The sequence below is a fragment of the Kamptonema formosum PCC 10802 genome (assembly GCF_000332335.1).
Taxonomy (GTDB): Bacteria; Cyanobacteriota; Cyanobacteriia; order Cyanobacteriales; family Oscillatoriaceae; genus Oscillatoria.
The window spans coordinates 5,916,169-5,971,036 of sequence record NZ_KB235948.1; the positions used below are offsets into that span (position 1 = coordinate 5,916,169).

Below are 54,868 nucleotides of genomic sequence, written 5' to 3' on the forward strand. Positions count from 1 at the left end.
CCCCGGACAGATTTCTTGGCTCAGATCGTGCCCTTCGACGAATTCTTGAACCAAATAGAATTCCTGATTTTCCTCAAGGTGAGCCAGAAGTCGCGGGATTTGGTCGTGACTTCCCAACTTGTACAGGACTGCCGCTTCCTGATTGAATAACCGGCTCGCGGTTTGCAAAACAAACGGATCGGCAGACTGGGGTTTGAGTTGCTTCACGACGCACAGGGGGCGTGCCGGCATCTGCCGGTCTTCTGCCAGATAGGTCTGGCCAAACCCCCCTCCTCCCAAATGTTTGACAATGTAGTATCGCCCGCCGATAGTTTTTCCCAGCATCTGCTTTCCGCCTCCTACCCTCACTGATATTGATTTTGCCACAGATGAAAGCCTCTGCCTGCCGGCTGCCGGCGGTCGGGGTGCCTAACAGTCTCTTTCCAATCGCCAGGAACTTGGCTCTTCTCTTAGCCCGCGTTGGGCGAAGCCCTTCCCGAAGGGTAGGCGGGCTTCGTCTGTATAGCCGCGATTTCCAAGAGACTGTTGGCGAATTGATGTAGGGTAAGACCCCACCCCCAAGTTTCCTCGTTCCCAGCTCAAGCTTGCAGGAGGAAAAACCGCGCAGATTGTGAGAGTCTCGCTCCACTCTTAGCCCGCGTTGGGCGAAGCCCTTCCCGCAGGGTAGGCGGGCTTCGTCTGTATAGCCGCGATTTCAATCGCCAGGAACCTGGCCAACTAGCCAGAGCCAGTAGTAGGGTGCGTTCCCTCTTAGGGAACGCACCCTACCCCTTGTCCGGCGGCGGGCGAGCCGGTAGGGCTAAAGCCCAACTACAAACCTTTTCAGGTTAGGACGTAGGACAGGCGTCGCGCTGTAGGCGCTTGCGCCGTGCGCTCTTAGCGCATGCGCCGCTCCGCTAACGCCTGTCCCAAAGACCTGAGGTTCTTCCCGGCACTTTTAGAACCGGAAAGTCGTGCGCAGAACTCCGACCAAGATATCATCGTTCCCCGCATCGTGTTCCGGATTGATAATGTAAAAGAAGCCGGGTGTTACTGTTATTCTATCACTCACCCGAAACCGGTAGAACGCCTCCAGGTGCAGTGAGGTGTCACTATCTTCCGTCACCCCATTGCCGGTGCGCAGTTTGGGCGGCTGACCGGCCATAAAGGCGAGCAAGTCCCCTTTGCGCCCAAAGGGATCGGAAAGTTCCAAAGAAAACAGGTACGTCGTGGTGGTTGCGGAAGCGTCTGATGTGGTAGAATCGGTGAAAATTATCCCGCCCCAAGTCCCGAAGGTGAGGTTGCGAGCCGCACGCCACTGGAGGGTGCCGCTGACGGCATTAATCTGCACCGGCTCGCCCATCGCCCCAGACGTGTCCGCATTGAAGCTGCCGGTGAACGTATCCAAGCTGCCATTGCGCGAATAGGCATTAATATAAGCCAAGCCGGTGATAATTTTATCCGCCGGTCGGGTTAAAAGTTGCACGCCCAAAGCGCTGTGGCTAGCTGCAAATACCCCTCGGCGCTCTTGGGAAGCGTCGGGATCGTTGCTGTCTCGCGTGCCATAAGCCACTTGCAAGCGCATGCGGTCAGAAATCAGCCAGTCCAAACCAACACCGGCATCGAGAGCGCCAATTTTGAACAGGGGGCTAGCTTCCGCAAACCGGGAAATCGCACCCCGCCCCGTGTCAAAATAGGGGGAGTTAGCAGTCAGCACGCTGCTCAGGCTGAAGCCAACCGGCCTGACCGTAAACACAACCCGGTCATTAAAGGCAGCAAACCGGTATTCCAGCAAATCCAGTTGGATTTGATTGTTCGTATCCCCCTGATAGGACAGCAGAGTCATATCAGTTCCCAGGGAATTCTGATTGGCGAACCCCCGGTCGGCGACATTCCCCGCGCCCAACTCAATTCGCAGCAAATCTTTGCCAGAAAAAGTGCTGACTGTTTGCAACCGCACCAAATTTGTTAAAATGGTGTTAGTCGCACCGTTCCCGGGCGGGCCACCGCCGGTGGCGTCTGCGAATGCGAATATCACCTCACCGCCCAAAACTGTCGTCGAGGAAGTAATTCGTTGCGACTCCAAAGTGGCGGCGCGGTTTTCCAGGGTGGTGACTCGACCGCGCAAAGCAGCCAGTTCCGTCCCAAATTCTTCCTGCAGCTGGCGGACGGTGGCGAGGTCTTGCTGCGTGATAAAATCCGCAGTTGAGACGGCTTGTGGGATCAGCTGGGTGATGCGCTCCAAACAAGCGTTCAAACCGGCAGCAAACTCGTATCGAGTCATGGCGCGATTCCCCCGGAAAGTCCCGTCTGGGTAGCCGGCAATGCACCCGTAGCGCTCTACCAAGTTTTGCAGCGCCCCAAAAGCCCAGTCTGCCGGCTGCACGTCTGACAGCTGGGACACCGACGTCACTTGAGCCATTGGGTCATCTGGCGCACCGGCTGCATCTGGATCGCCGGCATGAAGCGGTTCAGGGGAAATTTCGCCCACGTCTGGGGGAGCCGAAACCTCACCGGCAGGAATCAGTTCAGCCACCGCTGGAGTTGCAGCAATGGGAGCCGTTTCTGTCAGAGGTGCCGGTGTTTCCGGAGTGGGGAGGTGTGAGAATTCTGCTGACAGCTCTTGCGGGGAGCCAGTTGGGGGGTTTGCCCCCATAAAGTGCCGTTTATCTAACCCATAAAATTTGCGCGGTTTCAGATTTTATTTAACAGCAGTCGGTTCTGCTGGGGTTAGCTGTTCAGGCGAACCCGCCAAGGCTGCCGGTGCGGACACCAGCAATAATAAAAGACCGGACAAACAATGTTTCACACCCATATTTGCTCCTCACACCCATGAACCCAAACACTAGAAGTATAGGGAAGAGTCTCCTTCCTGTAAAGACCCTGCTTGCCAGAATGTTGGTTTTCCCTGACGGTGCCGGCATCAGTAAACTGCCGGCGATCGAGGAACCCCTCCGCGCCGCATACCGCCGCACCGGCATCTTGCCTGGTGGAGAAACCCGGTTTCTTAAAGAAACCGGGTTTCTGGGGTGCCTATTCGCAGCGCTCGTCTATCAAGAGACTGCCCTGACCGCCTGACGGGCACAATCGCAGCTGATTTTTCAACCCAAAAGAAAAGAGCTTATAGATATCATCCACCTCATCCTTTGGGTCTTCAAACCCATCTGATTTGGCATCAAATTCCACCTTGCCACTAGCTTGAGCGATTGCCGGCATCCCCCCAGGGGATTGGCCCTTGCTAATCAACTCGGCAGAAGGGGGATTGAGGTTGAAAGGCAAATTCAGCCCCACCCGTTTGATGAGTTCGAGCGCAAAATTCAGCTGCTGAGAGCTGCTAAACTGTAGATTAAAGCTGCTAAAGTCAAGGGGTTTGGAACCTGATGATGGTCTGTCCGCAGACTCCAACTTCGTTCCCGATTCAATTTGAATATTGCCCCCACAAGCTGGCTTATTTCTGCTCCCAATACCGTGACTGCCAACCACGCGCCCGTTTGTGTCGAATACCGGACCGCCACTCATACCGGGGCGAGTGTTATCCGTATAAAATATGCTGTAGCCCCAATTCTGCTCGGCGTCGGGATTCACCTTTCCCGTCACCGGTCCCCAAGCTAAACGCCTTTGCCGGCGAGACACTTTAGCGTTACCGCATATCGGGGTGCCATCTGGATTTTGCCCGATAGCTTCTTTTTCCGGATCTGGCCAGCCGGAGATATAAACCGTGTCGCCTATATTGACCTCATCCGCATTTCCCAGGGAGGCGACGGCATAGTCTTTATCGCTCTCAAAGCTGACAGCAGCGATATCGATACCTCTGATATCGTTGCCAGGAAGCCGGCAGCCAAATCTTACCAAAGCCGCCGGCACTCCATTCCCGCTGAGCGGGCACCCCCTGCTATCATTAATTTGTTTAACTTGGTGAACTTGCCGGTCCCAAGTGCGAATCCCAAAGGGCGTATTATTACCAACGAATCTTTGGGGAAAGTTATGGGCAACAGTTAAAACGTAGTAGGTTTTTCCCTGTCTGGCGAAAATCACCCCTGAACCGGGATTCCAGACTCCTTCCTTATTTTTTTCGCTCGCCAAAGGGTTGTTGCGATTGTTCTCGATTTCTTGAATTAATTCTGGCGTCAGTCCGGGTGCGATCAGCACCGTAGTTTGCCGCGCTATCGAATTAATCTCCTCTGTGGAAAGACCGGCAAACGCTGGGGTAGCTGCCAGTCCCCCCAGCAGAATTCCTCCCAGACATCTCAGAATCAGCTGTTTTGCAGACAACATATTCACTCCAATTTAGCTTAACTTACCAAATTAAAGAAGTACCTCAAATTATGACACACCCACCGGCACAAAGTCAACCGGCCTTGAGCGAGACTGACTGGCCAGCCGGCCTTGAGCGGCGCAGGAACTTCCCCTCTGAGGATTCTTTAACAGATGTAAAGAATTGTAAAACCGATGGAACGAGTGGGAGAGGGGAAGAATATGCAGGACCTCTGCATCAGATGCGGGAGAGCTGTTCCCTAAGGGAACAGCCCACCGGCACGCGGAATTACAAGTAATACCTAACCGTTGTGACAACGCGACTTTTCTTAGCCACCAAAGCAGCCTTCAAGAACAAAGTGGTTTGGTTGTGCAGCAGCCCCTCCCACCAGTTGCGGGTCACAAAAGCCGGAATAATCACCGTACAAAAAACGCCCGGGTAACGCGCTTCAAACTCTCCGACAAAATTGATGAGAATCGACACCAATGAGCGATAAGGCGAGTCGAGAATTACCAAAGGAATATCTGGCTCCATCTGCTGCCATCGCTGTTGCAGTTTTTCCCGGTCTGTAGAGCCAATATCGACATGAACGGCTACAATTTCATCTGCAATACTGCGGGCGTAGTCGAGAGCTTCTAGTGTGCCCCGGTTCAGTTGCCCCACCACAACTACTGCGGGGTGAGTGACGACATCTGCTTTAGGTCTGGGGATATAACTCCGAGGGGGTACGCCCTGAATGCTGAGGCGTTGCGCCACATATTTATAGTGCCGTCCAATCACTAAAAACAGGCTCACCACCACAGGAATTGCCACCACGACTAACCAAGCTCCCAACCGGAACTTCGTTGTGACAATCACGCCCAGCACGCCCAGCGTAGCAAGAGAACCCAAGGCATTCATAAGGGCGCTAGCACGCCATCCGGATGTCCGCTCTTTGAACCAGTGAACGACCATCCCAGCTTGGGAGAGGGTAAAAGAAGTGAACACGCCTACGGCATAGAGGGGGATAACGGCGTTCACTTGCCCTCGGAAAATAACAATCAGCAAAGCAGCCCAGAGGCTGAGCAAAACAATGCCGTTGGAATAGACGAGGCGCTCGCCCAGCAGCGCTAACTGTCGGGGCAGAAACCCATCGCGAGCGAGGAAATAGCACAGTCTGGGGAAGTCGGCAAAGCTGGTATTGGCTGCTAAGAGCAAGATTAACAGCGTGGCCACTTGGATAAAGTAGTAAAACGGGCTGTTGCCGACAATCTGGCGTCCCAACAGAGAAACGGCGGTTTGTCCCTCTTCTGGAATAATGTGATAAGCGTTAGCCAGGTAACTGATTCCCAAAAACATCGCCCCCAGAATCCCACCCATGTACAGCAGTGTCAGGCGGGCATTTTTCCACTCGGGAGGCTTAAATGCCAAGACCCCATCCGATATGGCTTCCACTCCTGTCATGGCTGTACAGCCGGCAGAAAAGGCTCTCAAAATGAGAAATAAACTCACCGGCTCGACCCCTGTAATTGCGCGAGAGGGCGGCGGAATGTGTCCGGTGGCCTGCTGGTATAGACCCATGCCAATCAGGACAAAAATACTCCCGACAAAGGCATAAGTAGGAATCATAAACAGCTTTCCGGACTCCCGGACGCCCCGCAGATTCGCTACCATCAGTAAGAAAATGAAAATCACGCACAGCTCTACGGTGAACTTTTGCAGTGCGGGAATCGCTGAGGTGAGGGCGGCTGTGCCGGCGGACACACTCACCGTTACTGTCAGGATGTAGTCAATCATCAGCGAAGCCCCTGCGATTAACCCAGGTAACAGACCCAGGTTCTCGCGTGCGACAATGTAAGAGCCGCCGCCTTTGGGATAGGCTCGTATGGTCTGCCGGTAAGAAAGCACGACCACGGAGAGCAGCAGGACAATCGCAAAAGCAATGGGCAAAGACCAACCGAGCGCAGCACTGCCAGCAGCCACCAGAACCAGCAGGATTTCTTCCGTCGCGTAGGCAACGGACGAGAGCGCATCCGAGGACAGGACCGCCAGCGCTGCGGCGTTGGTCAATCGCTCCTCAGTGTGAGCGCTAGTCGGTAGGGATCGGCCCAGTAAAAATCGCTTCAGCCGAGAATATAAGGCCATAGAAACTGCACCTGTGTTCGTTTATCTGTCCACTCAGTCGGGGACAAGGATATTGAAATTTTGGCAGATTCGGTAGCAATTGACCTAACGGGCCAGAACGATTGGTTGGCCCTTCTCAAAGCGAGGGCTGAGTGCCGCGCTATTTTGCCCACCGGCAGCTGGCGCGGCTGATTTGTCCCGTGGTGCCAGTCGCCGCCAGCTCTCACCGGCTAGCTTTTGTCCCAGGCAGCCGGTGAAACTCAATATTTGTATCGATTGCCACAGAATATCAGATCACTGTAGGGAGAACCTTGAACGGTTGATTCGCTCTCTCCCACTCCTGAATTGCTGCGTGAAGTTGTGCCCTCCAGAAGTGCGCTCGCTCATACGCCAGTCGCAAGTCTTTTTCCAGCCTCTCTGGCTTCACGTCACTGGCGTTGTTTGTCCCCAGTAACTTACAAAGCCCTATCGATAGAATTTCAATTAGGTCGTGACCACAACAGACATCCCAAGCGTCATGTGCGTCGCTTTTCAACCCGTCCATCTTGTTTTTAATCTCTCGCTCAACAAGGGCAGGTTTTTGTGACGTGTTTTTCACGGTTTTAATCAAAGCTGACTTATCCACAGCCAAGCTTTTACTGTCCAGGAATTTCGCAAAAGATAGTCCCTCAAATTTCAGAGACAGATTATCTTTCAAGGAAACCCATCGCAAGTAACCAATGGGCGAGCCGGCGTCAATCAGTATAAGGCGGACATCCTTACCGGCACTCCCAGTCACTCTCTTAATTTTCTCTTCAGAACTGTGTTCTGCAAGAACTTTCTCAAGCGCCGGTGATTGAAGGAGCATAGTTTCCAGATCGTGAGTGTCCGTTAAGAGCAAGTTTGGGCTAGATGGTACAGTTCCCTCCAGTCTGGAGAAATCCGCATCTACAATCGCCAGCACGCCGGCGAAATTATCCTGCTCAAGGATGTCTAGCGCTTCAACAGCCATCTCTTTATTATAAGCATTCTCTACCTGACACTTCTCCCTGTCCACCAAGTGATTGAATACTCGCGCATCCGTATCTCCCTCAACAATTAAAAAAGAGCCATCGTGTTGGCTGCGCTGCATACGGATTTTGTTAGCAGTGCGAGCTGCGGTAATATATTCTCTCATTCAGCCGGCCCCTTCAACTCCACTGTCAAATCCCAGCGGTCGTTTATAATATCTGGAGAGTGGGTGGCTATCAGCACATCAAAATTTGCCAGCTGAATGATTGCTTGCAAATCCTTGAGAAACTGCACTTGCCAAGCGACATGCAATGAAAGTTCTGGCTCGTCAATGAGAATCAGCGAATTAGGCTGGACTTTGAAGAGCAACTCGTAAAGCATAACCAGTTCGTGCTGCTCTCCCGAAGATAGGTCTGTGGGCGACAGTAGCTTGCCATCAGCCGTCGTAAAGGTAAACCCTTTTTCTTTACTGACAGCCATCTTTTTATATAGAAAGCGCTCGTTAATGATTCTTTTGAGCAGCTCTATTTTACTAGATAGCTCATTAAAAACGCTCAGCTTTTTTTCTACATCTCCTGCATAAACTGACAAAATGCTTATCGTTCGCTCATCGATTCGGTCATCTACTTGTAAATCAGTGTTTTCGTCTTTCTCTAAGAGTCCAGCCTCTCTTATCCGAGAGCGCTTCTCCTCCAACTCACTTAATTTATTCCGAATTTTTTCCTCCGTTAAATCAGAGGTAGCTTTGTAGTTGACCACTCGGGCCGGAAAAGTCCTGTCCAGTGATTGAGACAGGGCACCATATTCAGCCAGATTTTTTTGAATGTTTTTTGCGAGCTCCTTCGTATAGGTAGACACAGACGGAATCATTGAGTAACTTCTCGCCGGATATATCGCTATCCTGCGAACATCTGCATCTGAAATACTTAACAGACGCTGGGCTTCTACAAACCGAACATTGATGAGGCTTTTCAGTTCTGACAGCCACTTTGGCTCTTTTTTTACTCCTGTTATATTTTCTGGCACCACGTTCCCAAAACGGGATAACACTTCTTCTAAATAAAGCTCTTCATCAGTGGGTAAATATAGCCATTTACTTTGGCCTATCCGCTCCAGTCCCGGAACTCTAGTTTCGATTATTTCTAAATAAAAACCAATTTTTTTGGAATTAGCCAAGGACTCCGGCGAGAAAGTATTGGGTTTTGAACCAGGTCGGTTAAATTCAAACACGGGCTTGCTTATGTTTTCATTTTCACTAGAGCTCACCACAGATTTAGTCACTCTAAGATAGCTCCCTTCATCAAAGGCTATCCTGAACTCCATAAAGGGAATACTGCCAAACTCTGAATAGCGGGAATTGAACAGTCCATTAATCATCCTGAGTAAAGCAGTTTTCCCAAAACCGTTTGGCCCGTGAAGGATAGTTATCCGCTCTTCCATGTTCAGAGGGATGGTGTGGTCAAATGATCCAAACAGCTTGGACACTGAAATTTGTTGGATTCTCATACTGTCTTGCTTGTCAACTTTGTTACAGCTGGCAGAAACTCGGTTTCTTCTATTTTAACAGATTTTGATGCGACTTGTCGGGGGAAGTCACCCACGGAGACTCCCCCTACAAATCTATCATCCCACAAATATGCTACGCCGCCGCCTCACCCTCCAGCAAACTTTGCGCCGCCAAAAGCAAATCCGCCTCAATATCCTTGAGGTCTTCCCGATTGGCCAAATACGCTTTCAGCGCTTCCAGCGGATCGACGCTCGCACCGGCACCCAGTTCCGGCAAGCGAGCTCGCGCTTCCGAACTCACCACTTCCGGCTGAATCGTGTACGTGTGCGCCTCACTCAGCGCCCGGTGCAGCGCCGTACTGTCAATTCCATCCAATTGCTCCTTTCTGATTTTGTAAATCAGCCGCACCACCGCATCCTGAATCTCCCTCTTTGCGATCGCCTTGAGCAGCACCGCCTGCGGGTCCGCCGCCTCCGACAAATTCACCTCAATAGTCCGGAACGCCCGCACCGGCAGAGGGCAGAACTGCCACTCAGCCCTGCCCCGCTCCAGCTCAACCATCACATAGCCCTTATCTTCCTTTTGCTCGCTGAAATCCACCCGCTCAATACTCCCCGGATAAATCACCGGCGGATCGTTAGACGGATTCAAATTCTGGTGCCGGTGGACGTGACCCAGCGCCACATAGTCATAGCAAGGTCTGACCAGCAGATACATCGGAATCGTGAACCCCTTCCCCACCGCCAGAAACCGCTCCGCACCGTACTCCGCCCTATCCGCCATCAAATGCGCCAGCAGGACCGCCGGCACTTCCGGATCTAGCTGGCGGATTTGCCTTTCCAAACCCCCTCTCAAACGCTCAATCAACTCTTGGTTCACATCAGACAGCGACATCCCTTCCGTATCCGATTTTGTCATCAGAGCCGAGCGCGTAATCCAGGGCAGCGTAACCACCTGCACCGGCCCGTTGCGGGTTTCGATGCGGTGAACCTCCAAAGTATCGCCCACAATAAACCCCGGCACCCCCAGCGTCCGGTAAATGCACAGACTCGCCCCCCCCTGCCCTTGTGAATGCTGGTCGTGGTTTCCCACCAGCAGCACCGTAGGAATTTTCGCGTCCGCCAGCCGGCGAAACTGGCCGGCAAACGCTTCCTGCACCACCGGCGGCGGCGTTGCGTCCGGAAAAGCATCCCCGCCAAACAGCACCAAATCGACCGGCTCCTCAATCGCCCTGTCAATACATTTCGACAGGCTGCTGACAAAATCCTCCAGCCGCGTATTCAACCCCGTCACTGGATTAACCCGCCCGTGAGAGAAGCCGCTCCCCATGTGGATATCCGAGAGGTGAAGAATCTTAATCATTTTTTCCTCCGCTGTAGCTCAGGCGGGACGCCTGCCATATTTAGGGGGTCCCGCCACGATCTTAACCTGCTTTCTTCAATTAACAGAACCCACTCTAGCAGTTCTAAATGATTTGTGTTCCCCCTCTCTCTTTTCATTCCTTGGCGTTCTTGGCGTCTTGGCGGTTACTTTTTTAAATTTTTTCACCCCTCAACTCTAACCGCTATATTCCCAACAATGTGGTAAGCATTAATTCGACTCACCGGCCTCAGAAAAAAGGCTGATTTATCCCAAAGCAATCGCAGATTAGCCGCAACTCAAAGTCCGACATTCCCGCAGCCGGCTCCCCCGCCCGCAGATTCAGGTACTCGTAGTGCGCCGCCGTTTCCGCATATTCCACCAAATCCCCCGCCTTGCGAACACCGGCATCCGCGTGGGTGACAATGCCGTGCCGCCGCCAGATTGCGGCGCGATGCGATCGCAGCGGCTCCACCGTAGCTTCCGCCAGATCCTGCGAACCCGGAACCAGAAAAGGCAGCACCCCAATCCCCTCAGGAAACTCCAGAATCGTTTCCGGCTGCCAGCGCAGCAGCCGCCGGTTAAAAGCGAAAGTCTCACTGTAGGCGTCGAGATGGCTGAGGTAAGTCAGGTAAAGCGGCTGGGCGTGGACAACCGCGTGTTCCGACAAAGAGCGCCGAGCCACATGGTCATTGTGAATCGCCAGGTGCGAGTTGAACTCACTCGTGGGGCGCAGATCCGAAGCCGCATAGATTTCCCCGGCCTCGCCCCCCTGTTGAATGTGCAGCAGGCAGAGCGTGGTATCTGGATTGCGGGCCAAATCCCGCAGCCGGCGTCCCGAACCGCTGACGATCAGCCAGCCGCCAGAGAGCGCCGGTACTGTCACCGGCAAGTCGATCGAGCCGCGCGAGCGAAACCGGCTGTCCATCTCTGGCAGGTTGCGCAAAAAGACGGAAATATTGCCGGCAGCGCCCTCCGCCGCATTGATTTGCGCCATGCGCCGGCCCACATCGCCGATTTCCCAGAGAATGTCTTTAAGGCTGTGCATGAGAGAGTATCTCCGTTGTGCAAAGAAGCCCAAATGAATGCGACAATGATGTCAGCAGGGGGTAGGAGGAGAAGATTTTTGGCCAGCGAATCAAAGGAAACGGGATTGAAACGAAACGAGTCCCACATTTGCCCGATGAAGAACCCCACCCCCCAACCCCCTCCCCGCGTTTCGGGGAGGGGGAGTCAGAGGGGTTTTCCATGAGTGGAAAAAGTTTCAATCATCGTGGTGCGACGCCCACCCCACTGTTCAAATGTGGATGCCGCACTCCGTCTTGCCGGTGCCGCGCCAGCGACCGGCTCGCTCGTCTTCGCCCTCGCCTACCGGCGTGGTAATCGGCTCATCCCCAATGCTGGCATAGCCCTGGTCGTGCAGAGGATTGTAAATCATCTTGTACTCAGCCACATACGCCCAACTTTGCTTCCGCGTCCAGAACGCCAGGGGGTTGACTTTCAGGCGATTTTGTGCGTCTAGCTCAAACACCGGCATGTCGGCGCGAGTCACCGCTTGGTCGCGGCGGCGACCGGTGATCCAAGCCACCGCCTTCAGTTCCGCCAAACCCCGCTGCAGGGGCTCAATTTTGGTGACGTGGTGGAACTGGGCGATATCTGTGTCCCACAGCGCCTCCCCGTAGCGGGCGGCAAACTCTTCCCGGGTGGTGGCTTCCAGAGTCTTGTACGTCCGCAGATCCAGATTGTAGATATCCTTGGCCTTTGCTACGAGTTCCAGGGTTTGAGGGAAGTGGTACAGCGTGTCGAGGAAGACCACCGGCACCGGCACCGCCGGCTTGAGGTCGCGGTAGAGAAGATCCGTAATCAGGATGTCATCCACATTAAAGGCGCTGGTCTGCACCAGGCCGGTGGGGATATTCTCAAGACACCACGCCAGAATTTCTCTAGGATGGGCTGAGGCGTATTTCTGGTTGAGCTCATCGGGGTTAAACTGGGAAGCTGCAACAGCAACTGCTGCGGAATCGGTCATGGTAGCTTTATTCTGTATCCTGCATTTCTACAATATCAAACTGGGGTATCTGTAAAATCAAAAATCTTATTAAGGCAGCGCGTATGACTGGGGCGAGGGGCAAAGTGTATCTGGTGGGTGCTGGGCCAGGAGATGTGGCCTACCTCACCGTGCGGGCGCAACAGCTGCTGGCGCAAGCCGAGGTGCTAGTCCACGACGCCCTCACCGATGTGGGGGCGCTTCCGGAATCGCCCCTGCTGCAGCTGGTGCCGGCATCTGCAGAGGTCCTCGATGTGGGCAAGCGGGGAGGACAGCCGAGCACCCCCCAATCGGAAATTAACCGGCTGCTGGTGGGGCTGTGCAAAGCAGGCTTGCAAGTCGTGCGCCTCAAAAGCGGCGATCCCTTTATTTTTGGCCGCAGCGCCTCGGAAATCGGGGCGCTGATAGAAGCCAACTGCGATTTTGAGGTGGTTCCGGGGATCTCCTCAGCCCTCGCCGCACCTTTGCTTGCCGGCATTCCCTTAACCGATCCCGCAATCAGCCGGTGCTTTGCCGTCGCCAGCGCTCACGACTTGGATGCCCTGGACTGGGAAACTCTAGTGCTAGTCGAGACTCTGGTATTTTTGATGGGGGGGCGCTGCCTGAGTGAAATTGTCCGCATGCTGCACCGGCATGGGCTTCCCCCCGAGACGAAAGTGGCAGTGATTCGCTCTTGCAGCCACCCCGAGCAGCAAATCTGGACCGGCACTCTCGCCGATATTGTCCAGAAAACTGCCGGTCAGTCTCTCTCACCGGCAGTGATTGTCATTGGGCAAGTTGTCGGACTCCGCGACTTTTTGATACAGGACACGCAGCCTGAATATAAAATCGAAAATCCACCATCCAAAATGCCAAATCCCCAACTCCCTTTAGCCGGCAAAACTGTCTTAGTCACCCGCTCCGCCGGCCAGTCAGGGGAATTCAGCCAGCGGTTGCAGACTGCCGGCGCTACAGTTATCGAGATGCCGGCTCTAGAAATTGGCCCGCCTTCCAGTTGGGAGCCGCTCGACGGCGCGATCGCCCGCTTGCAGGAGTTCGACTGGCTGATTCTCACTTCCACCAACGGTGCCGACTGCTTTTTCGAGCGGCTGGCTGCCGGTGGGAGAGACACCCGCGCTCTTGCCGGTGTTAAAATTGCCGTCGTGGGAGAAAAAACCGCTGCTAGCCTCCAGCAGCGCTGTTTGCAGCCGGATTTTATCCCGCCCAATTTTGTCGCCGATGCCCTAGTGGCTAATTTCCCTGAAAGTGTGGCCGGAAAGAAGATTCTCTTCCCTCGGGTGGAAACCGGCGGGCGGGAAGTTTTGGTAAAGGAATTAACCGGACAGGGGGCGGAAGTCGTGGAGGTGCCGGCATACGAGTCGCGGTGCCCCGAGGCGATTTCCCCGGCAGCCTGGGAAGCCCTGCAGCTGGGAAAGGTGGATGCGATCGCCTTTGCCAGTTCCAAGACGGTGAAAAACTTTTGCCTCCTGGTCGGGGGTGCCGGTGCTGGGACGGACGGTGTTGCGCCACTGCTAGAAGGCGTCTGTCTGGCTTCGATTGGCCCGCAAACCTCTAAAACCTGCAGGGAACTGCTGGGTCGGGTGGATGTGGAAGCGAGGGAATATACGCTGGAAGGGTTATTGCAATCCCTGATTTCATTTTCGGTTGAGGGACTGCAATCAGGAGCCGGTGGTTAGGGGTTAGGGGTTGGGGGTTGGGTTTCATCGATTATCCCACGCCCAATGCGGGCCCGCCCCATGCGATCGTGCCCGTCACTTTTTCCCCTCACACACTTGTGTGAGAGCGGCGGCATCTCACTCAACATACTGGCGGGAGAAGGGGAGAAAATTGCGATTAATCTTAGCTCTCAGACCAGATTCTCGCGTTCCCAGACAGAGCCTGGGAACGCAATCTGGAGGCAGAGCCTCCTTTTATAGCAGCAGTCATATTGGTTAGGACAATCGGAGCTTCGGGAGCTGGGGAGTTCGGGAGCGAGGGAGGCCGGAATGTACGTTCCCTAAAAGCCTACTGCTATATAGACGTAGGGGGGGCGTCCCGCCTGCCCTGAAGGTCTAATGTCCTAATCTAAGTGGCTACTGCTAGAACAGAAAAGCAGGTTAAAAGCCTATAGCAGCAGTCATATTGGTTAAGACATTAATGACATAGCTTATGGGGCTCATGGGCATCGGGCTCATGCGCATGGGGTAAGTAGGGGCGGGTTCACCCAAGATCTCTCTGGGTTTTACCAGATGTTAGTAAACCCGCCCCTACCAGCTTTTGCGTGATGCGATGATGCGATGATGCGATGATGCGATGATGCCCATGTACTAACCTAAGTGCATACTGCTAGAACAGCTAAGCTCTCAGACTAGATGTATAGCAGTAGGCAGTTAGGTTAGGACGTAGGACAGGCGTTCCCTCCGCTCCCTATGACTACAGAAAGTGAGATGCCCTGTCTTTAACTGACTGTCCATTACTATACAAATTAATTGTTAAGGCGGGAAAGAGCCAGAAACCAGGTTTCTTGCTGTAGGAGGGCTCAGTTTTGTGGCTCCCCCAGTAGAACAAACTGGGTTTCTTGTGGCTTCACTTTTTATACAAAAAAGCCGATTTGTTTGGCACCGGCACTTCCAGGTGCCGGTAGGGCGCTGCAGCCACTCAACCCCAACGCTGGTGACGCCGGGGGGAGAGCCGGTGGAGGGAGCGTCCCACCTTTGTGGGGTGAGACCGGCACCCCACCCCCCCCACGCGGTACGGGGGAGGGGGAGTAAAGGGGGGGGTTTCGCACAGTGGAAAAAGTTTGCGCTCGCCGTTCTACTGTGCAGCGCCGTGGCGAGAGCGCCGCCTGTCCAACCGGCATCGGGGCGGCTGGAGAAACGGTAAAATGGGAAAAATCAGGGAGCGTCTGAAAGCGGAAATATCCACAGAGCCTGCGAATCTCTTTTTTTAGGAAAAATCCACAGAACAAGGATTTAGAGCCTTTTTCGTCTGGGAACGACAGGCACTACTTAGATGTGAGAGGAAAAAGTGATGAGTCGGAATTTTTTGCTCTACGGTGCGCTAAAGCGTGGCGCTGCGGGGCTGGGTTCAGTGCTGGGATTGAGTTTCTCGGCGGCTGGGATAGCTCAGCCGGCTGCTGGTGCGGGGGAGCCGGTTGCAGCGCCGGCAATTCAGGCGGTTCGGGTGAGAGAGCCAGCACTCAGCAAAAATGACTATGAGCGGGGTTTGGAGCTGCTGAAGCGGGGAGATTTTCAGGGAGCGCGGGAGGCGTTCAGCCAAGTCATAAAGAAAAATCCCAGCGACGCAGCGGCTTATTTTCAGCGGGGGAATAGCAACTACGCCCTGCGCGAATATGAAGCCGCCCTCAAAGATTACAGTTCGGCAATCGAGCGCAATCCTAACAGTGCCGACGCCTACTACCGGCGGGGAAATGCCTACTACGCCTCGGGCAAATATGCCGAAGCGGTGGCAGATTTCACGCAGTCGGTGCGGCGCAATCCCGAGGGAGCAGACACTTACTACCGGCGGGGAAACGCTCACTACGCGCTCAGAGACTACTCTGCGGCGCTGGCGGATTACACCGAGGCGGTGCGGCGCAATCCCGAGGGAGCAGACATCTATTACCGGCGGGGAAACGCTCACTACGCCCTCGGAGACTACTCTGCGGCGCTTGAGGATTACAGCCAGGTGCTTTTGCGCAATCCCAAGGACTCGCTGGCATACAGGCAGCGGGGAGCCGCTCGCTACGCCCTGAGAGACTACACCGCCGCCGCTGACGATTGCACCCGGGCGCTTTTGGGAAATCCCAGCGACGCGGAAGCCTACCGCCTGCGGGGGAATTCCCGCTACGCTATAAAGGATTATCAGGGCGCGATTGAGGATTTTAGCAAGGCTCTGGAGAGCAATCCCCGGGATGCGGAGGCTTATACGAGCCGCAGTCTCGTCCGCTATGCCGTGTCAGATTATCAAGGATCGCTCGCAGACAGCAGCAAAGCGATCGAACTCGACCCACAAAATGCCGCTGCCTACTACCGGCGGGGGAACGCTCACAGTAAACTGGGAAAGTTGAAAGAAGCGCTTGAGGATTTGCAAAAAGCGGCTTCTATCTACAAGGAACAGGGCAAGATCGCTGATTACCAGCGGGTGCAGTCGCAAATCGACGATTTGCAAAAGCAGACGAACCGGCTATATGGCGTTTCTTGATTCGATCTGGGCATTAGGGGTGGGGGGTGGGGGTTGCCCACATTTATTTCCGAACCGGCTATAAATAAAAAAGTGCAGCGCAGCCCACCGGCAAGAATCTCGGGTGAGCCCGCCCCCGAGATCGATCAGTCTACTAAATGGATGCTACCGGAGATGATATGAGGAGTAACAGTCAAAAGTCAGCCGTTAAAAACCTAAAGGGAAACACTTCTCATCCTCTATTTTTTTGGCAGGCGCTCCCTGACTCTGCTCACAGCCGCCTGGGGGGCGTCCTTTTGGCGGGGATGGCGGCGGTTTGCGGCGCGGCGCTGTGCGCACCGGCACCCGCCGCCGCCAGCGACGCTAGCTATTGGCTGGCGCAGCGTGGCGGTGCTCCCGACGCCACAACTTTCAACATGCGGGGGATTTCTAGCTACAAGCAGGGAGATTTTCCGGCAGCGATTGAGAACTTTACTCGGGCGCTGGAACTGAATCCCAATCAAGCTGAGGTTTATGTCAACCGGGGGGTGGCTCGCCGCCAAGCGGGTGACTTGGCAGGTGCGATCGCGGATTACACGAAAGCAATTCAGATTCAGCCGGAGAATGCCGGTGCTCACTACAGTCGGGGGAATGTCCGCGCTGTTCAGGGAGACTATCAGGAGGCGATCGCAGATTTCACGCGGGCGCTGGAGCTCAATCCCGAACTGGGGGAGGCTTATTACGGTCGCGGGGTGTGCCGGCGCAAACTGGGAGACAATCCGGGAGCTTTCGCAGATTACACGCAAGCGATCGCGATCATGCCCAATAACGCCCTCGCCTACCACAACCGGGGTGTTGTTCGGGCTGTGCAAGGCGATCACAAGGGCGCGCTGACGGATTACACTCAGGCGATTCAGATCGATCCCAAGGATGCCGGCGCTTACCTCAACCGGGGGCGATCGCGCTTCGCTTTGGGAGACAAGCGGGGCGCGATAGAAGATTACGAGGCAGCGCTGCAGAAAAATGGCAACAGCTCTCAGGCTTGGTTTTTCCGGGGGAGTGCGCTCGTGGATTTGAGAAAGTACCCAGAGGCGATCGCTTCTTATGACCGCGCCCTTCAAGTGAATGCGGACTGGGGGAATGTCAGTCCTGCTGACGCCCGCACAAACCGGGCTCTGGCTCGGCTTAAACAGGGCGACAATCAGGGCGCGATTCAGGATTACAGTCAAGCGCTACAGCTGAATCCAGGTGATGCCGGTGCGTATTACTATCGGGGTGTGGCTCGCGCTTCTCTGGGAGATAAGAAAGCGGCGCTGGAGGATTTAAGACAAGCCGGTGAGCTTTACCAGAAGCAGGGCAATGCCGGTGAGTACCAGAAGGTCATGCAGGCAATTAAAACTCTTCAGGAGTAGATTGGGCTGCCGGTTTTATAAGCCGGCATGCCGGAAAAATAAATTTCTAAATTGCTATAAAATTGCTTAAAATAATTGGCAATTCACTCTCTCTTTACTTTCCTTAGCGCTCTTGGCGTCTACCCTTCGGGAAGCCGCTGGCACCTCTATGGCGGTTTATTAAAAAAAATCACAAATCAATTAAAACCGCTAGAATCCTATAGCAGTATGCACTTAGGTTAGAAGATTAGACCTTCAGGCTCGGCGGACGCCGTACCTACGTCTACATAGCAGTAAACATTTAGGAAACCTACATTCCTGCCTCCCTTGCTCCAGAGCTCCCGAAGCTTCTATTGTTCTAACCAATATGACTGCTGCTATATCTTGGGAAAGTCGGTATAATAATGATACACCGGCACGGCTGCTTTTTAGCTCCAGCGTCATGGAGCCCACCGGCAATCTCAGAACCCCCAGCGATCCGCCCCTGGGAATTTCGGGGAGTTGCCTCTCGCGGTGCGGTAAACTAAACAGCATGACCAATCCCACTCAGCGCATTATTGGCCTCACCGGCGGTATCGCCACCGGCAAAACCACTGTCTCTAACTACCTCGCCAGCACCTATCACCTGCCGGTGCTGGATGCGGATCTCTACGCCCGCGAAGCCGTCGCACCCGGTTCTCCAATTCTCGACAAACTTGCGCAGCGCTACGGTTCAGATATCCTCCTCCCGGACCGCACCCTCAACCGGCAGCAGTTGGGGAATATTATTTTTAACAGTCGGGATGAGCGCCGGTGGGTTGAGCAGCAGATTCACCCTTATGTCCGCGAGCGCTTTGTCAGAGCAATGGGTGAGTTGCAATCCCATCCAGCCATTGTGTTAGTCGTTCCGCTGCTGTTTGAAGCGAATATGACGGATTTAGTCACGGAAATTTGGGTCGTGTGCTGTCCGCCGGCACAGCAGCTGGAGCGTCTCACTCGGCGCGATCTCCTCACTCCCGAACAAGCTCGTTCCAGAATTAGCAGCCAGATGCCGGTGGCGGAAAAGTGCGCTCGCGCCGGTGTGGTTCTGGATAATTCTTCGGGAGTGGAAAATCTGCTGGAACAGGTTCATTTGGCAGTGCGCCGGTGTGAGAGGGAGGAAGTTTGAACCGCCATATAGCAGTAGCCACTTAGATTAGAACATTAGACCTTCAGGCTCGGCGGACGCCGTACCTACGTCTATAGAGCAGTAAGCATTTAGGAAACCTACATTCCGGCCTCCCTTGCTCCAGAGCTCCCGAAGCTTCTATTGTTCTAACCAATATGACTGCTGCTATATCAGGCACCCTACAAATACTTCCCCCCCCTTTTATAGGGGCGGTGCCATCCACGGAAACCGCCCCGGCAGGGGGGATCTACTTTTGCAATTTCTGAGCGGTTCTCAGAATCTGGCCAGCTAAAATAGCTGCGCCAAAGCCGTTGTCGATATTCACTACACCGACACCGGCTGCACAAGAATTGAGCATTGTCAACAGGGGGGCCAGCCCGCCGAAACTCGCGCCATAGCCGACACTGGTGGGCACAGCAATCACGGGACAGTCTGCCATACCGGCAACGACGCTCGGCAGCGCGCCTTCCATGCCGGCAACTACGACTAGCACCTCCGCCGCAGCCAGGACATGGCGGTTGCTCAGCAGCCGGTGAATGCCGGCAACCCCGACATCCCAGAGGCGGTTGACTTGGAAGCCGCACAGCTCTGCTGTGACAGCTGCTTCCTCCGCCACCGGCAGGTCGGCTGTGCCGGCACAGAGGACCGCAATGGTGCCGGCATACCGGGGCTCGAGGGGCGCAGGGACGGTGGCGCAAATGCGAGCCTCCCGGTAGTAGTACAGGCCGGCAATTTGTTCCTGCAGCGTTGCGTAAACTGCCGGCTCGATGCGAGTGGCCATCACCACAGGGTTGCGGTGGCGCATGGCTTCTATAATCTCAGCGATTTGGTCAGGGGTTTTGCCCGGACCCCAGATCACTTCTGGAAAGCCGGTGCGCAGCGTGCGGTGGTGGTCAATTCGGGCAAACTCGCCCACCGGCTCAAAGTCAAAGTGCTTCAGTTTTTCCAGGGCGGCGTCTGGACTGACGCTGCCACTGGCAACGGCTTGGAGCAAGGATTGCAGGGCTTCAGGTTCAGTCACGGTATCAGGGAGAGAGGGTAGTGGGAATGGGGCGCTGGGTTTTTGATTGGGGAGCATCCCCGTTGTGCAAATCTGCCCAAATGAATGCGACAATGATTTCAGCAGGGGGTAGGAGCGGATGATTTTTGGCCAGCTGAATCCCGGAAACGGGATTGAAACTTTGATTGTAGCGAAATCCCCAACTCCCCGCATTTAATATCCTATTCCTCTGCGGCTTCAATTTTGTCCGCGTTCCAGTCTGCGGACCGGGCAGTGCTGTCCCGGCTGATTGTTTATGTCCCGCACAGCCTCCCACTCGGACAGGGTTTGTAAAATATTTTTACAAAAAGAATCTCAGAGCTTAGCCCGCTTAAGCGCCCCGGCTCACCCCTGCCGCAAAAATTCGCCAAAATGGCATCAGCTCGCTTATTTTATGATTTAAATTATTAATAGCCAGCAGCCAGGTAGACTTTTGCTGGCGGGGGCATCTATTCTGACGCGCGCATCCGCAGGCGCATCTGCCGGGGGGCGGCAAACCGCCACAACTCCGACTGCTTGCGCTGGCAGCGAGACAGGAAACCTTCAAAGCAATCTTCAGGGCGCACTTTACAAACACCCGCTCAAGTGCGAGGATACAATATCTCAGTACCTCGGCGAAACTGGTTTTCGCTCAAAAATGTTTCATCGCGGCTCCTATTGCGGAGTTTTTCATGGGAATCGCACTTGTGAACTTCCAGCTTCGCACTGAGAGGTTGGCAAAGATTGGTAGCGCCCTGGACTGAAATCAATCCCACCCGAAAAGGAAGTATAGCAGTAGCCACTTAGGTTCGTACATTTCGGCCTCTTTTGCACCCCCGCACTCCGGCTCCTATTGTCCTAACCCACATTACTACTGGGATATAGACGTAGGCCAGCGTCTGGCTGCCCTGAAGGTCTAATGTTTTAACCTAAGTGCATACTGCTATATAACCAGTAAACCTTGATTGCAGGTCAACTCTTAAAAATCCGGGATGAGAAAGGGAGTTTGAAGTGTCTGGCTAAACCGAAATTTTATCGCCCCTATTCTCACCCCCGGTTTTTGGAATCAGTTGACGGACTCTCTAGGCAACGTCTTGACAATGCAGTGGAGGATTAGATCCGTGAAAACAAGCTTCTTAGAAATCGCCATCACCGCAGTCTTGTGGGTTTTGGCTTTGGTTATCACCGCCAACCAGAAAATTAATTCCAGAAGTGCCGGTGCAATCAGCTTGAACCTGCAAGCCCCCCAGCTGCAGAGCGTCAAACCGCTACCTGTATATTGGCCGGCCCCCTTTATGTGATAAGCTGTTAGGCTTATAATCCTGCCTGTCTGCCCACAGGAGGCAGAGCCTCCAGGACGTCGTTCCCAGCCTGAGGCTGGGAACGAGGGATAATCTGGTTTCTTGATGTTTGGTTTAGTTGTGCCCACCTCCTTAAGGAGGCTGCCGGTTTATTTCTCGGTGAGTTTCAGTTCGTGAATGTTCCAGAGCGCTCCTCCCAAGGCGGAGAATTTCACGCCTTTAATGCGGTTGCGGATAGCGCTCAGCGACAGCGGGTTGACCAAGTGAATCACCGGCAAATACTCTTGGGTGATGCGCTGGGTTTCGGCATAAATCGCTTTGCGCTTTGTTTCATCCAACTCCTGGGCTCCTTTGATGTAGAGATCGCCAATTTCTCGCTCCCACGGAGCCACCTCCCAGCCAATCAGCTGCGGCTGTCCCGGCTGCAGGTTCTGATTGAAAAGGTGCAATCTGCCTTCCGGAGCCCAGACATTGGCCCCATCATTCGGCTCCACCCCGCCCGTGAAGCCAATCAGATGGCACTCCCAGTCCAGGGTGTTGCTCAGCTTGTCAACCAGCGTACTGAAGGCAATGGCATTAAAATCGACTTGAATGCCTATTTTGGTGAGGTCCTGTTTGATTTGCGCTCCCATCGCTTCCCGGATTTTATTGCCGCCATTAGTGATCAGCGTGAAGCGGACTCGGTTGCCTTCGGCATCTAAAAGTTCTCCATCCGTATTATACTTGAATCCCGCCCCCAAGAGCAATTCCTTCGCCTTTTCGGGATTGTAGTCATAGGCTTTCAACCCCTGTTCAGGTGACAGGTAGTACGGGCTTTGCACGGAAATCGGTGAATTTTGCGGCTCGCCGAGCCCCCGGTAGATGTTATTGCTCATCGTGCGCCGGTCGATGGCGTAGGCGACCGCCTGTCTGAACGCCAGGCTCTGGAACCAGCGAGATTTCACGGGATCTATCAGCGGTTTTCCATTGGCATTGCGGGCTTTATTGAGATTGAAGGCAATAAAGGTCGTCCCGGGAGCCGGACCGCCGTTGTAGATGGTAAAATTATTCCGCTTCTCTTCCCGCTTCAGCAGAGAAAAATTTTCCGGTGAAACGCCCAGAGTGTCCACACTGTCAGAGCGAAACTGCAGTAAAGACGTGTCCGTCGATTCCACAATTTGCCAGATGATGCGCTCAATATAAGGCTGGGGGTTGCCCTCCTTATCCTTGCGCCAGTAGTGGGGGTTGCGCCGGAACGTGACCCGCTGGCTGGTGGCGTAGCTTTCTAGCTGGTAAGGACCGTTGACGATAATCTCCTCGGGTTTGGTGTCGATCCCCCAGATCGATAAAAAGCGAGGATTTCCCTTTTCGTCTTTTGTGGTGACCGATTCCCGCAGCGCGTGCGCCGGCAAAATTGACAGTCCTGTGGTTCGCAGGAACGGGGCAAAGGGTTCGGGAACGCTGAACTCTACCCGCCGGTCGTCCAGTTTTCTCACTTTCGGCAAGGCTCGACTCTTGCCAATCCTCAGCACGTCTCGGGCGCTGGTGGGAATGCTTTCGTTAAAGTAGAGGTCGTTGTAGGTAAACACCACATCATCCGCTGTCAGTGGCTGTCCGTCTGACCACTTCAGCCCCGGGCGCAGGGTAAACACTATGCGCTTTTTGTCCGGGGAAATTGCCCAGGATTCCGCTAGCGCCGGCTCCACCTCGCCGGTGAGTCCGTTTTCTGTAATCAGCCCCTCGTAGGTGAAACCAAAAATGTTCGGCGACTCTTCGCTGAGGACAGCGTTGAAGGTTTTTGGATCGCTAAGCACGCTGGAAATCAGCTGCGGCACTTGCGCGGCTTCGGTTTTCAGCTTCCAGTTACATCCGGTGAGGGAGATCGCCATCACCAGGGTTAGTAAAATAGCCAGCCACCGACGCCCAAAAGTTGGTAGAATAGGGAGAACTCTCATTATTATTTTCTCTAGGAACTGCTCGCACAGCTTACTGGGATTGCAGCCAGCCGTTAGCGCAGCGCCCCCGCAGGGGAAGGAAAGTTTCGGCGCTGCTGAAATAATTATACACGCCGGCTTCCCGCAAAGCCTCTCGCACTTCCGGGAAAGCCATCGTCAGTGACATTTCCACTCACAAACACCTTGACTGCACAAGGGATGCCAGCGGGCGTGTCCCAGAATGCAGTGCAAAATCAGGCTGTCTGTCAGATATGTAATCCGATTTGTCTGCAAGTTTTCCTCAAACATATAGCGCGTCCTATCCCTTCGTGTAAATTTCATAAAACCGGTTTCTTTAAGAAACCGGTTTTATGGGCCAAAAGCGTTTGCGCAAATCATTTAGACTCGCTATATATCAGGTGCAAATCCTGACAGGGCTTCCCTGTAACAAACCTCCGGTATCGCCAGGTTAATTCACCGGGCAGCAGGTTTATTTATCACTGATCGCTTATTTTCAGTTCGTTAACGTTCCAGAACATTCCTCCCAAGGCAGAGAATTTCACGCCTTGAATTCGGTTGCGGGTAGCGCTCACCAACAGCGGGTTTATCAAGGGAATCACCGGCAAATACTCTTGGGTGAGGCGCTGGGATTCGGCATAAATGGCTTTGCGCTTCCCTTCATCCAGCTCCCCGGCTGCTTTGATGTAGAGCTCCCCAATTTCCCGCTCCCACGGAGCCACCTCCCAGCCAATCAGCTGCGGCTGTCCTGGCTGCCGGTTCTGATTGAAGATGTGCAATCTGCCTTCCGGAACCCATAAACTGGCCCCATCATTTGGCTCAGCACCGACGATAAAGCGAATCAGATGGCACTCCCAGTCCAGAGAGTTGGTCAGCTTGTCAACCAGCGTATTGAACGCAATGGCATTGACATGGACTTGAATCCCTATTTGGCTGAGATCTTGTTTGATTTGCGCTCCAATCGCTTCTCGGATTTTATTGCCTGCAGTGACCAGCAGCGTGAAGCTGACTGGGTTGCCCTCCGCATCTAAAAGTTCTCCATCGCTATTATACTTAAATCCCGCCCCCAAGAGCAATTCCTTCGCCTTTTCTGGATTGTAGTCATAGACTTTCAATCCTTCCTCAGGTGACAGGTAGTAAGGGCTTTGCGCGGAAATCGGGGAATTTTGCGGCTCGCCAAGCCCCCGGTAGATGTTATTGCTCATCGTGCGCCGGTCGATGGCGTAAGCAACCGCCTGTCTGAACGCCAAGCTGTGGAACCAGCGGGATTTCACCGGATCTACCAGCGGTTTTCCACCGGCATTGCGGGCTTTATTGAGATTGAAGGCAATAAACGTCGTGCCCGTATCCGGGCCTCCATTGTAAATGGTAAAATGATTCCGCTTCTCTTCCCGCTTCAGCAGAGAAAAACTTTCCGGTGAAACCCCCAGGGTGTCTAAACTCCCAGAGCGAAACTGCAGTAAAGAAGTGTCGGTCGATTCCATAATTTGCCAGATGATGCGCTCAATATAAGGCTGGGGGTTCCCCTCCTTATCCTTGCGCCAGTAGTGGGGGTTGCGCCGGAACGTGACGCGCTGGCTGGTGGAGTAGCTTTCTAGCTGGTAAGGACCGCTGACGATAATCTCCTCGGGTTTGGTGTCGATCCCCCAAGTTGATAAAAAACGGGGATTTCCCTTTTCGTCTTTTGCTCTCACTGATTCCCGCAGCGCGTGCGCCGGCATTATGGACAGTCCTGTGCTTCGCAGGAACGGGGCAAAGGGTTCGGGAATGGTGAACTCCACCCGCCGGTCGTCCAGTTTTCTCACTTTCGGCAACCCTCGATTCTTGCCAATCCTGAGAATGTCTCTGGCGCTGGTGGGAATGCTTTCGTTAAAGTAGATGTCGTTGTAGCTGAATACCACATCATCCGCTGTCAGTGGCTCTCCGTCTGACCACTTCAGCCCCTGGCGCAGGGTAAACACTATCCGCTTTTTGTCTGGGGAAATTTCCCAGGATTCGGCTAGCGCCGGCTCCACCTCGCCGGTGAGTCCGTTTTCTCTAATCAGCCCCTCGTAGGTCAGCCCAAAAACGTTCGGCGACTCTTCGCTGAGGACAGCGTTGAAGGTTTTTGGATCGCTGAGCACGCTGGAAATCAGCTGCGGCACTTGCGCAGCTTTGGTTTTCTGCTTCCAGTTGCAGCCGGTGAGGGAACTCGACATCACCAGGGTTAGTAAAACAGGCAGCCACCGGCGCTCAGAAGTTGGTAGAATAGGGAAAAATCTCATTATGATTTTCTGTAGGAACCGCTCGCAGAACTTACTGGGATTGCAGCCAGCCAAAAAAAGCTTCGGCGCTGCTGAAATAATTATACACGCCGGCTTCCCGCAAAGCACCTCGCACTTCTCGTTTGCCAAAGTCAGTGACATTGCCACTCAGAAAAACCTTAACTTCACTCGGTTGAGAGCGGGCGTGTCCCAGAATGCAGTTCAGAATCAGGTTGTCTGTCAGGTCTGGAATGAAATTTGTCTGCAAGCTTGTCTCAAGCATATCAGGAGTTAAAGCAATCATCTCTGCCTTTCTGGCTAGCTGGCCAACGACTTGAAAAAAACGCCGGTCGATTTCTTCTATAAGAGCCTCATTCCCATCCCGAGACTGCTGTAGCTGGAACAGCAGGGACTGGGCGCGGGTTGAAGTTTTATTTCGCTCCGCATCGTTAATCCAAATATCCAGTTCGTTATGGAAGCGCTGTCGCTGCTTCTTATCAGTTGCAAATACTGACAGGGCTTCCATGTAACAGACGTCCGGTATCGCCAGCCCGACTGATGCCGGTGTGTTCAGCAGCAAATTCTCCGCTTGCGGGTCACGTCCAGTGGCGACACTCATCACAAAATTCGTTTCAATGTACAGTTTCAACTCTAATCTCCACTTCAGATTGTGTCATTCCACCTTGCATCCGTTCCAGTAAACCGATGGCTGCCATCTCTTCTGCTGCTGGGGGATTCTCTGACTTCCAGTGAAATCCCAAGTCGCGCAGCCACGATTCGACTCGCCCGCTCAGGTAAGACATAGATACACGCTGGCCGTCTATGTACTCGCCATAGGGGCCAAGCACTTGGACGGTTTTGAGGGTGCAAACGGGTTCGGAAAAGTTCTCCTTGTTCCATTTAAAAATATAAATGTCTTCCCTGTCAACAAGCAGGGCAAAGGGAACGATACCTTTTAAATCTTCCAGCCAGGAAATCACTTCTAGCAGGTGCCATTTTTTGGTGACTTCATTGGTGGCTTTAATCAGCAGAAAGATTCGCTCGTATTTGTCCAGAGCGGCACTGTCAGCACGGATGATTTTGGTTTCTTCTGTTGTTTGGATGTCCATAGACCTCTCTCTCTCCAACATCTCCTCGTACACTGGGTGTTCCAAATAGGGCAGCGGGTAAATGGCTGCCCGCACGCCCGTCTCTTCGCTGTCTTGTTTGAGCAGATAAACTAATGTTTTCATTTTTCTATCTCCTGTAATAAGGCTACCGCATACGCCGCGATGCCCTCCTCTCGCCCCACCGGCCCTAATTTTTCGTTGGTGGTGGCTTTGACGCCAATTTGGTCGGGTCTGACGCCCAGCACACCGGCAAGTCGCGAGCGCATCGCTGGGATGTGGGGCTTCAGTTTGGGGCGCTCCGCCACCACCACCGAGTCAATGTTCCCCACCCGCCAACCTCGCGACTCAACCAGCTGGTTGACTTGCGCCAGCAACACCAAACTGTCCGCACCGGCCCACTTTTCGTCCGAGGGCGGAAAGTAATGGCCAATGTCTCCCAAACTCAGCGCCCCCAGCATGGCGTCCATAATCGCGTGGGTGAGCGCGTCGGCGTCACTGTGACCCAGCAAACCTAGCTCGTGGGGAATGCTCACCCCGCCGAGAATCAGAGCGCGACCGGCAACCAGCCGGTGGATATCGTAGCCATTGCCAATTCTGATGTTCATCTCGCTTTATGCTGTAAGTTGGTTCTAAGTTGGTACTGTCAGTGACAGTTCCCCGTCACCGGCTGCCGGCTCCTATCCAGTCCGCCGGCATTATGATTGCAAATCTCTTGCAGGACGCCGAATCGGGTCTTTACAAAACGGGCGCAACCGGATATATAGCGTTTCTCAGTGGGATGCACTATGGCCCAGAAACCCGGTTTCTTTAAGAAACCGGGTTTCTCAGTACCTCACTACTATGAGAAACGCTATAATACCAGACCCTTGGGCAATTTGAATGGCGTTGCTGATTAGAAAGATGATTTCACCAAATTACCTTCATTAAAATTCCCATATCTTTCTCCCCATAACCGCAAACTAGCAGGGAATTGGGGGTGTTATGCTCTTCCTCGGAATATGCAACTTAAGTTTAAGAGTAGCGGGATGGCGGCTGTTGGCGGGGGAACTGCTCCCCTTCCGCAAAGCCCTTTTCTGAAAAACTTATTCCCCAAATCCGCTGCTCCCCCGCTCCGCCTCGGGGAGCAAATCGGGCCGGCGCTGGCGGGTGCGCAGCAGCTGCTGCTCGCGGCGCCAGCGGGCGATTTGCCCGTGATGGCCAGACAGCAGCACGGGAGGCACCTCCCACCCCCGGAACACCGGCGGGCGGGTGTAGTGGGGGTAGTCCAGCAAATCGCTCTCAAAACTCTCGCAGATCAGGGACTCGGCATTGCCCAAGGTTCCAGGGAGCAGGCGCACCACGCCATCGATGAGGGCCAGGGCGGGAATTTCGCCGCCGGTGAGGACAAAATCCCCCAAGGACACCTCGCGAGTGACTAAGTTCATCACCCGCTCGTCCACCCCTTCGTAGTGCCCGCAGAGCAAAACCAGCTGCTCAAAGTCCCGGACGAGCTCCCGAAACAGCTTCTGGCGCATCGGTTCCCCCTGAGGGGTGAGGTAAATCACCTCCCGCCTCGGCAGCACCGGCACCGACTCCACCGCCGCAAAAATCGGCTCGGGCTTCATCACCATGCCGGCACCGCCGCCGTAGGGCTCGTCATCGGCACGCCGGTGCTTGTCGGTGGCGAAGTCGCGGGGGTTCACCAAGTGGACAGAGGCAATAGTTTTGGCCAGGGCTTTGCCCAAGAGCCCCGATGCCAGGGCAGAGGTGAAAAAATCTGGGAACAGGGTGACAACATCAAATCGCACAGTGGCTCCACGCTGCAGGCAAACCTTAAGAAAATCCAGTAGAAAGGTATTAGAGCGCCTTTCCTGCCCGATCATAATTCATTGCTCGTGGAACGACCGGCACGTGGCACTGCGCCGCCGGTCTTGCCCAGCAAAAAGGCTGCCAGTGATGGTTTGGCAACAATTGGCGCTATCAGCGGCGGGGATTGTGAGACAATGGACTTCCAGCCTGAAGTTGTTTGGGCCTGCCAGAATTAGCCCTGACCGGTGGCTACAACCCAGAGCGAAGCAATATCTCTAAAGTGGTCACGATACGGCCAATCGCTCACCTACGCCTAAAAGTAAGGCCATGCTGCAGTTACAAGATCAATCGCTAGAACCTCGGATGCCGCAACCAACTAAAACAACCGTCATGGTGATTGGCGGAGCGGAAGATAAAGTGCACGGACGCGAAATCCTGCAAACGTTTTTTGCTCGTTCGGGAGGGACGGAGGCCAAAATTGCGATTATCCCGTGCGCTTCCCGAGAACCCGTCGCTACTGGGGGCCGATACTTTACTATTTTTCAGGAAATGGGTGCCAAGTCTATTGAGGTGCTCGACATCCGGGAGCGGGCGCAGGGAGAAGAGCCCATCTGGCAAGATTACCTCGAAGGGTGTACAGGGGTATTTATGACCGGCGGCGACCAACTGCGCCTTTGCGCCCTGCTCGCCGACACGCCGCTGATGGAAAAAATCCGCCTGCTCGTGCAGCTCGGCCAGATCACCCTGGCCGGCACCAGCGCCGGCGCAGCTGTCATGGGACATCACATGCTGGCCGGTGGGGGCAGCGGCGAGTTCCCCAATCGCTCTCTGGTGGATATGGCTACCGGACTGGGCATTATTCCAGATGTGATTGTGGACCAGCACTTTCACAACCGCAACCGCATGGCTCGGCTGCTGAGTGCGGTGGTGTCCCATCCAGACCGCTTGGGAGTGGGCATTGACGAAGATACTTGCGCTATGTTTGAAAGCGACGGGCTGATTAAAGTCATGGGCAAAGGCACAGTGACTGTTATCGACCCCACCGAAGAGTTCCACACCAACCAGCCTTATGTGGGAGCGACTGACCCCTTGAGCGCTTTCAACCTGCGGGTACATATCCTCTGCCACGGGGACTGTTACGACCGTCACCGTCGCGCTGTAATTCACCCCCAGCACCGCCCCCCCAATTAACAGCAAAGAAGGAACTGGGCACTCACACAAAACACAGGGGAGAGCGGGCATGGGGGCGGGAGTGGGGCACCGGGCAAGGGAGCGCGCAGGGAGAGCATTTCTCCGTCTCCTCCCGTTTCTGCTTTGCGGAAGCTGCCCCTTTTGCGCCCCCCTTCCTTGGCCAGCGGAAAAATGTTCACGGCGAACAGTTTACCAACTTTGGCAAGCGTGAAACTAGATAAAATGCCCCATTTGTTCCCAAATTTCGCGCATCATCCTCGGACAGTCCTATGAAAATACTTAAAATTCAGACATTACGGGGTCCCAACTACTGGAGTATCCGACGCCACAAACTGATCGTCATGCGTCTGGACTTGGAAAACCTTGCAGACAAGCCGACCAATCAAATCCCCGGCTTCTACCAAGGGCTGGTTGAAACGCTGCCCAGTTTGGTAGAGCACCACTGTTCCCCGGGCTGTCGGGGGGGGTTCCTCAGCCGCGTCCAGACAGGGACAATGATGGGGCACGCGATCGAACACGTGGCGTTGGAACTGCAGCAGCTGGCGGGCATGCGGGCCGACTTTGGCCGAACTCGCGAAACTTCCACCCCAGGCGTCTATCAGGTGGTGTTTGAGTACCTCGAGGAGCAGGCCGGTCGCTACGCGGCGCGAGCGGCTGTGCGCCTGTGCCAGAGTATTGTCGATACGGGGCGCTACCCCCAGTCGGAACTGGAGCAAGATATCAAAGACCTCAAGGATCTCTGGGCGGAGGCCGCTCTCGGACCGAGTACGGAAACGATCGTTAAAGAGGCTGAGGCTAGAGGCATTCCCTGGTTGCAGCTGCCGGCTCGCGCTATGATCCAGCTCGGCTATGGCATTTACAGCAAACGGGTTCAGGCCACCCTCACCGATTGCACCGGCATTTTGGGCGTTGAGCTGGCCTGCGATAAGGAAGGCACGAAAACTATGCTCCGCACCGCCGGCGTGCCGGTGCCCCGGGGGACCGTGATCCGCTACCTGGACGAACTCGATGAAGCGATTGAGGAAGTTGGCGGCTTCCCTATCGTGATCAAGCCTCTCGACGGCAACCACGGGCGCGGCATCACTATCAGCATCACCTCCAAAGAACAGGCTGAGGAAGCCTACGACGCAGCTAGCGCGGCTTCCAAAACACATTCCGTTATTGTCGAACGCTATTATACAGGTCGCGACCACCGCGTGCTAGTGGTGAATGGCAAACTGGTGGCGGTGGCGGAGCGGGTGCCGGCTCACGTGGTGGGCAATGGCGTTTCCACCATTGAGGAGCTGATTGCGGAGACGAATCGCGACCCGAATCGCGGCGTGGGCCACGCTAACATCCTGACTCGCATTGAAGTTGACCGCACCAGCCTCCAGCTGCTGGAAAATAAAGGCTACACCCTGAAAACGGTGCTGCCCAAAGGCGAGGTCTGCTACCTGCGCGCGACGGCGAACCTCAGCACCGGCGGCATTGCCATTGACCGCACTGACGAAATCCACCCGGAAAATATCTGGCTGGCGCAGCGGGTGGCGAAAATTATCGGGCTTGACATTTGCGGCATGGATGTGGTAACGCCAGACATCTCCCGCCCGCTGCGCGAAGTGGGCGGGGTGATTGTTGAGGTCAACGCCGCCCCCGGATTCCGCATGCATGTCTGCCCCAGTCAGGGGCTGCCGCGAAATGTGGCTGCGCCGGTGATCGACATGCTCTTCCCCCCCGGAACGCCCAGCCGCGTGCCGATTCTGGCAGTCACCGGCACCAATGGCAAAACGACTACGACGCGCCTGCTGGCCCACATTTACAAGCAAACGGGCCGCACGGTGGGCTACACCACCACGGACGGGATTTATATCGGCGACTATCTGGTGGAAAAAGGCGACAACACCGGCCCGCAAAGCGCTGGGCTGATTTTGCGCGACCCAACGGTTGAGGTGGCAGTGCTGGAAACGGCCCGGGGCGGCATTCTCCGCTCGGGTTTGGCCTTCGACACCTGCAATGTGGGGGTGGTGCTCAATGTCTCTGCTGACCATCTCGGAATTGGGGATATTGACACGATTGAGCAAATGGCTGCCGTCAAGAGCGTGCTGGCGGAGGCGGTGATGCCCACCGGCTACGCCGTCCTCAACGCTGACGACCCCCTGGTGGCGGCAATGGCCAAGAAGGTGAAGGCTCTCGTGGCTTACTTCTCGATGAACCCAGACAATCCCCTGCTGCGCGAACACACCCGCAAAGGCGGTTTGGCTGCAGTGTATGAGAATGGCTACCTGTCGATTTTGAAAGGGGACTGGACGCTGCGGATTGAGCAGGCGGTGAATGTGCCCCTGACTCTGGAAGGGCGGGCTCCCTTCCAGATTGCCAACGCCCTGGCTGCCTGTCTGGCAGCGTATTCTCAAGGCGTGAGCATTGACGACATTCGCGCCGCTTTGGATAGCTTCACGGCTTCCGTCAGCCAGACTCCCGGACGGATGAACCTGTTTAATCTGGGAACCTTTCACGTCCTGCTGGATTACGCCCACAATGCGGCGAGCTATGAGGCGGTGGGCAGCTTTGTCCGCAACTGGCCCGGAGAGCGGATTGGCGTGGTCGGTGGCCCGGGCGACCGCCGCGATGAGGATTTTGTCGCCCTCGGCAAGCTCTCGGCGGAAATCTTTGACCGGATTATTGTTAAGGAAGATTACGACAACCGGGGACGCGCGCGCGGCGATGCCGCTAAGTTTATCTGTGAGGGAATTGCCCTCGCTAAGCCAGAGAGCCGGTATGAGGTTATCTTGGATGAGACGCTCGCTATTAATACGGCGCTCGATGGCTCAGCCCCCGGCAGTCTGGTGGTGATTCTCCCGGAAACCGTGAGCGGTGCCCTTCGCTTGATTGAGGCGCGCAACCCCATCCCCGACAAGAACAGTTTGCCTTCCGTCGCACCGGCACTCCCCGTTCCCGACAGTGTGCCCTCTTCTGTGAGCAACGCCGTCTGATCCCGCAGGGTGGGTGACGCCCCGCGCCACCCACCCCAATCCCCTGATTTGAGAGCTGATTTATAGAGTAAATATTATAGCAGCAGTCATATTGGTTAGGACACGCTATGGCCCAATTGCCGGCTGCTATATCAGAGGTTAGAGGCCGGTTTATCGGTGTTGTAGCTGTGTGGCACAGGTTGTGGGTGAACCCGCCCCTACATTATGTTAAACCCCAAGTCCTAACCTAAGTGCCTACTGCTATAAATGCCAGTCAGCGCCCAGTCGGGGAAAGATCCCTCCCCTACTCGCCACTAAAAAAGGAGGGTCACTCTTATAGCCAACCCTTGTAGGGGCAGGCAGCCCACGGAGACTGCCCGTTGGGGGGATAGCGATTTTCTCTATAAATGACTGTACTCCGTCAGCGGTCTTGCCGGATTTCTCCCACACCAAGAAACCCGGTTTCTGAACCGATTTCTGGCCCATTAGCTGTTTTATAGCAGCAGTCATATTGGTTAGGACAATAGGAGCTTTGGGAGCGGGGGAGCCAGGGAGGCCGGAATGTACTTTTCCTAAATGCCTACTGATATATAGACGTAGGGCAGGCGTCCCGCCCCCCCTGAAGGTCTAATGTCCTAATCTAAGTGGCTACTGCTATAACAATTACTTTATAGATCGGCTCTTAGCAGGCAGCTCCTCCCCCCCAAGGGAGGAGCGACATTAACCTGATTTTACTCTCGCTTTTATAAAGATCCGCCGGCACTCGCTTTCTCGCTCCGCAATAAAAAGCTTTTGTTTGTAATACTTGTAAATCAGGTTTTTCAAGCGCCCGTTATTTAAGATAAACAGCCGGTTGGTCAGCAGCCGGTCGATTAACTTTTTCCGCCCGTCATTTTTCTCCAGAAAGATAACCTCCGCAATCTCAAAGTTCTTCTCCAGGCATTTGGAAAGCGTTTCTAGAGAGAAATGCCTGTAATGTTTCGGCTCCACCGGCGCGTTCAGGTGCGGAACCGTCAGCAAGAGAATTCCGTCTTTGACCATTAAATCCGCCACCCCAGCCAGAAATTCCTCCCCAGCTGCCGGTGGGATGTGTTCAAACACCTCCATTAAGATTGCCAGGTCAAATTTATTCTCAACCCTTTCTCGCGTGATGTCCAGACAGTAATAAGTCCCTTGGGGGTACATTAACCGAGCTAGAGCTATCGCTCTTTCAGAATAGTCTATCCCCACCACCTCCTTATCTGCTAAAGCTTCTTTTAATTCCTTGGTCAGTCTGCCATCCCCGCAGCCCACATCAGCAATGGAACGCACCGGCTCTCTTTTCACCCTTTCAATCATAAATTCCAGGCTAGCTGCGTAGTTAATTCCCCAGCGAAAGTTGTAACATTGCGTGAAGTCCTTTTGGGACTGGGGGATGTAATGATAGGGGAAGATATACTGGTCTTCCTGAATCGTTTGTACTTTATCTTTTTCCACAGTTCGAGTAGGAGCGGGTTGACTAGCAATATATCCGGGAAGCAGTGGGTATCTATAAACCCGCCCCCAGACAGAAAAGTTTCTTTAGTCTATAATACCATTAGCATCCTTCAACCGCAAATCCTGGGCGTGCCGGCTCTCCGCACAACCCCAGCACAGGCCGAGCTAAAATGAGCGGCAGAGGGGGGAGATTGGCACAAGCGTTCCGCTTGGTATAGCAGTGCACAGTCAGTTTAGGACACGCTTGATACGAATTATAGGCGCAGGTACGGCGTCGCGCTGGCGCGCCGCTACGCTAACGCCTGCCCTCAATATTTCTGGGACAGGCGAGACGCCTGTCCTACGTCCTAACCTAAGTGCCTACTGCTATAAAGGCGGGTTCAGCGAAGTCTCAACAAACCGCCGTTCTTCTGGCGGTCAAGCGGGCAAATTCCTGTACAGAAAGAAACCCGGTTTCTGGCTCCGGCGCGGGAGGACAAATCCGCTTGCATCGGTTTTCTATACATAGGGTTGTAGGGGCGGGTTCTGCCAAGATATTTCTGCCACAGAGGAGAATATCAATAAACCCGCCCTCACTTCGCCTGCAAAACGGTGCTACCGGCTCCCAGCTGTGGCACCGGCATCTATTTTTTCACGCACTTTTCATCCGCTGCTGTCCGCACTGCACCCAAGAGGGTGGACACAAACACGCAGCGTTTGGGACTGCCGGTGCTTGTGGTTAGGTTTATCCTTCCCAGCTGTCCGTTGGTGTGTCCTTTATAGTTAAATTGAACTCGCCACAGACTGCTGTTTTTATCTTTGTAAAAAGTGGTGTTGGCTGGGTCTATTTTAATTCCTTCTTCAACCAGGGTATTCCAAATGCTGGGTGCAGAATTGTCCGGGTGAACCGCCCACTGAACTTTGCCATCTTGCTCCCGAAAGCTGGCTTGCCAGGTGCTTTTTCGCAGCTTTGCAGTCGTTTGGGCTTGGCGAATCGCCTCTAAGGCAGTATATTGAGCGCTGTTGAGGCGCATCCGCGCCAGCCACCCCAGAAAGCTGGCACCGGCCACTGCTGCCAAGATGCCAAAAAACGCTATCACAACTATCATTTCTATGAGGGTGAAACCGGCAGTTGCCCGAGCCTGCCGGTGGGGCGGCTTGTTGGGCGGTAAAAGGGGGATGAATTCAAGCATTTCAAAAAAAAGCTTAGTTAAATGTTATTTTCAGCTACACTTTTGTAGCCGGTGCGGCTTGTAGCATCCAGGGGCTCTCCCCCCTCTCTGCAACAGCGCCTGATCCCGCCCACGCCCCCTATCAGCGTTTCGCCGTCGCGCGCCGGCTCATCTTATCTGAAAATTCTCTGAAAAATTTTAATATTTACTTAATCCAGCCCCAGATAACTGGCTCTCCTGCACTTGGGGTGACAAGCCTGCTTTGCGCATTTAATTTTTCTATCCATCTCTATGCATCGTTACCAGTATCCTTCTAGTAACAAGTTTCTGGAGGCAGAGTCTCCTTGCTGCAATAAGCAGATTAAAAGCGTAACAGCTTAAAAGTAATTCACTCGCGTCAAAGGCTTGTGGGTGAGGAATTGCCCACGCTTTGTGCCACAATTCCTGCACCGGCACGCCGCCGGCACCCACCGGCACTCCTCCGGCAGGACGCCGGTCGGGCGCTGCCCTCAGTCAGAGATGATATAATTTTAAAGCTTCTATTAGATTCCCTGCGGATCATCTCGCTGGGAATGCTATCAATTCCGTCTGTAAAGTTTCTTTTTCGCCTCCCGCTCCCCACTCCCGCCGGCAGATGAGGCTGGCGGGGATCTCACCCAGGATGGCGTGTTTCAAATTTGCACGCCGGCGCGCCGGCGCTCTCCCCCTCTCTCGCCCTGGGTAAATAATGTGAAGCAATCAGCCGGAATGTAGGGGGCGGCAGTGCCAGTGGGTAAAATTGTTATTTGCCAGTGGCTTTTGTGGCGATGAAACCTGGGAAGGCTAATCGCTACTGCAGGCAGTATCACTATCTGTCTTAACGGCACCTAAAATCGTTCTAACCTTCACGCAGCGCTTATTGCCACCATTTGTATTGGATAGAGTTATCCGTCCTACTTGATCGCTAACCTGACCTTTGCTGTCAAATTGAACGCGCCACAAATTGTTTGTAGGGTCATTATAGATGCTAGTATAGCCTGCTGTAATATCTATTTTAACATTGGGTTCATCAATGGTATTCCAGAGGTTGTCTGGTGGGACAGAACTGGCAGAATGAACCGCCCACTTAACCTTGTCACCCTGTTGCTGAAAGCTGGCTTGCCAGGTGGAACTTCGCTGCTTAGCCGTGGTTTGGGCTTGGCGAATCGCCTGTAAAGCAACATCTTGAGCTTTGTTGACGCGCATCCGCGCCATCCAGCCCAGATAGCCGGCACCGGCCATTGCGGCTAGAATGCCAACGATAACTACAACAACTATCAATTCTATCATAGTGAAACCGGCAGTTGAGCTGTGCGATTCCAGCTGCCGGTGGTTGCGTTTGTTCAGGAGGAAAGTAATTGCTGTCATAGCGAATGTCTGTTGAACTTATAGCTTAGGAGGAATTCTGTTAAACACACTGCGAGTCTGAACCTGAGCCCGCACGATTGGTAAAAAGCGGCTATCTTTATTATTTGCAGGCAAACTGGCTCGCTTCAAGGCACTCCCCCGCAAATAAACAATCACATCTTGACTCTGGCCCGCACTGGGTCTTCTCACGCAGGCATAGAAGCTTGTATTGTTGCTAGCGCTTGCCAGACTGTAGGTGGATGGAGTTGGGGAGGGGACAGAGGGCTCGGGACAAGGCTGCACCCCAGACAAATTAGGATTCAAATCCTCATAGTCTGGCAAGTTTCCTGTATCTACCAAATCAACCAACACATCCGCATTCTTTGTCGCGCCACCGGCACCTTCCGAATAAGCTTGTTGTGCGGGACAGAGAGCACCCGTATCATTCTTGTCACAAGGCCATATCTGAAAGCCGATAGATCCCGCTGCTGTGGGATCGATATAATTGGGTGTTTGTGTCATTCTACTCAGATCGGCTGGGGGAACAGGCGCATATTGCCGGAGTTGATAGCGCGTCAGTCGGGCAGGGCCATCCCAACTTCCGTCATTATCTGTTCTCAGAGAGTAAACAACCAGAGTGTAGCTATTTCGGGTGATCAGGAGCGCTCGACATTTTTTCTTGTCGTCCTCAAGAGAAAAATTACTCTCACAATTGGTAGGGAAAGCAGCAGTTCCGGTGGCATTTTCTACATAAGGAAGTTGCTCTATTTTCCAAAAGGCTAGAATCGGCTTCACATTATTGTTGCTTGCCAAACCTATCTTAGAAACTATACCCGGACAGTAGTTAGCATCCTTCAAACTCCCCTGACCAGTCAGGCATTCCCCCTCGTATACATACACGGCTTCTTGCAGTTCTGAGGCCATATAATCGAGAGCCATACTCATCTCTCGCTCGGTTTCTGACCGGGCAAATTCTTTTTTGTCACTCTCCATCAGCTGGACTACGAAATACAGCAGCCCTGAAATAACCATCGTGCTGACTATTGTCGTCACCAATAGCTCTATTAATGTAAACCCTGCGGATTTGTGCCGCCGGCGAAAAATATGCTTAAAGAATGTTTTAGCCATTGCCCGCTCCAGAAAAATGTGTGCGTTCTCCTGCCCACGCAACTAATTGCTGCAAGGGGGGTTTGTACCGGTTCCCCCTGATAATCTCCAGCTCAGTACGCAGTAATTGTATTTAGAGATATCCAAATCACTTCTAACAATCGTTTCGTAACGCACTACGATGGGATGACTCACTGACTTGCCTGATGTTAGACCCAAAGAAGCCGCTTTTATCGGTGGTTGGGCTAAGTTGATCAGGCTAGGTGTAGCTGTGAGAGCCGCTTGCGTATAGACTCGCACTCCCATTACAAAGGCAAGAGGTCGCTGCCCGGTATTGTCCAGCACCGGCTGGGGGGTTGGTGTCCGAAACGTTTGAACGGCGAGATCCCCCCAGTCCCACTGGTTATTGCCATTAAGGTCAACATAACACCAGTTCGTGGATAATGTTCCGGTGGTATTTACCAGAGGGCACGTGAGAAGATTTGCGTTCGGGGCTGGAGGCGGCACATTGTCCAGGTTGTAGTTAGCAGTTGTGTCAGCACAGGTCGCATTGACACACGGCGGGATATTCTGGGTCAAGTTGGTGTAATCGCCGGTGTCAATCACCAGCCGCACGCGGTCTATTTCCCCCTGCGCCGCTTTCATGGCATTCTCGACTCTGAAATTGCGCACCCGAGTGGCGAAAGCAACCAGCAGCGGCGGCGTAATGGCCGCAATCACCAGTGTGATGACCAGAATCCCCATCAGACACTCTATCAGGGTTAGACCTTTTTCGGTACGTTTCCGTTTAGCCGGTTGCATCTCCCACCTCCGCTAATTGCAATTCGATGCCGTTTTATCGCCTACAGCCTTGCGCAGCAGGCAAATATAGGGGTCATCTGCCTTTGGCTCTCGGTATAATTCACTGCGGTCGGGCGCAGGCATCACCATCCGTCGGGCCACCGGACCGGCAGGGGCGTACTGCAGACCCACATCATAACCCCAGTTCCGCAGCGGTGCGGTGTAGTATTTGATGTTTTGAGTCCCTGTTGAGTTACTTCCCGGTTCCCACGCATCCTGATCCCAGGGCGCTGTCGCGTAGTTGCTAAAGTTAAGCTGAATCATCGCTCCTGAGAACCACAAAGACTGGGTATTGGAGCTAGTGGATGAGGCGTATCGGGTTTTGTCCCAGCTTTCTAAAAATCGAGGGAAGTTCACCAAACCGCCATTGCTCTGACCGTTGCGGGAAGGCACAACGCCGCTGACAATCACCGCATTTACCCAATTCGGACCCGCAGTGTTGTTTATACCTAGACCACTGGTTTGGCTTGTCTGATATCTGTTATCGCTGAAATTCCAATAGTTGCTGTATGAAGCAACTGAGCTGGGAGGCGTCGCAGTCGCCGCAGTCATATATTTAATGTCGCCATTGCGGAACACCTTGATTGGCCCATCACAGCCTTTGCGGTTTGTGCCCGCTACTGCTACACCTCCTACAGCTGCCGTCCTCGGATCGAAGGGATTCTCGCATATATACCCCTCTCCCTGAGCATCTGCAGACAAATCGCTCGGGACTCCTTTCATGTGACTGTTTTGGTAGGATGAGTTACTGCTGCTGTTAGCGCACCCAGTATTCACCCCGCGCAGCCCATCTTGGAGCGTGCCGTCACAGAAGTTGCTGGAAAGGATGCCCACTGCATCGGCTATGATTTCTGCCTGACGCCAAGTGTCATTGTTTTGGCCGGTTCTAGCAAACGTAGTTTCCAAATCTTTTCGCTTGTAGAAATTGCTGTAGCCTGAAGCTGAAGACAGCTGTATATCTTTAAATTCCTCTAAAAGATTGCTGACGCTGGCATTCGTACTGTGGGGGTTGAAATTTCCCTGAATATAAACCGGGTTATCGGAAATCAAGGACAAACCGCGCGGATTGTCAAGTTTCGTATTTCCATTTATGACTCGCCGCAGATCGATCCCATTGCGCACCCGGAACCCGTAAGAACGCCGGTCTGGGTCAGCATAGTAATCAACCGGCTTAGGGCTAATCCCCTGTGCGGGACTGGCGGGGTTACAAACGTAACTTGTTGCGGGAGTAATCGGAGTGGAGTCAGGCTGTAGCTGGCACAGTGGCGGGTCCGCTGGAGTCCAGACATTAAACCGGCTCGCTGTAGGAGGGTTGCCCGCATCATTGCCCGTAGTGGGCCAAGCGTTTTGGTATGTCTGCCAAGCAGAAAGGCGAGGTCTGGCAATACCGTCTTCCCGCATGGCATCTTCCCGGAAGGCATAGACAAGGCCACTCGCCGGCAGCCAAGTATCTGAGCCTGAAACAATAGCTTCCGATCCAGGAACGCTATTGCGGCGCAGCAGGTCTAAATCGAAATCCAGCAGCCGCACGTTCATCATTTCCCGCCCATCGAAAATAGCCTTGTCCATGAAAGGCACGGCTATATTGGCAGAACTTGTGCCTGAACTTGTGCCTGTACTGTCAATTATCGTGTTCGCCGTGCTGGTTCCAGCTGGGCTGTTCGGCAGCCGCCAGTCGGCCCGCGCCCTTGGCAGCAGGGCAATCTCGGCGATGCCATTCTCCGTACCATTCTCTATCCCGCTGCTATCGCTGTCCCCAAGGACTTGGTAGGTATAGTTCCCGTTAACTGCTGCACTTGTGATATAAGCGTCAGCGATATAGGTTTCAGTGGTGGGTTGGGAGGCTGCAGCTGCAATACCGGTTGGAGTGCCGGTTCCATCGTGCTTGTGGTTGTATTTAGGGAAGAGGTAGTAAAGCGAGGGGAACTTTGGCCCCGTCGGGCAGAGCTTTGGCAGGTTTGCTCCCAGTGTTGCTGTAAGTCCACAAGCGTAACTTCCCGTTTGTCCTGCTGTTCCTGCTTGTGAGTCAAAACCCCGCAGGCGATCTCGCTCCACCTGCTCCTTCAGGTGGAGCAGCTTGGCCAGTGCTAGGTTATCAGCAGCCGCCGCTCCTTGCGCTTCTAGAGCTGCTATATATGCCTCTGGGGACGCCTGCGACACTGTGACATTTCCTAGCGCTGTACTCAGATTAGTTAATAAAGTTTGATTGCTGGTATTGGTGTAGTCGAAATCCTGCAGATAGCTAATATTGTACGCCAGCATCCCCAACGTACCCCCTGCTGTGTGCAGGTTGGACTTATCCGCAATGCTCAGCGCGTCATAGCCCGTAGCAGCGCTTCCTGTTGCCGGCAGCTGGGAAAGGGTGCTCCGCAGGTTGGAAAAGTTCCCCCACATAGTTAAAACAGGATAGGGGTGAACGATTTTACTGCCAGCTGCTTCTTGCGTGGGTGGGAAAGCGCCTGCCGGATCGCCAGCCAAACGCGCCAGGTTCTCCAAAGCGATTCTCAGAGGCTGTCCGCCGGCAATAGCATTCTTAAACGCCGTCTCAGTCTGATCGGCTCCTGGTACGACGTTAAACTCCCAGCCATTTGTCCCGTCTCCCAGGAAGAAGTTGCTGAGGATTTCGTTATTGGTATCCCCAAAATCAGTGCCAAACAGGGTGGAACCCCCGTTCGCTGCTGTTTTAGTCTTGAAAGCAAAAGCAGCAGCTGGCTTTTTAAAAGTTGTGCTGTCCAGCAGCGTTTTCGCACTTCCTGGGTGAACCGTCGTGGCCACAAAAGCGAGCGGTAAGTACCCCCCCTCATTGACAGTTGTTGTGGTTGCGTTATCGCCAAAGGTATAATAATAAACCGCTGTAGCTTGGGCCGCAGCTAAATTATCCCGCAGCGTCACATACTGCCGAACTTCGTTACGACGTGACGCTGCCCAGGTAGGACTCGCAACCCCATCCGGCGAATACATAGCCTGGTCAGGCTTGCTATCGTTATCCCGATCCACATTCCAGCCAAAGGGCTCGCCCAGTTGCAGCCGCTGCCCCACAATCACTCGCAGGCCACTATTTCTGGCTCGCCGCTCCCAGTAACCGTCCAGCCCTAAATTCTCTCCCAGCACATCACCCGCTGTCGGGTCATTTGTCACCAATCGAGTTGTCGCGGCAGGAATCGGCTGCCCATAGCCAGCCACTTGATTGGGTTGAGTGGGATTTAGTTCAGCAGGAGCTTCACACCTGCCGGTGGCGTTATTGAAATTTTCTGCGCTGTAGTTCGGCTTCGGTCCGTAACGGTTATCGGCGCGATAGGTGTCATCCACATACGGAGCGCACTTCTCCGCTGCAGACACTCGCGGCGTACTCCCCTGCGTCAGTGGCGACTTCCCCCCCCAAAAATTGGTATTGTCTGGCTGCCAAGAACCGCTTCCTGATGGTGTTCTGGGTTGCCCTATTCCTCTTGTCTGCAAAGTCAGTGCATCTGTGGCAATATTCATTTGCCCAAAACCGCTGCCTGTAACAGAATCTAAAGATTGGTAAGTCCCCGGGCTTGTCTCTTGAAGGAAGATTGGCGTAGCTGGCTCGCCGGTTGATGGGTTCGGAATACTAGCGTCAATCCTGACATTCTGCGGAGTGAAGGTGTTATCCCGAATTTGGCCCGTTACTAATTGTCCCCCAACGCCTGGAGAGCGGTCTTTCCTCAGCGTTATTTGTGAGTTGGATTCAAGAGGGAGTAAACAACTATTTGGAGAGCTGATCAAGAACGACCGGAAACCGTCTTGACTGCGGACAACCATATTCCCTTGACTGTGTATAGCCCCATTCCAGTTAAATATCGGGCCGGGGGCAATTTCCAAATCGGTGCGGAACCAGGCTCCCCACTTGTTCCCGCGCTGAAAGGAACGATCTTGTTGATACTGGATGGTTGCAATCGACGCATTTGCCGTTGCAGTGCCCTTGATAAAGGCATTGGGTACTGTCAGGGCATAAACTTGAAAATTCTTGTAAACTAACGCACTGCTGGGTCCGTTAAACCAGCCCACTGGATTTCCGCCCACCTGTATGGGACAATCCGGATTAGCATTACCGGACTGGCTGACTAACGGGCCATTGCGAACGATGAAATTCTTCGCTCTGTCCTTATCCGCTTGTATATAAAAGAGCTTTTTAGCCGGATCTGTATCTATAGTAGCTGTGCTGCCTCTCTCCGACCGGGAAACAATCGCATAAATAGTAGTCAAATCCCCAGGCTCAAGAGCAGGATTAACGTTATTGGTAGTCCCGTTTCCATCAGCATCTATCTGGAACATCCAGGCAGTCGTTGAAGGTACATCAAGACCTGTCAGACCAAGATCGACTCGCTTTTCATCATTTAGCTTATAGGGGTCTGGATTGCGATTTTCAGTATTGAGCAGCAGTTCTTCCAATCTTTTTTCAGCAGGTATCCCAGCTTCTAGATTCGGATCGGTAAACAGGTACTCCAATTTCGCCTTAGCCCGCTCTATCGCTGGAGTCGCCGCGTTTTTGATTTGCTGCTGCTGTCCCTGACCAATGACCTGATTTGTCCGCGTAAACGTGCGGAACATAATAGCGCCCACCACCAACGCCACTACCATCAGCAGCATGGCGACTGTTGGCAGCACAAATCCAGCTTGGTTCTGCCGCCGCCGGCGATTGGTCACGAAAACCGATCGCCATAGCCACCGCCAAGTTTGGCGGGTCAGCGTTTGGATGAGTTTGACAATCTCCCGCAGCAGGCGCGACAACAACTTCTTGTATTTGTGCTTAGCCATATATCCTCGGTAGACGCTGGTCAGAACAGGGGGACAATCAACTGTCCTGTATCAGTCTTAGCTCATGCGAACAGGCAGTGGCAATCCGAAATTTCCCTTATATATTTTTAGGATACCCACCGGCGCGGCTTTTGCGATCACCCCGCCCGGAAATTTCGCCCCACCGGCATCGGTCGCTCGACCTATGAGTGCAAATTCTCCGGGCCCAACACGCCCCTGTCCCCACACGGGGTAGCCGGCCACCGGCACAGCACTGACCCAAATACTGCCATGTTCGCCGGTCGGGCCCACCGGCAGGGCTGCGCTGAACTACGAACCTTTGGGCTCATGCCCAACCACAAACCTTTGGGCTGCGCTGAACTACGAACCTTTGGGCTCATGCCCAACTGCAAACGGCCCACCGGCACCCCCCATCCCATCGCCCCCCTCGCCCCGTCCGCACGCCGGGCAAAGCCACCCCGGCAGCCCCCTAAATCCGGTTAATTACTTTCCATCTTTCCTGGGGCCGGCCCCCAGCAGCAACTTATATGAGTCTATAAACGGATTATGTGAATTTATATGATTTTTTAAATCCTAAAAGCTTTTAAAAAATAGCTTTTGCAGTTGCTGAAGCAAAATATATTTTCTAATTTATGATAGATTGCTTATCTTAAACTAGCCCGCGAAGGCGGGCTTCGTCTGTATAGCGGCAGGTTTCAACCTGCCGGATGGTGCCGGATGGTGCCGGATGGTGCCGGATGGTGCCGGATGGTGCCGGATGCTCCCGGATGCTCCCGGATGCTCCCCGATACTCCCGGATGGTGCCGGATGCTCCCGGATGCTCCCCGATGCTCCCCGATGCTCCCGCCGGGTGCCGGATGGGGCCGGATGATAAAGCATACAAACAGAAATATCCAGCCCCCCCGACCATCTCCCCCCTCCCCGAAGCGCGGGGAGAGGGATAGGGGGTGGGGTCAACCCCTCATCGCTGCGGCGTCAAATCCGGTTCAGAAAGGCTGGCAGCGGGAAGAGCCGGCGCAGCTTGTGCCGGCGCTGACGTTTTGGAATAGGCCAGAGTGCTCGATACCAGAGCGTAGCCCAAATATGCCGGCAGCAGCAGCGCCGTCGCTGCAGCAATCCCCCCCAGCCAGTTCACCCAAGTATTCGATGGCCCGTAATGGCAGCGGTAGGGGTCATAGGAGAGAAATTCCGTTTGAATCACCTCCCGCATCCCAATCGGACGCTTGAACCGCACCCGCCGGTCGTCCAGCTTTTCGAGCAAAATCCAGCCGGCTTGGGCCTCCTCATCGCACAGCTGCTTGAATACAGCCGCATCGGCAAACAGATCCCCCCGGGAGCGCACAATCTTGTACTCCCAGCCGGTGAGGCGGGGGTCCTTGGGCAGGGGCAAGCCGGTGCCATTAGTGGACTGGTGTTCATCTGAGACGGTTGCGATATCCATAGAATCGTGTGGAGTCAAAATCTCTTCCTCCTCCTGTTGTTGTTGCCTAGCCAGAACCTGCTGCCAGCGCACCCAGCTGCCGGCTATCACCGCCTCCGTGCCAAGCGTGCCGACAAATACAGTCCAAATCAGGATTTCCAGCATTTATATTACAAATTCAGAATTGTTAACTGTTAATATATCCCTGATTATCCCTCATTCCGGGGGCAGCAGCCCGAGAACGCTTCCCATACCGGCTGCTGCCTCCCTGAAAGCAAGGGAAACTCAGCCAACCCTTGCAAAACGATGGCGTAGCACAGGCGATACGCCTGTGCCCCCGGATGGCGCAGCACAGGCGTATCGCCTGTGCCGAATGCCGGTGCCCCGGGAACAGAGACAATCAAATTATTCCCTTTAAGTGGAGCCGGCACTGGGTGTCAAATAGCCTTCCACCAAACAGTCCGCTCCCACCGGCCTTACCGTCACTCCGTGAAGGGCCAGAGCGTCCGTCATCGCCGCCAGACCCAAATCCCCCACCGGCGTTGGGGCGGAATGGCCCCCGATAATCTTGGGAGCGATAAAAGCCAGAACCTTCTGCACCGAGCCGTCAGCAATCGCCGGCGCAGCCAGAGTCCCGCCGCACTCCCACAGCACCGAGAGGAACTGCCGGTCGTAAAAATAAGCCATCGCACTTGCCGGAGTCAAAGGAGTCAGCTCCACAACTTCAACCCCTCTATTCGCCAGCCACTTCTGAACCTCAGGATTAGCGCCAGCTTGCGCCAGCACCAGAGTGGGAGCCACATCCGTGTCCCAGAGGTGAGCCTCCCCCGGCAAATCCAGAGAGCGACTCATCACCACCCGCAGCGGATTGCGCGAGCCCATATCCCGGCAAGTCAGCTTAGGATTGTCAAAGCGCACCGTAGCGCCCCCCACAACCACAGCGTCGCAAGCCGCCCGCAGCCGCTGGACTTCAAAGCGAGCCTCCGCGCCTGTGACCCAAGCGCTGTGACCGGCAGTCGTGCCAATTTTGCCATCCAGAGTCATAGCGTATTTGAGAATCCCGAAAGGACGCCCGTGGGTGATGCGGTGAGCAAACGCCTCATTCAGCTGCCGGCAGGCTTCCTCTTCCACCCCCACCACCACCTCAATGCCCGCTTTGCGCAGCCGCTCAATGCCCCCACCCGCCACCAGGGGGTTGGGATCGACCATTCCCACCACCACCCTGGCCACACCAGCCGCCACCACCGCTTCCGAACAGGGCGGCGTCCGCCCGTAGTGATTGCACGGTTCCAGATTGACATAGAGCGTCGCACCCCTCGCCAGTTCGCCGGCGGCTTTCAGCGCGAACACCTCCGCGTGGGGCTGGCCCGCGCCCGGATGAAACCCCTCCCCGACAATCTGGCCATTGCGCACAATCACCGAGCCCACCACAGGGTTAGGGGCCGTTTGACCGAGAGCGCGGCGAGCCAGCGTCAGGCATCGCTGCATCATGCTAGCGTCAAAAGCACCGGCACCTGACGGCAGGGATTGGTCTGGGGAGTCCGAACCTTCAACAGCCGCAGCGGTCCGAGCTGCCGGTTGAGCGTCTACAGGGAAATTTTCCATCAGTTTTACAGCTGCCTGTCCACACCTGAGTGTATCGGAAAGACACCGCAGCGCAAAAGACCCAAGCGTGACGCATTGGGAGTGAGCGCTCAGGGGACAGGGGCGAGGGATGACCAGTCAGGGGTCAGGGGTCAGCGGTTTCCAGAGCAAAGGGACAGCAACACAGCCAGCCGGTGTATTTCCCAAATCGGGGCTCTCCCCCGTTCAAAATGTTTAACAGAGGTGGCTATAGCGATCTATATTATACACAACTGCGCTGCCAGATGCGGACAATTTCATGGCAAAATTATCTAAAATTATCGATCGAATCGAGATCCCAGAACCCGGTAGCAATGGACAGCTAAAGTCTAGACTTTCGCCGGAACGCAGCCCTGGCATCCAGCCGGTGTATAGCTCCTTACAAGAGTAGGTTTTTTACATTCAAACTACATTCGTTTCCCTGTTCCCCTCGGACTGTGGAGCCTCTCAATGTTCAGCAAGCCATTTTTGAGGCGGGCTTTTGTATTTATACTCAGCCGGCCCTCAGCTCACGGTGCTGCCAATAGTAGTCTGTGCCCTTGGAATGTGGCTTTCAGGCAATAGTAAACTGTGCCCGCCAATATGGCGAGTACGCGGCGAGTAACCTGTGGCTGCCGGTTTCGCTTTCGATTTAAGTCGGGGCTAGTGGAATCAAGGGGAAAAAAGCTATTGAAGTAGTCTGCCGCAATCCGCAGTCTCGCGCACCGAGCGCGAGAACGGCTCTCCCTTGTAACAATTGCCGGTGGGTGAGATTCAAGAAGTGTTGGTGGACAGGAGAGCCGGCTTAAAAGGCCAGGTTTCAGGGAGCAAGCGCCCCATCCCAATCGGTTTACCATTAAGTAAATCTGCCAGGAGAGTTAGTAAACCTTTCAGAAAACAAGAGAGCCGTCGAGTGGGCTTTGACTGGGGGGGACATTTTTGAGCCGACTGGTGGGGCGATAACTTCTCAAAAAAATCTTCGGCTGTCCCCCTATCAATCTCACCTCCTATTGTGACTATCCATAAAGTAGCAACAGCCATCGCTAGCCAATGTCTTTCGGCCCGTCGCGCGTCCGTCAACCTGGTTTTATGCCATTGCATTCCATCACTTTTAATATCTCTGTACCCGCACTCAATACATGAACGCAATCCATACCAGAGACTGTCGGCTTCTGATGGGAGTAAATCAGTGATCTGTTAGCATTGGGTCAGTATAGCCTGACTCCCAACGGCCTAAAATTGTGCAATCAATCGGAAAAGTTTTAAAACACTGGATTTGACCTGACCAACTTTTTCCTGGCCTGGGGACTAGACTGGCCAAAGGGAGCCAAGTGGATTGATTCTGGTAGCGAAAAGAGCCTTGATGATTAATCCGTAAAAAAGGATGCCAGCCCAGTTCAATAATGTCCTCATACAGCCAATCAGCATAAAGACCTCGGTCGGCACAGACGATGACTTTCATCTTTGAGGGCACCACACCCGCCAGTCGGGAGAGCAGTTTTTGCCCGTGCGGTTTCCACGAGCCTTTTTGGTTTCCCGTGAGAGCTTTCCATGCGACGGGAATAGCACAGCCTCGATAGAGAACATTTATCGTCAGGACTGTAAACCGTTGCTTTACATTAGTAGCATCTAAGGCCAAGGATAAACATTGGCACGAGTGAGGGAATAAACTTAACACCCACTTGAACAAGGGAGCGAAACAGCTATTAACCTTTAATTGGGTTCGCCCAGTTCCAGTTTTCGCCGACGCCTCTTGATACCACTCTCGCAGACGGCAGCGCACGCTGTTAAATTTTTCGTCATTTAACCGGGCAATGAATAGAGATACCCGGTCCCTCGCTGCTTGAGCGAGTCAACGCCATGCCAAAACTCCAGGTCGCCAGTCCTTTCAATTGAGGCAGCGACAGATGTGACATATGATAGCTCACTATTCGCATCCACTGTAATAAGTGTTTATTTCTATGTGCCAACCCGCTCTTCCTCCTAGAATTCGCTGGCCACTCGAGCGAGCTGCGCTCCTAGCAGCCAGAGCCAGCCACTAGATGTATCAGAACTTACGCCTCTACAGGTAGTAGGGCAGTTCCCTCAAAACGCCTATATATAAAGTCATTAGCCGACTAACGGTAGTGCTGTGTATATTATCATCCTCCAGGCTTGCTGTTGAGGGGGTGACACAGGATCGCCAGTAATCCGGCTTCCTGAGCGGCTTAGAGTGCCACCGGCACAAATTCGTCTGGGGAACGCCTCAACGGTGTGACCGGCCCGGTGATGGCCACCGGCACGTCCCACCGGTACAGATCCTCTGGGTTCCCCTGAAAGGTGTGGACAGCCAGGTCATGGCCACCGGCACGTCCCACCGGCACAAATCCTCTGGGTTCCTCTTGAAAGTCGGCGGCGAAAACCCCATTAGCAACCCGCACAGACGTCTTCCAGCGGCACTTTTTGGCTATAACCCCCTATTAATTCGCCCACAAACCCATCTTCTTTAAGTATTTAATCCCAAGCGTATAAAAAACCTACACTTGTAAGGTGTCTAGCTCCCCACTTCCGGCTCTTGGAACAGGCAAGATGCCCGTCGGGCGAGGTATAGCAGTATGCACTTAGGTTAGTACATGGGCATCATCGCATCATCGCATCATCGCATCATCGCATCATCGCATCATCGCATCATCGCATCATCTCATCATCTCATCATCTCATCATCGCATCATCGCATCATCGCATCATCGCATCATCGCATCATCGCATCACGCAAAAGCTGTGAGTCTTTCCCATGCGCACGATCCCGATGCGCATGACCCCCATAAGCCATGTCATTAATGTCTTAACCAATATGACTGCTGCTATATATGCGCAGGGCCGGCGTTCCCTCCGACCCTCACTGTCTAATCCCCTCACCAATTTGGCTACTGCTGCCAAGGAAAAATAAACAGCAAAAAACACTAGCAGCTAGCAACTAGCAAGACGAAGCAACGAACAGAATCTGGTAGTGCTGCAAAGTAAGGACAGGTGTGCTATAATGATACTTCTCTCATGCCAGAAAACATGAATTTTATGAATTGTCCACGCTGCGGCTCTGAAAACATCGTTAAAAATGGCCTCACTCATAGTGGGAAGCAAAACTTTAAGTGTAGAGTCTGTGGCAGACAGTTTATTGAAAACCCCAGACATCAACCTATTACAGAAGAAACAAAAATCTTGGTAGATAAGCTTTTACTAGAGAAAATCCCCCTAGCTGGAATTGCCCGAGTAACAGGAGTGTCTCTCAGGTGGCTGCAATACTATATCAATCAAAAAATTCCCTCAGTTCCCAGACAGGTTCAAGTCAAATAAAAAAAAAGGCAAGCTAACCATTCAATGTGATGAACTGCCGTCATTTGTAGGTCACAAGGGCAACAAACAGTGGGTCTGGCTGGCTATTGATGTGTTAACCAAGGAGATTGTAGGAGTATATATTGGCAGCAGAGATGAAGCCGGTGCCAAAGGTCTTTGGGATTCTCTCCCACCAGTTTATCGCCAATGCGCTATTAGTTACACAGATTTTTGGAGTGCTTATTCCAGAGTTTTTCCTCAAAGTCGGCACAAAGCAGTAGGGAAAGAAACCGGCAAGACTTCCTATATAGAACGGTTGAACAATACCCTCAGGCAAAGAATGTCAAGATTAGTTAGAAAGACTCTGGCATTTGCTAAAAAACTATCGAATCATATTGGGGCGATTTGGTATTTTATCCATCCTTATAACTTTTCTTTACAGAAGTGATCCACATTCCTGTATCCTTACTTTGCAGCACCACCCAGGATCTCTCCCCTATCCCCCCATTTATAGACGGTTATCCCTCGCCCATCGCCCCTTTTGCGAGCCGGCTGGATGCGAAAAATGGTTCTCAAAAAACGGGATAACTCTCGGTAAACTCTTCAGCTAAATACAATCCTAAATTGAGAGGGGCAGTCTTTCTTGCCGGCGGCGAAAACCTCTTGATGTCAGGAATTTTACTGCAAAATACTGGCAAATTAAATCCAAAATTGGTATAATAGAAGTTTGCTCCTCCGGGTCTTGCGCCCCGAAATAAGGGCCCAGAGGCTCCAGCAGGAATAAACCGGGAAAGCGTTCCAGTTAGGTAAAGTTCGCGCCGGCACGCCTTGAGAGGTGATGGCGAAAGAAAAATTGAAGTCAAAGCAACGCGGGGTTGGCTGTCGTGGGCCAGCCGGAAGTGGGAGCCGGTTGATACAGAATCAAAGCTGGCCGCAGACATCTGGGGTGAGCCCGCCCCTGCAACAGGAGAAAGATTGCCGGTTTCAGGCCAGGAGCGGTAGGGCGCTAGCCCAACTACTTTCTTTGGGCATTAGCCCAACTGCAAACCTTTGAGCGTTAGCCTAACGACTTTCTTTGGGCTAGAGTAGTTGCGGGTGTACAAGCATCTGAACTTCGCAGCAGACTTCTTGGATAAACCCGCCCCTACTTTCTTTGGGCATTAGCCCAACTACAAACCTTTGGGCATTAGCCCAAGGACTTTCTTTGGGCATTAGCCCAACTACAAACGGTATGAGAAATTACTTGATAAACCCGCTGTTAACCGGCACCATAGAGGAATTTGCGGGATGTGATTTACTGGGAGAGCAACTGCTACATTATTGGGAGTCGGGCTATCGGGAGCATCCCGCTGTTGGGATGGGGTAGGGAAGTAGAGCGCAAAGCATTGCAAAAAGTGCCTCTGAGGCAAGTGCCACCGGCCCGGATTCCCCAGCCGCCCTCAAGCTGGTACAATCGCCGCAGTGTAAGGCGCAGAAAGCATTCCAGTCAGGTGCGCTTCGCCTGGGCACGCCTTGAACTGGCAGCGAGCGCACCTCCAGAAAGGGGGAAACCTCGATAAAAAACCTGCCCCCCTGCCTCCCGTGCCGCAGGCCCCGTGCCCCAGGCCCCGTGCCCCCCGCCGCCCGCACAGACCTGCAAAAATTACATGCCGAAGCGCAGAAGTCCCGATAACAGGATTAAAGTTGATGATAGAGACTTTGCCCTGATGTAAAACCTTACCGATGAACCGCCTGAGGTTTGAAAGCGAGTTACACCCATGTCTAGAAAGCAAAACCAATTCACAGTTCACTTCTGGGGCGTTCGAGGGAGCATCGCCTGTCCAGGAGCGCAGACAGTACGGTACGGTGGCAATACCCCTTGCGTCGAGATGCGGGTAGGTGACAATCGCCTGATTTTTGATGGGGGCACCGGCTTGCGGGTGTTGGGGCAGTCCCTGCTGTCCCAGATGCCGGTAGAGGGGTATATCTTTTTCACACACTCCCACTGGGACCACATCCAGGGATTTCCCTTCTTCACCCCCGCCTTTATCAAAGGCAATCGCTTCCATATCTATGGAGCGGTGGCTCCCAATGGGGCAACCATCGAGCAGCGCCTCAACGACCAGATGCTGCATCCAAATTTTCCCGTGCCCTTGCAGATCATGGGAGCGCAGCTGGAGTTCCACGACATCGCCGTCGGGGAAACCGTCAAAATCGGCGACGTCACAGTAGAAAACGCCCTGCTCAACCATCCCGGAGAAGCCGTAGGCTACCGCGTCAGCTGGCAGAACTACGCAGCCGCCTACGTCACCGACACAGAGCACTTCCCAGAACGGCTCGACGAGAACGTCCTCTGGCTGGCTAGGCACGCGGACATCCTGATTTACGACGCCACCTACACGGACGAAGAGTATTGCTCAGAAAAATCCAGCAAAGTCGGGTGGGGGCACTCAACTTGGCAAGAAGCCGTGAAAGTGGCCAAAGCAGCCCAGGTTAAAAAACTGGTGATCTTTCACCACGACCCCCTGCACAGCGACGACTTTCTCGATCGCGTGGGAGAGCAAGTCGCCCAGCAATTCCCCGACAGCCTGATAGCGCGGGAAGGGCTTTCGCTCCAGCTAGTGCCCCCCGTGAACTCCACCTCTGACACCGAGCCTGCCGCTGAAATCAAGGTCAAAGCCTGAGCCAGATCCGCGCAGGAAGCGCTCGCTGCTGCAGCCCCAAGTCAAAAACCCATGACCGAGGCACAGATAACTTCAGAAAAAAAACCCTTGTGCCGGCTCCCAAATATGTCAAAATGTAAAGCGTGTGGGTAACATCGTCTTTAACAACAGCACTAACTCCAACTGCCATTGCCCTAGGAAACTTCGACGGCGTGCATCGAGGGCACCGGCAGGTCGTACAGCCTATATTAAATGGCACCGCAGCAGCCCGCTCCCGCAGAGCGGCAGCGCTCAGGGAACTCCTAAGCTCCCCCCAGCCCGAAACCGCGCCAGCGGGCAGTGGGGAATGGCCCCAGGCTTCCCCGCCCGAACGCTCCTGCCCGACCGCAGTCACCTTCAATCCCCATCCGAGGGAGTTTTTTACCGGCCAGCCCAAGTCCCTGCTCACCCCCCTAGAGGAAAAGGTGGCCCAGCTTACTGCAATGGGCGTCGAACAGCTGGTAATGCTGCCCTTTGACCGAGAGCTGGCGGATTTAAGCCCCCAACAATTTGTCGAAGAAATACTCGTGCGCTCCCTGGGGGCAACCCAGGTGAGCGTGGGAGAGGACTTTCGCTTCGGGCGCGGGCGTGCCGGAGAGGCGGCAGACTTGCAAAAGCTGGCAGCGCCCTACGGGATCGCCGTCACCGTCGTGCCCCTGCTTTTCTGTCAGGGAGAGCGGATCAGCAGCTCCAATATCCGCCAAGCGCTCAAAGCCGGCGACCTGAGCAAAGCCAACCGGCTCTTGGGCCGGCCCTACAGCCTGGTGGGAGAGGTGGTCAGCGGGCAGCAGCTGGGCAGGACCCTGGGATTTCCCACCGCTAACTTGCAGCTGCCCCCCGAGAAATTTTTGCCGGCTTATGGCGTTTACGCAGTGCGCGTCACAGGTGCCGGCACCGCAGACGCACCGGCAGCCGGCGTTATGAATATCGGCATTAGGCCCACGGTAGCGGGCTGCCAGCCCAGCGCAGAGGTGCACCTGCTGGACTGGTCGGCAGACTTGTATGGCAAAACTCTAACCGTCACCTTGGAGCATTTTTTGCGCCCCGAGCAAAAATTTTCCTCTTTGGAAGCCCTGAAAGCTCAAATTCACGCCGACTGCGCCGCCGCAAGGATCCTGATCGCCGCCGCCACCAACCCCTGAGGGAGACTCCCAAAAGGCGCAGCACCTGCCTTCCCTCCGATGCCAAAAGACGTAGGACAGGCGAGATGCCTGTCCACAGGAGCAGGGCCGAAGATCCCTCCGAGTTTCAATCCCGTTTCCTTTGATTCACTGGCCAAAACTCTTCTCCCGCTCCAACCTGCTGAAGTAATTGTCGCATTCATTTGGGCTTCTTCGCAACCGAGACGCTCCCGGAACATCTACCAATATGAGAGAAAATATAGACCGGCTGACGAAAAATTTAGGCCAGACCATCGTTGGGAAAGCGGACGCCATCCGTCTCGTCCTGGTGGCCCTGCTAGCCGGCGGCCACGCCCTGCTAGAAGATGTCCCCGGCGTCGGCAAAACCCTGCTGGCCAAATCCCTGGCCCGCTCGATCGCCGGCAAATTTCAGCGGATTCAGTGCACCCCGGACCTCCTCCCCACAGACATCACCGGCACCAACATCTGGAACCCCCGCAGCGGCGAGTTTGAATTCCTCTCCGGGCCGGTGTTTGCCAATGTATTGCTCGCCGACGAAATCAACCGCGCCACCCCCCGCACCCAGTCCGCCTTGCTGGAAGTGATGGAAGAGCACCAAGTCACCGTGGATGGCGTCACCCGTCCCGTTCCCAGCCCCTTTTTTGTGATTGCCACCCAGAACCCCATCGAGTATCAAGGCACCTTCCCCCTCCCAGAGGCGCAGATGGACCGCTTCGCCCTCTCCCTGTCTTTGGGGTATCCGACGGAAGCAGAAGAATTTCAAATCCTGCAGCGGCTTCAGGAAGGCGTCACCGTTGAGGAGCGCCAGCCTTCCATCGCTCTGGAGGAAGTGCTGGAACTCCGCCGGCTCTGCAGTAAAGTCAAGCTGGAAACCTCTTTGCAGCAGTACATCCTCAACCTGGTGCGGGCGACCAGGGAAGATGAAGAAATTACCCTCGGTGTCAGCCCTCGCGGTGCGGTGGCCCTGCACCGATCCACGCAAGCCCTGGCCTTTCTTGCCGGTCGGGAGTACGCTATTCCCGATGATGTCAAGTATCTGGCTGTGCCGGTGCTCTCCCACCGGCTCATCCCTGCCGGTGGTCGCAGGGCCAAAACAGTCGTCGAGCGGCTGTTGCGCTCGGTTCCGATTCCTTAGTTGGGATGGTCTCATCGGGCATTGGGCATCGGGCATTGGGTGTTGACATTTGCCGCTGCTATTTTGTGTACCAATGGTACACATCTGTAATTTCCGGGCCGGGGTGCTGGCCTCTGGGGCCGCTATTTTCTGTGCCGGTGGCAGACTGTTGTGATTTTCAGGCGGGGGTGTTGACATTTGCCGCTGCTATTTTGTGTACCAATGGTACACATCTGTAATTTTCGGGCCGGGGTGCTGGCCTCTGGGGCCACTATTTTCTCTGCCGGTGGCAGACTGTTGTGATTTTCAGGCGGGGGTGTTGACATTTGCCGCTGCTATTTTGTGTACCAATGGTACACATCTGTAATTTCCGGGCCGGGGTGCTGGCCTCTGGGGCCACTATTTTCTGTATCAATGTTAGAAATATATGAT

47 protein-coding genes are annotated in these 54,868 nt (G+C 54.2%); 16 read left to right on the top strand and 31 right to left on the bottom strand.

All coding sequences use genetic code 11. The features are described from left to right. Together OSC10802_RS0126005 and OSC10802_RS0126010 are read right to left on the bottom strand one after the other, a co-directional pair. A partial coding sequence (locus OSC10802_RS0126005; RefSeq protein WP_026098815.1) for a protein kinase occupies window positions 1-324 on the bottom strand: 324 nt, incomplete at its 3' end. 613 nt (window positions 325-937) lie between these two features. After that, window positions 938-2,635, bottom strand: coding sequence for an iron uptake porin (locus OSC10802_RS0126010; RefSeq protein WP_017719705.1), 1,698 nt, complete (start codon window positions 2,633-2,635; stop codon window positions 938-940). A 239-nt stretch (window positions 2,636-2,874) separates the two neighbouring features. On the opposite strand from OSC10802_RS0126010, the gene OSC10802_RS0126015 reads away from it, so the two are divergent. After that, the gene (locus OSC10802_RS0126015; RefSeq protein ID WP_026098816.1) at window positions 2,875-3,057 is read left to right on the top strand and encodes a hypothetical protein; all 183 of its coding nucleotides are present in this window, start codon (window positions 2,875-2,877) and stop codon (window positions 3,055-3,057) included. On the opposite strand, the gene OSC10802_RS0126020 is transcribed toward OSC10802_RS0126015, so the two are convergent. The 7 genes from OSC10802_RS0126020 to cysH form a co-directional block, all read right to left on the bottom strand. Continuing rightward, window positions 3,013-4,254: a S1 family peptidase gene (locus OSC10802_RS0126020; RefSeq protein ID WP_017719706.1), complete on the bottom strand. Its 1,242-nt coding sequence runs from the start codon at window positions 4,252-4,254 to the stop codon at window positions 3,013-3,015. The genes OSC10802_RS0126015 and OSC10802_RS0126020 overlap by 45 nt on opposite strands. A gap of 268 nt (window positions 4,255-4,522) precedes the next feature. After that, window positions 4,523-6,358: an APC family permease gene (locus tag OSC10802_RS0126025; RefSeq protein ID WP_017719707.1), complete on the bottom strand. Its 1,836-nt coding sequence runs from the start codon at window positions 6,356-6,358 to the stop codon at window positions 4,523-4,525. Between the two features lie 268 nt (window positions 6,359-6,626). Next, the gene (locus OSC10802_RS0126035) at window positions 6,627-7,448 is read right to left on the bottom strand and encodes a DUF4435 domain-containing protein (RefSeq protein ID WP_232731757.1); all 822 of its coding nucleotides are present in this window, start codon (window positions 7,446-7,448) and stop codon (window positions 6,627-6,629) included. Window positions 7,449-7,489: 41 nt separating this feature from the next. Continuing rightward, the gene (locus tag OSC10802_RS0126040) at window positions 7,490-8,833 is read right to left on the bottom strand and encodes an AAA family ATPase (protein ID WP_017719709.1); all 1,344 of its coding nucleotides are present in this window, start codon (window positions 8,831-8,833) and stop codon (window positions 7,490-7,492) included. 133 nt (window positions 8,834-8,966) lie between these two features. Beyond that, window positions 8,967-10,196: an exonuclease subunit SbcD gene (gene sbcD / locus OSC10802_RS0126045; RefSeq protein ID WP_026098817.1), complete on the bottom strand. Its 1,230-nt coding sequence runs from the start codon at window positions 10,194-10,196 to the stop codon at window positions 8,967-8,969. A 247-nt stretch (window positions 10,197-10,443) separates the two neighbouring features. Continuing rightward, complete coding sequence (locus OSC10802_RS0126050; protein ID WP_017719711.1) at window positions 10,444-11,241, bottom strand: class II aldolase/adducin family protein; 798 nt, start codon at window positions 11,239-11,241, stop codon at window positions 10,444-10,446. Window positions 11,242-11,490: 249 nt separating this feature from the next. Beyond that, window positions 11,491-12,222: a phosphoadenosine phosphosulfate reductase gene (gene cysH / locus OSC10802_RS0126055; protein ID WP_017719712.1), complete on the bottom strand. Its 732-nt coding sequence runs from the start codon at window positions 12,220-12,222 to the stop codon at window positions 11,491-11,493. Between the two features lie 83 nt (window positions 12,223-12,305). Between cysH and cobA the strand changes: the two genes are divergently transcribed. From cobA to coaE, 5 genes are all read left to right on the top strand, one after another. Next, window positions 12,306-13,916, top strand: a complete 1,611-nt coding sequence (gene cobA / locus OSC10802_RS0126060; RefSeq protein ID WP_017719713.1) for a uroporphyrinogen-III C-methyltransferase — start codon at window positions 12,306-12,308, stop codon at window positions 13,914-13,916. 883 nt (window positions 13,917-14,799) lie between these two features. Further along, window positions 14,800-15,102, top strand: a complete 303-nt coding sequence (locus OSC10802_RS51085; RefSeq protein WP_155968385.1) for a hypothetical protein — start codon at window positions 14,800-14,802, stop codon at window positions 15,100-15,102. Window positions 15,103-15,249: 147 nt separating this feature from the next. Next, a complete protein-coding gene (locus OSC10802_RS41825) occupies window positions 15,250-16,422 on the top strand; it encodes a tetratricopeptide repeat protein (protein ID WP_017719714.1) in 1,173 nt (390 codons plus the stop codon). 137 nt (window positions 16,423-16,559) lie between these two features. Beyond that, window positions 16,560-17,792: a tetratricopeptide repeat protein gene (locus OSC10802_RS41830; RefSeq protein WP_017719715.1), complete on the top strand. Its 1,233-nt coding sequence runs from the start codon at window positions 16,560-16,562 to the stop codon at window positions 17,790-17,792. A gap of 346 nt (window positions 17,793-18,138) precedes the next feature. Next, entirely contained in the window at window positions 18,139-18,918 is a 780-nt protein-coding gene (gene coaE, locus OSC10802_RS41835) for a dephospho-CoA kinase (RefSeq protein WP_017719716.1), read from the top strand. A gap of 247 nt (window positions 18,919-19,165) precedes the next feature. On the opposite strand, the gene larB is transcribed toward coaE, so the two are convergent. Next, window positions 19,166-20,131, bottom strand: coding sequence for a nickel pincer cofactor biosynthesis protein LarB (gene larB / locus OSC10802_RS0126080; RefSeq protein WP_017719717.1), 966 nt, complete (start codon window positions 20,129-20,131; stop codon window positions 19,166-19,168). Window positions 20,132-20,538: 407 nt separating this feature from the next. Continuing rightward, complete coding sequence (locus tag OSC10802_RS51090) at window positions 20,539-20,739, bottom strand: hypothetical protein (RefSeq protein ID WP_155968387.1); 201 nt, start codon at window positions 20,737-20,739, stop codon at window positions 20,539-20,541. A gap of 318 nt (window positions 20,740-21,057) precedes the next feature. On the opposite strand from OSC10802_RS51090, the gene OSC10802_RS0126090 reads away from it, so the two are divergent. Further along, on the top strand, window positions 21,058-21,237 hold the full coding sequence (locus tag OSC10802_RS0126090; RefSeq protein WP_026098819.1) for a hypothetical protein: 180 nt from the start codon (window positions 21,058-21,060) through the stop codon (window positions 21,235-21,237). A 149-nt stretch (window positions 21,238-21,386) separates the two neighbouring features. Here the strand turns inward: OSC10802_RS0126090 and OSC10802_RS0126095 are convergent, their stop codons facing one another. From OSC10802_RS0126095 to ispF, 7 genes are all read right to left on the bottom strand, one after another. Continuing rightward, window positions 21,387-23,171, bottom strand: a complete 1,785-nt coding sequence (locus OSC10802_RS0126095) for an ABC transporter substrate-binding protein (protein ID WP_017719720.1) — start codon at window positions 23,169-23,171, stop codon at window positions 21,387-21,389. Between the two features lie 31 nt (window positions 23,172-23,202). Then, window positions 23,203-23,337: an L-rhamnose mutarotase gene (locus OSC10802_RS54855; RefSeq protein ID WP_232731758.1), complete on the bottom strand. Its 135-nt coding sequence runs from the start codon at window positions 23,335-23,337 to the stop codon at window positions 23,203-23,205. Then, window positions 23,328-23,492 (bottom strand): hypothetical protein, encoded by a 165-nt coding sequence (locus OSC10802_RS51095; RefSeq protein ID WP_155968389.1) that lies wholly within the window; start codon window positions 23,490-23,492, stop codon window positions 23,328-23,330. Before OSC10802_RS51095 ends, OSC10802_RS54855 begins: the two co-directional genes overlap by 10 nt. 155 nt (window positions 23,493-23,647) lie before the next feature. Next, window positions 23,648-25,432, bottom strand: a complete 1,785-nt coding sequence (locus OSC10802_RS0126105) for an ABC transporter substrate-binding protein (RefSeq protein ID WP_017719722.1) — start codon at window positions 25,430-25,432, stop codon at window positions 23,648-23,650. 31 nt (window positions 25,433-25,463) lie between these two features. Then, window positions 25,464-26,060 carry a PIN domain-containing protein gene (locus tag OSC10802_RS0126110; RefSeq protein WP_017719723.1) on the bottom strand — a complete coding sequence of 199 codons (597 nt, stop codon included), beginning with the start codon at window positions 26,058-26,060 and terminating at the stop codon, window positions 25,464-25,466. After that, the gene (locus OSC10802_RS41840) at window positions 26,044-26,643 is read right to left on the bottom strand and encodes a hypothetical protein (protein ID WP_017719724.1); all 600 of its coding nucleotides are present in this window, start codon (window positions 26,641-26,643) and stop codon (window positions 26,044-26,046) included. The genes OSC10802_RS0126110 and OSC10802_RS41840 overlap by 17 nt, the downstream gene beginning before the upstream one ends. After that, window positions 26,640-27,125, bottom strand: coding sequence for a 2-C-methyl-D-erythritol 2,4-cyclodiphosphate synthase (gene ispF, locus OSC10802_RS0126120; RefSeq protein ID WP_017719725.1), 486 nt, complete (start codon window positions 27,123-27,125; stop codon window positions 26,640-26,642). The genes OSC10802_RS41840 and ispF overlap by 4 nt, the downstream gene beginning before the upstream one ends. Before the next feature lie 41 nt (window positions 27,126-27,166). Between ispF and OSC10802_RS51100 the strand changes: the two genes are divergently transcribed. Next, a complete protein-coding gene (locus tag OSC10802_RS51100) occupies window positions 27,167-27,331 on the top strand; it encodes a hypothetical protein (RefSeq protein WP_155968391.1) in 165 nt (54 codons plus the stop codon). Window positions 27,332-27,602: 271 nt separating this feature from the next. Here the strand turns inward: OSC10802_RS51100 and trmD are convergent, their stop codons facing one another. Beyond that, on the bottom strand, window positions 27,603-28,307 hold the full coding sequence (trmD, locus tag OSC10802_RS0126125; RefSeq protein ID WP_026098821.1) for a tRNA (guanosine(37)-N1)-methyltransferase TrmD: 705 nt from the start codon (window positions 28,305-28,307) through the stop codon (window positions 27,603-27,605). Between the two features lie 87 nt (window positions 28,308-28,394). Between trmD and OSC10802_RS51105 the strand changes: the two genes are divergently transcribed. From OSC10802_RS51105 to cphA, 3 genes are all read left to right on the top strand, one after another. Then, window positions 28,395-28,544, top strand: a complete 150-nt coding sequence (locus OSC10802_RS51105; protein ID WP_155968393.1) for a hypothetical protein — start codon at window positions 28,395-28,397, stop codon at window positions 28,542-28,544. 91 nt (window positions 28,545-28,635) lie between these two features. Beyond that, window positions 28,636-29,499, top strand: a complete 864-nt coding sequence (locus OSC10802_RS0126130) for a cyanophycinase (RefSeq protein WP_017719727.1) — start codon at window positions 28,636-28,638, stop codon at window positions 29,497-29,499. Between the two features lie 269 nt (window positions 29,500-29,768). Further along, window positions 29,769-32,468, top strand: coding sequence for a cyanophycin synthetase (cphA, locus tag OSC10802_RS0126135; RefSeq protein WP_026098822.1), 2,700 nt, complete (start codon window positions 29,769-29,771; stop codon window positions 32,466-32,468). A gap of 240 nt (window positions 32,469-32,708) precedes the next feature. Here the strand turns inward: cphA and OSC10802_RS54860 are convergent, their stop codons facing one another. The 12 genes from OSC10802_RS54860 to OSC10802_RS0126195 all read right to left on the bottom strand — a co-directional run bounded on the left by OSC10802_RS54860 (window position 32,709) and on the right by OSC10802_RS0126195 (window position 48,607). Then, on the bottom strand, window positions 32,709-32,957 hold the full coding sequence (locus OSC10802_RS54860) for a hypothetical protein (RefSeq protein WP_017719729.1): 249 nt from the start codon (window positions 32,955-32,957) through the stop codon (window positions 32,709-32,711). A 210-nt stretch (window positions 32,958-33,167) separates the two neighbouring features. Then, a complete protein-coding gene (locus OSC10802_RS44840) occupies window positions 33,168-33,923 on the bottom strand; it encodes a class I SAM-dependent methyltransferase (RefSeq protein WP_017719730.1) in 756 nt (251 codons plus the stop codon). Window positions 33,924-34,546: 623 nt separating this feature from the next. After that, the gene (locus tag OSC10802_RS41850) at window positions 34,547-35,095 is read right to left on the bottom strand and encodes a type II secretion system protein (protein WP_017719731.1); all 549 of its coding nucleotides are present in this window, start codon (window positions 35,093-35,095) and stop codon (window positions 34,547-34,549) included. Between the two features lie 801 nt (window positions 35,096-35,896). Next, on the bottom strand, window positions 35,897-36,460 hold the full coding sequence (locus OSC10802_RS0126155; protein ID WP_017719732.1) for a pilus assembly FimT family protein: 564 nt from the start codon (window positions 36,458-36,460) through the stop codon (window positions 35,897-35,899). An 18-nt stretch (window positions 36,461-36,478) separates the two neighbouring features. Continuing rightward, the gene (locus tag OSC10802_RS0126160) at window positions 36,479-37,567 is read right to left on the bottom strand and encodes a prepilin-type N-terminal cleavage/methylation domain-containing protein (protein ID WP_026098824.1); all 1,089 of its coding nucleotides are present in this window, start codon (window positions 37,565-37,567) and stop codon (window positions 36,479-36,481) included. A 42-nt stretch (window positions 37,568-37,609) separates the two neighbouring features. Further along, window positions 37,610-38,347, bottom strand: coding sequence for a type II secretion system protein (locus tag OSC10802_RS0126165; protein ID WP_155968395.1), 738 nt, complete (start codon window positions 38,345-38,347; stop codon window positions 37,610-37,612). Between the two features lie 12 nt (window positions 38,348-38,359). Beyond that, a complete protein-coding gene (gene hpsA, locus OSC10802_RS0126170; RefSeq protein WP_026098825.1) occupies window positions 38,360-43,165 on the bottom strand; it encodes a hormogonium polysaccharide biosynthesis protein HpsA in 4,806 nt (1,601 codons plus the stop codon). Window positions 43,166-43,222: 57 nt separating this feature from the next. Then, window positions 43,223-43,456 (bottom strand): hypothetical protein, encoded by a 234-nt coding sequence (locus OSC10802_RS0126175; protein ID WP_017719736.1) that lies wholly within the window; start codon window positions 43,454-43,456, stop codon window positions 43,223-43,225. A gap of 670 nt (window positions 43,457-44,126) precedes the next feature. Beyond that, window positions 44,127-44,750, bottom strand: a complete 624-nt coding sequence (locus tag OSC10802_RS0126180; RefSeq protein WP_017719737.1) for a hypothetical protein — start codon at window positions 44,748-44,750, stop codon at window positions 44,127-44,129. A 44-nt stretch (window positions 44,751-44,794) separates the two neighbouring features. Further along, complete coding sequence (locus OSC10802_RS51115) at window positions 44,795-45,016, bottom strand: hypothetical protein (RefSeq protein ID WP_155968399.1); 222 nt, start codon at window positions 45,014-45,016, stop codon at window positions 44,795-44,797. Next, the gene (ribD, locus tag OSC10802_RS0126185; RefSeq protein WP_017719738.1) at window positions 45,000-46,190 is read right to left on the bottom strand and encodes a bifunctional diaminohydroxyphosphoribosylaminopyrimidine deaminase/5-amino-6-(5-phosphoribosylamino)uracil reductase RibD; all 1,191 of its coding nucleotides are present in this window, start codon (window positions 46,188-46,190) and stop codon (window positions 45,000-45,002) included. The genes OSC10802_RS51115 and ribD overlap by 17 nt, the downstream gene beginning before the upstream one ends. A gap of 2,204 nt (window positions 46,191-48,394) precedes the next feature. Further along, window positions 48,395-48,607, bottom strand: a complete 213-nt coding sequence (locus OSC10802_RS0126195) for a hypothetical protein (RefSeq protein WP_017719741.1) — start codon at window positions 48,605-48,607, stop codon at window positions 48,395-48,397. 634 nt (window positions 48,608-49,241) lie between these two features. Here OSC10802_RS0126195 and OSC10802_RS47985 point away from each other — a divergent pair. From OSC10802_RS47985 to OSC10802_RS0126220, 5 genes are all read left to right on the top strand, one after another. Beyond that, a protein-coding gene (locus OSC10802_RS47985; RefSeq protein WP_445727659.1) for an IS1 family transposase occupies window positions 49,242-49,947 on the top strand; the annotation gives its coding sequence in 2 pieces (ribosomal slippage) (window positions 49,242-49,519 and window positions 49,518-49,947; 708 coding nt in all). Between the two features lie 783 nt (window positions 49,948-50,730). Then, complete coding sequence (locus OSC10802_RS55870; RefSeq protein ID WP_255349176.1) at window positions 50,731-50,865, top strand: hypothetical protein; 135 nt, start codon at window positions 50,731-50,733, stop codon at window positions 50,863-50,865. Between the two features lie 391 nt (window positions 50,866-51,256). After that, a complete protein-coding gene (locus OSC10802_RS0126210) occupies window positions 51,257-52,162 on the top strand; it encodes an MBL fold metallo-hydrolase (protein WP_026098826.1) in 906 nt (301 codons plus the stop codon). Between the two features lie 122 nt (window positions 52,163-52,284). Beyond that, window positions 52,285-53,322, top strand: coding sequence for a bifunctional riboflavin kinase/FAD synthetase (locus OSC10802_RS0126215; protein ID WP_026098827.1), 1,038 nt, complete (start codon window positions 52,285-52,287; stop codon window positions 53,320-53,322). A 226-nt stretch (window positions 53,323-53,548) separates the two neighbouring features. Then, a complete protein-coding gene (locus tag OSC10802_RS0126220; RefSeq protein ID WP_017719747.1) occupies window positions 53,549-54,457 on the top strand; it encodes an AAA family ATPase in 909 nt (302 codons plus the stop codon). The last annotated feature ends 411 nt before the right edge of the window (window positions 54,458-54,868 follow it).

Coding starts and splice junctions, on each gene's coding strand:
- OSC10802_RS0126010 (WP_017719705.1), bottom strand. CDS start 2,635: ATGGGGGCAAACCCCCCAACTGGCTCCCCGCAAGAGCTGTCAGCAGAA.
- OSC10802_RS0126015 (WP_026098816.1), top strand. CDS start 2,875: ATGTTGGTTTTCCCTGACGGTGCCGGCATCAGTAAACTGCCGGCGATC.
- OSC10802_RS0126020 (WP_017719706.1), bottom strand. CDS start 4,254: ATGTTGTCTGCAAAACAGCTGATTCTGAGATGTCTGGGAGGAATTCTG.
- OSC10802_RS0126025 (WP_017719707.1), bottom strand. CDS start 6,358: ATGGCCTTATATTCTCGGCTGAAGCGATTTTTACTGGGCCGATCCCTA.
- OSC10802_RS0126035 (WP_232731757.1), bottom strand. CDS start 7,448: ATGCAGCGCAGCCAACACGATGGCTCTTTTTTAATTGTTGAGGGAGAT.
- OSC10802_RS0126040 (WP_017719709.1), bottom strand. CDS start 8,833: ATGAGAATCCAACAAATTTCAGTGTCCAAGCTGTTTGGATCATTTGAC.
- sbcD (WP_026098817.1), bottom strand. CDS start 10,196: ATGATTAAGATTCTTCACCTCTCGGATATCCACATGGGGAGCGGCTTC.
- OSC10802_RS0126050 (WP_017719711.1), bottom strand. CDS start 11,241: ATGCACAGCCTTAAAGACATTCTCTGGGAAATCGGCGATGTGGGCCGG.
- cysH (WP_017719712.1), bottom strand. CDS start 12,222: ATGACCGATTCCGCAGCAGTTGCTGTTGCAGCTTCCCAGTTTAACCCC.
- cobA (WP_017719713.1), top strand. CDS start 12,306: ATGACTGGGGCGAGGGGCAAAGTGTATCTGGTGGGTGCTGGGCCAGGA.
- OSC10802_RS41825 (WP_017719714.1), top strand. CDS start 15,250: ATGAGTCGGAATTTTTTGCTCTACGGTGCGCTAAAGCGTGGCGCTGCG.
- OSC10802_RS41830 (WP_017719715.1), top strand. CDS start 16,560: ATGGATGCTACCGGAGATGATATGAGGAGTAACAGTCAAAAGTCAGCC.
- coaE (WP_017719716.1), top strand. CDS start 18,139: ATGACTGCTGCTATATCTTGGGAAAGTCGGTATAATAATGATACACCG.
- larB (WP_017719717.1), bottom strand. CDS start 20,131: ATGCGGGGAGTTGGGGATTTCGCTACAATCAAAGTTTCAATCCCGTTT.
- OSC10802_RS0126095 (WP_017719720.1), bottom strand. CDS start 23,171: ATGAGAGTTCTCCCTATTCTACCAACTTTTGGGCGTCGGTGGCTGGCT.
- OSC10802_RS54855 (WP_232731758.1), bottom strand. CDS start 23,337: ATGTCACTGACGATGGCTTTCCCGGAAGTGCGAGAGGCTTTGCGGGAA.
- OSC10802_RS51095 (WP_155968389.1), bottom strand. CDS start 23,492: ATGAAATTTACACGAAGGGATAGGACGCGCTATATGTTTGAGGAAAAC.
- OSC10802_RS0126105 (WP_017719722.1), bottom strand. CDS start 25,432: ATGAGATTTTTCCCTATTCTACCAACTTCTGAGCGCCGGTGGCTGCCT.
- OSC10802_RS41840 (WP_017719724.1), bottom strand. CDS start 26,643: ATGAAAACATTAGTTTATCTGCTCAAACAAGACAGCGAAGAGACGGGC.
- ispF (WP_017719725.1), bottom strand. CDS start 27,125: ATGAACATCAGAATTGGCAATGGCTACGATATCCACCGGCTGGTTGCC.
- OSC10802_RS0126130 (WP_017719727.1), top strand. CDS start 28,636: ATGCTGCAGTTACAAGATCAATCGCTAGAACCTCGGATGCCGCAACCA.
- cphA (WP_026098822.1), top strand. CDS start 29,769: ATGAAAATACTTAAAATTCAGACATTACGGGGTCCCAACTACTGGAGT.
- OSC10802_RS54860 (WP_017719729.1), bottom strand. CDS start 32,957: ATGACTGCTGCTATAAAACAGCTAATGGGCCAGAAATCGGTTCAGAAA.
- OSC10802_RS41850 (WP_017719731.1), bottom strand. CDS start 35,095: ATGCTTGAATTCATCCCCCTTTTACCGCCCAACAAGCCGCCCCACCGG.
- OSC10802_RS0126155 (WP_017719732.1), bottom strand. CDS start 36,460: ATGACAGCAATTACTTTCCTCCTGAACAAACGCAACCACCGGCAGCTG.
- OSC10802_RS0126160 (WP_026098824.1), bottom strand. CDS start 37,567: ATGGCTAAAACATTCTTTAAGCATATTTTTCGCCGGCGGCACAAATCC.
- OSC10802_RS0126165 (WP_155968395.1), bottom strand. CDS start 38,347: ATGCAACCGGCTAAACGGAAACGTACCGAAAAAGGTCTAACCCTGATA.
- hpsA (WP_026098825.1), bottom strand. CDS start 43,165: ATGGCTAAGCACAAATACAAGAAGTTGTTGTCGCGCCTGCTGCGGGAG.
- OSC10802_RS0126180 (WP_017719737.1), bottom strand. CDS start 44,750: ATGCTGGAAATCCTGATTTGGACTGTATTTGTCGGCACGCTTGGCACG.
- ribD (WP_017719738.1), bottom strand. CDS start 46,190: ATGGAAAATTTCCCTGTAGACGCTCAACCGGCAGCTCGGACCGCTGCG.
- OSC10802_RS55870 (WP_255349176.1), top strand. CDS start 50,731: ATGAGAAATTACTTGATAAACCCGCTGTTAACCGGCACCATAGAGGAA.
- OSC10802_RS0126210 (WP_026098826.1), top strand. CDS start 51,257: ATGTCTAGAAAGCAAAACCAATTCACAGTTCACTTCTGGGGCGTTCGA.
- OSC10802_RS0126220 (WP_017719747.1), top strand. CDS start 53,549: ATGAGAGAAAATATAGACCGGCTGACGAAAAATTTAGGCCAGACCATC.